The organism is Glaciimonas sp. OK215, assembly GCF_057787885.1.
On record NZ_CM173544.1, the window covers coordinates 5,629,917 to 5,687,587 of the forward strand.

The 57,671-nt window shown below is 59.0% G+C and carries 51 protein-coding genes (2 of these 51 cut by a window edge); 21 read left to right on the top strand and 30 right to left on the bottom strand.

What is annotated here, in order from left to right; genetic code table 11:
• From AC3CHX_RS26030 to AC3CHX_RS26045, 4 genes are all read right to left on the bottom strand, one after another.
• A protein-coding gene (locus AC3CHX_RS26030; RefSeq protein ID WP_488630840.1) for an allantoate amidohydrolase crosses the window boundary here: on the bottom strand, positions 1-1,036 show its 5' portion. The gene continues 218 nt to the left of window position 1, outside the view; only the first 1,036 of its 1,254 coding nucleotides appear in the window; the start codon lies at positions 1,034-1,036; its stop codon lies off the left edge, out of view.
• A 16-nt stretch (positions 1,037-1,052) separates the two neighbouring features.
• Positions 1,053-1,979, bottom strand: coding sequence for an allantoinase PuuE (gene puuE / locus AC3CHX_RS26035; protein ID WP_488630841.1), 927 nt, complete (start codon positions 1,977-1,979; stop codon positions 1,053-1,055).
• A 58-nt stretch (positions 1,980-2,037) separates the two neighbouring features.
• On the bottom strand, positions 2,038-2,772 hold the full coding sequence (locus tag AC3CHX_RS26040) for an aspartate/glutamate racemase family protein (protein WP_488630842.1): 735 nt from the start codon (positions 2,770-2,772) through the stop codon (positions 2,038-2,040).
• Between the two features lie 161 nt (positions 2,773-2,933).
• The gene (locus AC3CHX_RS26045) at positions 2,934-4,412 is read right to left on the bottom strand and encodes an NCS1 family nucleobase:cation symporter-1 (protein WP_488630843.1); all 1,479 of its coding nucleotides are present in this window, start codon (positions 4,410-4,412) and stop codon (positions 2,934-2,936) included.
• 260 nt (positions 4,413-4,672) lie between these two features.
• Between AC3CHX_RS26045 and AC3CHX_RS26050 the strand changes: the two genes are divergently transcribed.
• A complete protein-coding gene (locus AC3CHX_RS26050) occupies positions 4,673-5,536 on the top strand; it encodes a MurR/RpiR family transcriptional regulator (RefSeq protein ID WP_488630844.1) in 864 nt (287 codons plus the stop codon).
• A gap of 145 nt (positions 5,537-5,681) precedes the next feature.
• On the opposite strand, the gene AC3CHX_RS26055 is transcribed toward AC3CHX_RS26050, so the two are convergent.
• Positions 5,682-6,488 carry a substrate-binding periplasmic protein gene (locus tag AC3CHX_RS26055; protein ID WP_488630845.1) on the bottom strand — a complete coding sequence of 269 codons (807 nt, stop codon included), beginning with the start codon at positions 6,486-6,488 and terminating at the stop codon, positions 5,682-5,684.
• A gap of 134 nt (positions 6,489-6,622) precedes the next feature.
• Entirely contained in the window at positions 6,623-7,093 is a 471-nt protein-coding gene (gene pedF / locus AC3CHX_RS26060) for a cytochrome c-550 PedF (protein WP_488630846.1), read from the bottom strand.
• 272 nt (positions 7,094-7,365) lie between these two features.
• Here pedF and AC3CHX_RS26065 point away from each other — a divergent pair, with 272 nt between their 5' ends.
• The gene (locus tag AC3CHX_RS26065) at positions 7,366-9,258 is read left to right on the top strand and encodes a sigma-54-dependent Fis family transcriptional regulator (protein ID WP_488644936.1); all 1,893 of its coding nucleotides are present in this window, start codon (positions 7,366-7,368) and stop codon (positions 9,256-9,258) included.
• A gap of 13 nt (positions 9,259-9,271) precedes the next feature.
• Here AC3CHX_RS26065 and AC3CHX_RS26070 read toward each other — a convergent pair whose 3' ends face one another.
• Positions 9,272-10,231, bottom strand: coding sequence for an alpha/beta fold hydrolase (locus AC3CHX_RS26070; RefSeq protein ID WP_488630847.1), 960 nt, complete (start codon positions 10,229-10,231; stop codon positions 9,272-9,274).
• A 92-nt stretch (positions 10,232-10,323) separates the two neighbouring features.
• Between AC3CHX_RS26070 and pqqA the strand changes: the two genes are divergently transcribed.
• The 6 genes from pqqA to AC3CHX_RS26100 all read left to right on the top strand — a co-directional run bounded on the left by pqqA (position 10,324) and on the right by AC3CHX_RS26100 (position 14,373).
• Entirely contained in the window at positions 10,324-10,398 is a 75-nt protein-coding gene (gene pqqA / locus AC3CHX_RS26075; protein ID WP_488644937.1) for a pyrroloquinoline quinone precursor peptide PqqA, read from the top strand.
• Positions 10,399-10,478: 80 nt separating this feature from the next.
• A complete protein-coding gene (gene pqqB / locus AC3CHX_RS26080; RefSeq protein ID WP_488630848.1) occupies positions 10,479-11,396 on the top strand; it encodes a pyrroloquinoline quinone biosynthesis protein PqqB in 918 nt (305 codons plus the stop codon).
• Entirely contained in the window at positions 11,393-12,109 is a 717-nt protein-coding gene (pqqC, locus tag AC3CHX_RS26085; RefSeq protein ID WP_488630849.1) for a pyrroloquinoline-quinone synthase PqqC, read from the top strand. The genes pqqB and pqqC overlap by 4 nt, the downstream gene beginning before the upstream one ends.
• Positions 12,110-12,130: 21 nt before the next feature.
• A complete protein-coding gene (gene pqqD / locus AC3CHX_RS26090) occupies positions 12,131-12,394 on the top strand; it encodes a pyrroloquinoline quinone biosynthesis peptide chaperone PqqD (RefSeq protein WP_488630850.1) in 264 nt (87 codons plus the stop codon).
• Positions 12,372-13,541 carry a pyrroloquinoline quinone biosynthesis protein PqqE gene (gene pqqE / locus AC3CHX_RS26095; protein WP_488630851.1) on the top strand — a complete coding sequence of 390 codons (1,170 nt, stop codon included), beginning with the start codon at positions 12,372-12,374 and terminating at the stop codon, positions 13,539-13,541. Before pqqD ends, pqqE begins: the two co-directional genes overlap by 23 nt.
• Before the next feature lie 172 nt (positions 13,542-13,713).
• The gene (locus tag AC3CHX_RS26100; RefSeq protein WP_488630852.1) at positions 13,714-14,373 is read left to right on the top strand and encodes a hypothetical protein; all 660 of its coding nucleotides are present in this window, start codon (positions 13,714-13,716) and stop codon (positions 14,371-14,373) included.
• Here the strand turns inward: AC3CHX_RS26100 and AC3CHX_RS26105 are convergent.
• From AC3CHX_RS26105 to AC3CHX_RS26140, 8 genes are all read right to left on the bottom strand, one after another.
• Positions 14,354-16,102, bottom strand: a complete 1,749-nt coding sequence (locus AC3CHX_RS26105) for a PQQ-dependent methanol/ethanol family dehydrogenase (protein ID WP_488630853.1) — start codon at positions 16,100-16,102, stop codon at positions 14,354-14,356. The genes AC3CHX_RS26100 and AC3CHX_RS26105 overlap by 20 nt on opposite strands.
• A gap of 40 nt (positions 16,103-16,142) precedes the next feature.
• Positions 16,143-17,663 (bottom strand): aldehyde dehydrogenase, encoded by a 1,521-nt coding sequence (gene adh / locus AC3CHX_RS26110; RefSeq protein ID WP_488630854.1) that lies wholly within the window; start codon positions 17,661-17,663, stop codon positions 16,143-16,145.
• A 290-nt stretch (positions 17,664-17,953) separates the two neighbouring features.
• Positions 17,954-19,093 carry a porin gene (locus AC3CHX_RS26115; RefSeq protein ID WP_488630855.1) on the bottom strand — a complete coding sequence of 380 codons (1,140 nt, stop codon included), beginning with the start codon at positions 19,091-19,093 and terminating at the stop codon, positions 17,954-17,956.
• A gap of 339 nt (positions 19,094-19,432) precedes the next feature.
• Positions 19,433-19,987 (bottom strand): cytochrome b, encoded by a 555-nt coding sequence (locus AC3CHX_RS26120; protein ID WP_488630856.1) that lies wholly within the window; start codon positions 19,985-19,987, stop codon positions 19,433-19,435.
• Positions 19,984-21,006 (bottom strand): beta-propeller fold lactonase family protein, encoded by a 1,023-nt coding sequence (locus AC3CHX_RS26125; protein WP_488630857.1) that lies wholly within the window; start codon positions 21,004-21,006, stop codon positions 19,984-19,986. The genes AC3CHX_RS26120 and AC3CHX_RS26125 overlap by 4 nt, the downstream gene beginning before the upstream one ends.
• A gap of 101 nt (positions 21,007-21,107) precedes the next feature.
• Entirely contained in the window at positions 21,108-23,300 is a 2,193-nt protein-coding gene (locus tag AC3CHX_RS26130) for a TonB-dependent receptor (protein ID WP_488644938.1), read from the bottom strand.
• 410 nt (positions 23,301-23,710) lie between these two features.
• Positions 23,711-24,088, bottom strand: a complete 378-nt coding sequence (locus tag AC3CHX_RS26135) for a HepT-like ribonuclease domain-containing protein (protein WP_488630858.1) — start codon at positions 24,086-24,088, stop codon at positions 23,711-23,713.
• Positions 24,081-24,371: a nucleotidyltransferase family protein gene (locus AC3CHX_RS26140; protein WP_488630859.1), complete on the bottom strand. Its 291-nt coding sequence runs from the start codon at positions 24,369-24,371 to the stop codon at positions 24,081-24,083. Before AC3CHX_RS26140 ends, AC3CHX_RS26135 begins: the two co-directional genes overlap by 8 nt.
• Positions 24,372-24,657: 286 nt before the next feature.
• Between AC3CHX_RS26140 and AC3CHX_RS26145 the strand changes: the two genes are divergently transcribed.
• Positions 24,658-25,254: a phage tail protein gene (locus AC3CHX_RS26145; RefSeq protein WP_488630860.1), complete on the top strand. Its 597-nt coding sequence runs from the start codon at positions 24,658-24,660 to the stop codon at positions 25,252-25,254.
• A 107-nt stretch (positions 25,255-25,361) separates the two neighbouring features.
• The gene (locus AC3CHX_RS26150; protein ID WP_488630861.1) at positions 25,362-25,682 is read left to right on the top strand and encodes a DUF6916 family protein; all 321 of its coding nucleotides are present in this window, start codon (positions 25,362-25,364) and stop codon (positions 25,680-25,682) included.
• Between the two features lie 9 nt (positions 25,683-25,691).
• Here the strand turns inward: AC3CHX_RS26150 and AC3CHX_RS26155 are convergent, their stop codons facing one another.
• Positions 25,692-26,132: a GNAT family N-acetyltransferase gene (locus AC3CHX_RS26155; RefSeq protein WP_488630862.1), complete on the bottom strand. Its 441-nt coding sequence runs from the start codon at positions 26,130-26,132 to the stop codon at positions 25,692-25,694.
• On the opposite strand from AC3CHX_RS26155, the gene AC3CHX_RS26160 reads away from it, so the two are divergent.
• From AC3CHX_RS26160 to AC3CHX_RS26210, 11 genes are all read left to right on the top strand, one after another.
• Positions 26,131-26,340 (top strand): hypothetical protein, encoded by a 210-nt coding sequence (locus AC3CHX_RS26160; protein ID WP_488630863.1) that lies wholly within the window; start codon positions 26,131-26,133, stop codon positions 26,338-26,340. The genes AC3CHX_RS26155 and AC3CHX_RS26160 overlap by 2 nt on opposite strands.
• Entirely contained in the window at positions 26,341-27,762 is a 1,422-nt protein-coding gene (gene cls, locus AC3CHX_RS26165; RefSeq protein ID WP_488630864.1) for a cardiolipin synthase, read from the top strand. It begins immediately after the preceding gene.
• Positions 27,763-28,130: 368 nt separating this feature from the next.
• A complete protein-coding gene (locus AC3CHX_RS26170; protein ID WP_488630865.1) occupies positions 28,131-29,969 on the top strand; it encodes a sensor histidine kinase in 1,839 nt (612 codons plus the stop codon).
• Positions 29,962-31,317: a sigma-54-dependent transcriptional regulator gene (locus AC3CHX_RS26175; RefSeq protein ID WP_488630866.1), complete on the top strand. Its 1,356-nt coding sequence runs from the start codon at positions 29,962-29,964 to the stop codon at positions 31,315-31,317. Before AC3CHX_RS26170 ends, AC3CHX_RS26175 begins: the two co-directional genes overlap by 8 nt.
• Positions 31,318-31,751: 434 nt before the next feature.
• Positions 31,752-32,645 (top strand): carbon-nitrogen hydrolase family protein, encoded by an 894-nt coding sequence (locus AC3CHX_RS26180; protein ID WP_488630867.1) that lies wholly within the window; start codon positions 31,752-31,754, stop codon positions 32,643-32,645.
• Between the two features lie 66 nt (positions 32,646-32,711).
• Entirely contained in the window at positions 32,712-35,564 is a 2,853-nt protein-coding gene (locus AC3CHX_RS26185) for an aminotransferase class I/II-fold pyridoxal phosphate-dependent enzyme (RefSeq protein WP_488630868.1), read from the top strand.
• 31 nt (positions 35,565-35,595) lie between these two features.
• Complete coding sequence (locus tag AC3CHX_RS26190; protein WP_488630869.1) at positions 35,596-37,044, top strand: biotin carboxylase; 1,449 nt, start codon at positions 35,596-35,598, stop codon at positions 37,042-37,044.
• A gap of 58 nt (positions 37,045-37,102) precedes the next feature.
• Positions 37,103-38,071 (top strand): C45 family autoproteolytic acyltransferase/hydrolase, encoded by a 969-nt coding sequence (locus AC3CHX_RS26195; RefSeq protein ID WP_488630870.1) that lies wholly within the window; start codon positions 37,103-37,105, stop codon positions 38,069-38,071.
• Positions 38,072-38,114: 43 nt separating this feature from the next.
• The gene (locus AC3CHX_RS26200) at positions 38,115-39,404 is read left to right on the top strand and encodes a dicarboxylate/amino acid:cation symporter (RefSeq protein ID WP_488630871.1); all 1,290 of its coding nucleotides are present in this window, start codon (positions 38,115-38,117) and stop codon (positions 39,402-39,404) included.
• Positions 39,401-40,300 carry an amino acid ABC transporter substrate-binding protein gene (locus AC3CHX_RS26205; RefSeq protein ID WP_488630872.1) on the top strand — a complete coding sequence of 300 codons (900 nt, stop codon included), beginning with the start codon at positions 39,401-39,403 and terminating at the stop codon, positions 40,298-40,300. Before AC3CHX_RS26200 ends, AC3CHX_RS26205 begins: the two co-directional genes overlap by 4 nt.
• 97 nt (positions 40,301-40,397) lie before the next feature.
• Positions 40,398-41,483: a type II asparaginase gene (locus tag AC3CHX_RS26210; RefSeq protein WP_488630873.1), complete on the top strand. Its 1,086-nt coding sequence runs from the start codon at positions 40,398-40,400 to the stop codon at positions 41,481-41,483.
• Positions 41,484-41,596: 113 nt separating this feature from the next.
• Here the strand turns inward: AC3CHX_RS26210 and AC3CHX_RS26215 are convergent, their stop codons facing one another.
• The 14 genes from AC3CHX_RS26215 to aspA all read right to left on the bottom strand — a co-directional run.
• Positions 41,597-42,022: an Ivy family c-type lysozyme inhibitor gene (locus tag AC3CHX_RS26215; RefSeq protein ID WP_488630874.1), complete on the bottom strand. Its 426-nt coding sequence runs from the start codon at positions 42,020-42,022 to the stop codon at positions 41,597-41,599.
• Positions 42,023-42,164: 142 nt separating this feature from the next.
• A complete protein-coding gene (locus AC3CHX_RS26220; RefSeq protein ID WP_488630875.1) occupies positions 42,165-42,407 on the bottom strand; it encodes a type II toxin-antitoxin system RelE/ParE family toxin in 243 nt (80 codons plus the stop codon).
• Between the two features lie 25 nt (positions 42,408-42,432).
• A complete protein-coding gene (relB, locus tag AC3CHX_RS26225; protein WP_488630876.1) occupies positions 42,433-42,882 on the bottom strand; it encodes a type II toxin-antitoxin system RelB family antitoxin in 450 nt (149 codons plus the stop codon).
• 445 nt (positions 42,883-43,327) lie between these two features.
• Positions 43,328-43,603 (bottom strand): type II toxin-antitoxin system RelE/ParE family toxin, encoded by a 276-nt coding sequence (locus AC3CHX_RS26230; RefSeq protein ID WP_488630877.1) that lies wholly within the window; start codon positions 43,601-43,603, stop codon positions 43,328-43,330.
• Positions 43,603-44,067: an antitoxin PaaA2 family protein gene (locus tag AC3CHX_RS26235; protein WP_488630878.1), complete on the bottom strand. Its 465-nt coding sequence runs from the start codon at positions 44,065-44,067 to the stop codon at positions 43,603-43,605. The genes AC3CHX_RS26230 and AC3CHX_RS26235 overlap by 1 nt, the downstream gene beginning before the upstream one ends.
• A 263-nt stretch (positions 44,068-44,330) precedes the next feature.
• Positions 44,331-45,077: an acetoacetyl-CoA reductase gene (gene phbB, locus AC3CHX_RS26240; RefSeq protein WP_488630879.1), complete on the bottom strand. Its 747-nt coding sequence runs from the start codon at positions 45,075-45,077 to the stop codon at positions 44,331-44,333.
• Positions 45,078-45,099: 22 nt separating this feature from the next.
• Positions 45,100-46,281 (bottom strand): acetyl-CoA C-acetyltransferase, encoded by a 1,182-nt coding sequence (locus tag AC3CHX_RS26245; RefSeq protein WP_488630880.1) that lies wholly within the window; start codon positions 46,279-46,281, stop codon positions 45,100-45,102.
• Between the two features lie 48 nt (positions 46,282-46,329).
• Positions 46,330-47,769: an NAD(P)/FAD-dependent oxidoreductase gene (locus tag AC3CHX_RS26250; protein ID WP_488630881.1), complete on the bottom strand. Its 1,440-nt coding sequence runs from the start codon at positions 47,767-47,769 to the stop codon at positions 46,330-46,332.
• The gene (locus AC3CHX_RS26255; protein WP_488630882.1) at positions 47,759-50,065 is read right to left on the bottom strand and encodes an NADP-dependent malic enzyme; all 2,307 of its coding nucleotides are present in this window, start codon (positions 50,063-50,065) and stop codon (positions 47,759-47,761) included. The genes AC3CHX_RS26250 and AC3CHX_RS26255 overlap by 11 nt, the downstream gene beginning before the upstream one ends.
• A gap of 43 nt (positions 50,066-50,108) precedes the next feature.
• A complete protein-coding gene (lpdA, locus tag AC3CHX_RS26260; RefSeq protein WP_488630883.1) occupies positions 50,109-51,851 on the bottom strand; it encodes a dihydrolipoyl dehydrogenase in 1,743 nt (580 codons plus the stop codon).
• Between the two features lie 13 nt (positions 51,852-51,864).
• Positions 51,865-53,151: a dihydrolipoyllysine-residue acetyltransferase gene (locus AC3CHX_RS26265; protein ID WP_488630884.1), complete on the bottom strand. Its 1,287-nt coding sequence runs from the start codon at positions 53,149-53,151 to the stop codon at positions 51,865-51,867.
• Positions 53,152-53,171: 20 nt separating this feature from the next.
• The gene (aceE, locus tag AC3CHX_RS26270; RefSeq protein ID WP_488644939.1) at positions 53,172-55,853 is read right to left on the bottom strand and encodes a pyruvate dehydrogenase (acetyl-transferring), homodimeric type; all 2,682 of its coding nucleotides are present in this window, start codon (positions 55,851-55,853) and stop codon (positions 53,172-53,174) included.
• 247 nt (positions 55,854-56,100) lie between these two features.
• The gene (locus AC3CHX_RS26275; protein ID WP_488630885.1) at positions 56,101-57,393 is read right to left on the bottom strand and encodes a dicarboxylate/amino acid:cation symporter; all 1,293 of its coding nucleotides are present in this window, start codon (positions 57,391-57,393) and stop codon (positions 56,101-56,103) included.
• A 116-nt stretch (positions 57,394-57,509) separates the two neighbouring features.
• Positions 57,510-57,671 carry the 3' end of an aspartate ammonia-lyase gene (aspA, locus tag AC3CHX_RS26280; RefSeq protein ID WP_488630886.1) on the bottom strand. 1,254 nt of this gene lie beyond the right edge of the window, so the window shows 162 of its 1,416 coding nt (coding positions 1,255-1,416); its start codon lies off the right edge, out of view; its stop codon occupies positions 57,510-57,512.

A 57,671-nucleotide genomic window follows, 5' to 3' on the forward strand; every position in this document is an offset into this window, starting at 1 on the left:
CCAATTGTTGTTGCAGCCACGGCGCACAAGGCACGCTGGGCGCCTCGTGCGTCTTGTGCGCCTGAATGGCCACGTTGCGGCGGTGTCCGATCCTGTCGATTTCGCTGAGTACGTCGGCCACCGCCGCCAGCCTTACCGCATCGTCGCCGGCGCGGATATCGATCGAAAAAACCGCTTGGCCCGGCACCACATTGGCGGCGCCGTTCGGAACATTGAACTGGCCGACAGTGCCGACCAGTCCCGGCGTGCCGTGACAACGCCGCTCTATATACAAGCCGATTTCGGCCGCCGCCATGGCCGCATCGCGCCGCATTTCCATCGGCACCGTGCCGGCATGTCCGGCCAGGCCTTCGACCTCAACCATGAAGCGTGAGGCGCCGGAGATGGCCGTGACTATGCCCAGCGGCAGATTCTCGTTGAGCAGCACCGGGCCTTGTTCGATATGGACTTCGACAAAGGCCAGCACCGATTCAGGCGCATACGCAGCTTTGGCCAGGCCAACCGCGTGGAAGCCGGACGCCGCCATCACTTCGCGCATGGTGTGACCGTCTTCATCCCGGTTGTCGAGTACCGCCATGTCGAAGGTGCCGGCGGCGGCACGGCTGCCGAGCAAGGTTGCCTTGAAGCGGACGCCTTCCTCTTCGGCGAAGCCGATGACCTCAAGCGCGAACGGGAAGCGCTTGCCTTCGGCATGCCATCGTTGAATGCAGCTGATCGGCAGCAGGATGCCAAGATTGCCGTCAAAGATCCCGCCATTGCGCACCGAGTCGAAATGCGAGCCGGTGACCAGCGCCGGGGCATCTGCGGTATTTGCCTCATAGCGGCCGATCACGTTGCCGGCCATATCGCGCCGGACATTCATGCCCGCCGCGCACATCCATTCGGCCAGTTGCGCCGCAGCACCGTGGTGGGCCGGGGTCAAATAGGTGCGCGTCATCATGCCCGCGGTTTCCGTATGCGCAGCCAAAGCTTTTGCATCGGCCATGATGCATTGCCCGATTTCGTCCGGATATCGTAAGGATGGTTGTGTGCTCATTTGGCGGACTCCGACATTAAGTTGATTGTGGGAATGTGCTGATCCAATGCTGGGCAATGTCGCTGCGACGGCAGATCCACACCTTTTCGTGTCCCTGCACGTAATCCAGAAAGCGCTGCAGGGCGCGCATTCGGCCGGGCCGCCCGAGCAAGCGGCAATGCATGCCGACCGACAACATTTTCGGCTCGGTTTCGCCTTCGGCATAGAGCACATCAAAAGCGTCTTTCAGATATTGAAAGAACTGATCGCCATTATTGAATCCCGCCTGCGTGGCAAACCGCATGTCGTTGGTATCGAGCGTATAAGGAACGACAAGATGCGATTTGCGGCTGCCATCGCTGAGCTTGACGTCGGTCCAGAACGGCAAATCGTCGCCGTAATAATCGGAGTCGTACAGAAAGCCGCCGTGCTCCACCACCAGTTTTCTGGTGTTCGGCGAATCGCGCCCGGTATACCAGCCTAGCGGCGCTGCTCCGGTCAATTTTTTGATGATCTCAATGCCGATGCGCATATGCTCGCGCTCGGTGGCTTCGTCGAAATTCTGGTAGTGGATCCAGCGCAAGCCATGGCAGCAAATTTCATGTCCCAGCTTGACAAAGGCTTGCGTCAACTCCGGATGCCGCTCAAGCGCCATCGATACGCCGAAAATAGTCATCGGCAAGGCGCGCCGCTCGAACTCCTTCAAAATGCGCCATACCCCGGCACGAGAGCCATATTCGTAGATGCTTTCCATGCTCATGTGCCGGTCTTCAAACGCCGGCCCGCCCACAATTTCAGACAGAAACTGTTCGGAACTGCGGTCGCCATGCAGCACGCAGTTTTCCCCGCCTTCCTCATAGTTCAATACGAATTGCAGCGCCAGCCTGGCATTGCCCGGCCATTGCGGGTTGGGTGGGGTGCGTCCATAACCGACCAGGTCGCGTGGATAATCATCTGTCATCATCAATATCACTCAAAATTAAAATGGCCTGACAAAGAATATGCAGGCAAAGAGTTGCTACTCAGCCTCGTGCAAAATTTTCCAGCAAGCCTGAATACGGTTTTATCGGAGGCGCGGCCCAGTCGCCGCGCTTGCTGGTTTTCAAACCAAGCTGCACCAGGCTTTCCACCAGTTTGACTGCGACCGTCACACCATCGATCACCGTGATGCCAAGCTCACGCCCGATGGCTTCACAGAGGTCGGACATGCCGGCGCAACCGAGCACAATGCTGTCGGCCTTGTCTTCGTCCATCGCGCGGCGGCATTCGTCGACGATAATCCGATACGCATCCGAACCGGGCTTTTCCAGATCGAGCACGCATAGCTCGCACGCCCGCACCTTGCGACAGAAACGGCTCATGCCATATATTTCGGCCAGATGCCAGGCGATTCCGCAGGTACGCTCGAGCGTGGTGACCACGCTGAAACCGGTGCCGATCAGGCTCGCCGCATGCATTGCCGCTTCCGCGATGCCGATCACGGGGCCACGTGCCGCTTCACGCGCGGCATACAGACCGGGATCACCGAAACAGGCAATCACATAACCGTCGACGCCATCGGCTTCGCCCAGCCGGATTTCATCGAGAATGCCAGGCACACTCAGCGCCTCGTCGTAATAGCTTTCGATGGATGCAGGCCCCATGCTCGGACTGACCGCCAGAATTTCCGTACCGGCGGCAGCGACCTGGCGCGCGCTATGGCCGATTTTCTCGGTCATGCTCCAGGTCGTATTGGGATTGATGATTTTAATTTTCATGATTGGACCTAAATAATTTAGGTGACTCGCCGCCGGGAAGAATAGCGGCGAGTCGGGGGATGAAGCTTGTCGCCAGGCGAGCGAGCCCCATCAGGAAGCGCCCTGACGCCCGCTGCACAACTACGCCTTATGCAGAATAAGGCTAGCATTCGATTGTGGTTTTACAAGGAATCCGGCAGTTCGCCCGCTAACCGTCCGGCCGCCGGCGCTGCCCGTTTGTCGCTGATGGTCCAGTAAATCGCCAAGCCGCAGCCCATGCCGATGAACCAGGTGAAGTTGGCCAAGCCGCCGAGAGCAGGGACCAGCACGCACAGGATCGGAATGATGGCCGACGGAATCAATGCCATGATGGCTTTGGGGTTGTAGCCATGGCTATACCAATAGGCGCCCTTATGATCCATCGTGTACAGGTCATCGACGATCACTCTTTGCTTCTTCACCAGATAGAAATCGGCAATCAGGATACCGAACAGAGGTCCGATGAAAGAGCCCAGGATATCGAGCGTGTAATGGATCACGTGCGGGTTATTGAACAGATTCCACGGTGTGATGAAAATAGAACCCACTGCCGCGATCATGCCGCCCATGCGCCAGCTGATCAGCTTCGGTGCCACGTTCGAAAAATCGAAGGCCGGTGAAACAAAGTTGGCGACGATGTTGATGCCGACCGTAGCAATCATGAAGGTCAGGCCGCCCAATACCACGGCAAAGGTGTTGTCGATATGGCTGACCATTTCCACAGGGTCCGTGATCAGCTTGCCGTAAATCGGCAGCGTTGCAGCGATACATACAACTGTCAGCAGCGAGAAGCCGAGGAAATTCACCGGCAGTCCCCAGAAATTGCCCTTCTTGACCGATTTGTAATCCTTGCCGTAACGCGAAAAGTCACCAAAGTTGAGCATCGGGCCGGAGAAATAGGACACTACCAGCGCGACCGCGTTAATCATCACCGGAAGGGCTTGCATGCCGCTGTACTTGATGCCGCCCAGATTCAGGTCGATCTTGCTCCAGCCAGCCTTCGAAATGAGCCAGACTGCCAACAGGATCATCACCACATACACCGCCGGGCCAGCCCAATCGATGAATTTACGGATGCTGTCCATGCCAGTCCAGAACACGATAGCCTGCAGTACCCACATCACCATGAAACCCAGCCATCCCAGATACGACAAGCCGACAAACCCATACAGTTTGACATCGGCATAGGGCGCCATTTGAGGGAAGAACTTTAGAACGATCAACAGGAAAGCGCTCGATGCAAGGTAGGTCTGGATGCCGTACCAGGCCACCGCAATCAGGCCGCGGATAATGGCCGGAATATTCGCGCCGAGCACGCCGAAGGTAGTACGGCAAATGACCGGATAAGGTGCGCTTGTGACCTGACTGGGTTTTGCCACGAGGTTGGTAAAGAACTGGACGATCATGATGCCCGTCAACAGCGCAACCAGCACCTGCCAGCTACTGAGTCCCAGGGCGAACAGACTGCCGGCAGTCACATAGCCGCCCACGCTATGCACATCGGACATCCAGAACGCAAAAATGTTATAGGTGCCCCAAGTCTGCTTTTTCAGCGGCGCCAGGTCTTCATTGGTCAGCCGATCGTCATACGACGGCTTGATAACTGCGTTATGCTTTTCCATCTTTGTCTCCTAAGGTTTGACATAGCAAGCTTTATTATTTTGTCTGCAAGGTGATGCTTTGCAGGCGTCTGCGTTCGTCAGTCGTGCACTGAATATGGCAGGACGCCGGTATTGCTTCATGCGCATTCGTTGCCTTCTTTGAGGCGATATTATTTTTTCTTCGACACTGCATTGAAAATCTTTTTTCAACCCGTGTCAAATCATTTTTTCACTTCGTGTAAAATATTTTTTCACTCAGCCGTATGCCAAAGATGCAACTCATGACTAAACCAACTTCTCCGGCAGCCAACCTGTCGATTCGCATTCAGCAGCATCTCGCCCAACTGCCGCAGGCTGAAAAGCGCCTGGCCGACATGATTCTGGAGTCGCCCGGCCACATGGCCAGCTACTCAGCCTCCGAAATCACGAAAATGGCGGGCGTGTCGAATGCCACGATGACCCGACTGGTGCAGCGCCTTGGTTATCAGAATTACGACCAGATGCGGCGCCTGGCACGCCAGGGCATGGACTGGGGCTCTCCGCTGTACCTGCTGGATCGCCAGGAACCGGGCACTGTTACCGATAGTTCGGACTTGTACGAGCAGCATATTGCCGCCAGCACACAAAACATCCGCGGCACTTTTGCCGGCATCTCGCCGCTGCTGGTCAGTGAACTTGGCGCCAAGATCGCCAAGGCTCGCCAGGTGAGGATTTTTGGGCAGCGCAACAATTATTTTTTTGCGGCCTATCTACACTGGCAGTTCATCCAGTTCCGCAGCAACGTTTATGTGCTGCCCCGCGCAGGAGAAACGCTCGCGGAATATCTGGTCGGGTTGGATCCGGAAGACATTTTTATCGTCTTCGGGCTGCGGCGGCGCAATCCGCTGCTGGCCGAATTGATTGCAGCGGTTAGCCGTTTCGGCGTGAAAACGCTGCTGATCACGGATTCCGCCAACCGTGGCGACCTGGGAGCGACCTGGGTGCTCAAATGCGATACCAAAAGCCCGATACCGCTCGATAACCACACCGCCGTGATGGCGCTCTGCCACGTTCTGTCCGCGCAGGTGATTGAAAAAGTCGGTACCGTGGGTCGACAGCGGCTGGTAAAAATTGAAGAGCTGCACGCAGCGTTGAAAGAGTTGTGAGCGATTGAGATTGCGCCACGCATGCGCTGGCGGCAACGATAGCGGGTGGTAATGAAGTCTGTCGGACTTAGCGAGGCGCAGCGAAACTCAGAATAGCCGAGTCCGCTGCCCGATAGTTAATGCGAAAGCCGGTAGCCGACCGAAGTCACGGCGCAATCACCTGCACGCCATGTTTAGCAAAAATCTTGGCCATCTCACCGGATGCAATCAACGCGTCGGTCGCGTCTTGCAATAATTTGACGAGCGCGATGTCATCCTTTTTCACCGCCATGCCAAGCACCCAGCCTTTGCGTGGCAAGCGCTGAAACGCGACCTCGCTCATTTGATAATTGGGATCTTTTCTCAACACCGATTCTATTTCCGATCGGTTGGCGACTACCCCATCCAGTTCGCCTGCCTTGAGTTTTTCAAGTGCTTCCGTTGCCGTCGGATAGATTTTCACGCCGTCCCGAAACTTGCCGTCTTCCGCACCAAGAAGCAAAACTGCGCCGATCGACACCTTTTCGACACCAATCTTCTTTCCGGCGATCGCATCGAGATGATCGAAGCGCGGCAGCTTGCGTATGTCCCGTACCAGACACACCGTCTCACGATGATACGGTGCGAAAATTTCCACCTTGTCATTCTGCTGCATCAGACTCTGATCGACCGGCACATGGAGTAGAACATCAGCCGGACCGTAGCCGAGATAGTGTCCCTTCCAGACCATGTTGCGCAAATCGTCGCTCAGCTCTTCGCCGGCAGGAAACGGCAGCAAGCTCAGCTTCAGTCCCAGCTTGTCGGCCAGTGCCGCCGCCAGATCGATATCAATGCCGCCGTCGCTCGCCGAAAACGGTGCAAAATCGTTATACACAGCCACCTTCAGCACACCGGACTGCTTGATTTTCAGAAAATCGGCATTCGCTTGCGCTTGCGCCGTCGACCATAGACATAGGCACGCGAGCGCTAACATCGCGCTCAGGACTCTACGAGAAAATTTATACATGGTGCAGCACCCTATTCTGTTTGCAAATGTCTCCGCTACCATGACATAGCCACGCCTGACTCACACACTTTGAAGCACACAATCCGCGTGGCTCTGCCGGCTTACTTGATTGCGCGCAAGGTCTCAAGGTAAGCCTTGATGGACCACATGGCTTCCTGATTCAGGACACCTTCGAACGGTGGCATGTAGACAGCGCCATTGCGCACCTTCCCATGACGAATGGATACCAGGAAATATTTATCCGTTTCCTTGTAGCAGGCTTGTTTTTTCGCTTCGCTTTTGAGATCCGTACAGTCGCGATCCAACAACCGCAAATCCGGCGCAATACCGCCGGATTGCGCCTGCAGTCCATGGCATCGTGCGCAATTTTCAGCGTATCCGGATGTTCCGATTTTCACCGCTTCCTTCTGGCCGCTATAGGGGTTTTCAGTGCGCCATGCCGGTCCAAGTGCAGGCAATGTTTTTGTATCTATCGGCTGCGGCGTCACATCGCCATGCGCAAACGCAAACGATGGCGTCAATACAGCGGCCAATAAAGAACAACCCGAAATGATGTGTCTAATATTTTTCATACAATCTCCTCGACAACGTTTTGACAGAATGAGGAGGTAGAGGCAATTGCCGTGCCAGGAAAATCAGGCGCACAGCGGTGTGGTTTCTGTTCCATTTCTGAACAGGTGGAATAGCAGGTGCCATATAAATGCACAGCCTGAAAACAAGGAATGGCATGCCGTCTGGATCAACGCTCCGCAGGAGACCGGGCCATGCGCCGGCAGGCAAGCGGCGCCACCGACGATAAAACGGCGTTGTGCGTGGCACGCTTTCTGCATGCAATACGCACATGATGATAGAAGAATCCCGTCTGCGCTCTATAGCGTATGGCTTGTCCGAAACGGAGAAGCCCGATTTCAGTCCCATAGAGCGGACTGATTTGTCGCTATTGCTGGAGCAAAACCGCATTCTGCATACGCATGCGTTGCCGGTGATGGAAACACTCTACGAACAAATCATCAATACCCACAACATGGTGATCCTGACCGACGTCAACGGTCTGATCGTGCACACCTTGGGAGACGACGATTTTTTGGAGAAGGCCAATCGGGTCGCACTCAAACCCGGTGTCACATGGTCGGAGGCCAGCAAAGGCACCAATGCGATTGGCACCGCGATCGCGGAGCAACTGCCGGTACAAATACATGCCAACCAGCATTATCTGGTGGCCAATCACTTTCTGACATGCTCGGCGGCGCCGATTCTCGATCATCAGGGCAATGTGATCGGCGTGCTGGATGTGACCGGGGATCAATCCAGTTTTCACAAGCATACGATGGCGCTGGTGCGGATGTCGGCGCAGATGATCGAAAATCATATGTTTTCGGCTGCGTTCCAGGATGCCATCACCTTGCACTTCAATACACGACCGGAATTCATCGGCACGCTGATGGAAGGGATTGCCTCGTTCACCCCGGGCGGAAGATTCCTTTCTGCCAACCGGACCGGATTGTTTCAGCTGGGCTTGTCGTTACCGGCACTGCGATTACATACATTCAGCTCACTCTTCGGCTTACCCATCTCCGCCTTGTTCGACCATTACCGTACGGCCGTACCCGGATTGCTGAATCTTTGCATGCCTAACGGCGTGCGCGTGTATGGACGTGCCGAACTGCATCTCGCCAATAATGCCTTCCACCATGCCGTGGAGTTGGTCCGCGACGCCGATGACGAAGACACCGGCACAAACCAGAGCTTGTGCTCGGCAGCTGGCAATCGCACGAACCAGACGGCCCGACGCATGTCCGGACTCCGCTATCTGAATACCGGCGATCCGCAGGTAAGCGCCCTGATCGACAAGGTTAACAAAGTGCTGGGACGCGACATTCCGATTCTCATCATGGGCGAGACCGGAACCGGCAAAGAATTGCTGGCGCAAGCGATCCACAATGATTCGCCGCGTGCCAACGGTCCGTTTGTGGCGGTCAATTGCGCGTCCATTCCCGAAACGCTGATTGAATCGGAATTGTTCGGATATGAAGACGGCGCGTTTACCGGTGCGCGTAAAAAGGGCGCCATCGGCAAGATCCTGCAAGCCAATGGAGGGACGCTGTTCCTCGACGAAATCGGCGACATGCCGTCCAATCTGCAGTCGCGTCTGTTACGGGTACTGCAAGAACGCATGGTCACGCCGCTGGGGAGTACCAAGTCAATCACCGTGAATGTCGAATTGATCTGCGCCACCAATCGCAATCTGCGCGACCTGATCGCCAAAGGCAGCTTCCGCGAAGACCTTTACTACCGCCTGAACGGTCTGGTAGTCAGGTTACCGCCGCTACGTGAGCGGACCGATATAGAAATCGTCGTCGAGAAAATACTCATGGCAGAGTCCGCCGGCGGACGCTATACGGTCACACCTGACATCATGCGGCTGTTCAAGCTGCATGGCTGGCCGGGCAATTTCCGCCAACTGACGAACTTGTTACGCACCGCGATCGTCATGGCCGATCAGGATCGCGAAATTCAACACCAGCATCTGCCGGACGATTTTCTCGAAGACATCGAACAGTCGCAAGCCCATGAAGCGAATCAGAATACCAATTTACTGGTTTCCAGCGGCGCCAATCTCGAACAGGTAGAGCGATCGGTTATCCAAAAGTCGTTGGCCTCCAATGGCGGCAACGTATCCGCCACAGCGCGAGCCCTGGGCGTGTCGCGCAACACCATCTATCGCAAGATTCTCTGAAAAAAAGCGTCGGTCACAGCACATTTCGCAGATCATGAATGGCCTGTTGCAGCGCGCTCCGGATGGCGGGATCGGACGGCGTATGGGTTCCCCCGGCCACCCATCGCAAGTCGGCATGCGGCATGAATCGTTGCAGGCGACAGGCATTCTCCGGCGGACAAATCCAGTCGTGCGTACCGTGAATCATGATGGTCGGCACGCTTGCGGCCTTGCGTGCAGAACGGAATAGCCTGCCCTCGGTGACAAAACAGCGATGCGACAGGTACTGCGCTTGCAGGATGTATTTCGCCAATCTTGCCGCGCTGCCGCTTGCCGGCATCGCTACCGCCACTCCCGTCATCGCCTGCAACACGGCATCTTCATAATCACTCCAACGCGCTGCGGCGTCGTGTTGTTCATCACATGTTCCGTTTTGCAGCAGCGCTGTTAAGGATTGGAGCACATCCTCTTTCTGGAAATGCGTCCATCCATGGGTCAGACGCCCCCATGCATCCGGCACCAAAGCCCGCAGCGACTGGAAAAACCAGGTCATCTCGCGAGGACTTGCCAGAAACGTCCCGCGCAACACCAGTCCGGTCAATCGGTCGGGGTGGCATCCGGCGTACAGGATGCCCAGCGTGGCCCCCCACGAGCCACCCACGACCAGCCACCGATCGATGCGCAAGTGCCGGCGCATATGCTCGATATCGAGGATCAGATCGGGCGTACGGTTATGCGCCAGCAAGGCGCTCGGGATGCTGCGTCCGGCACCGCGCTGATCGAACAGCACAACCCGCTGGCGCGACAAATCGAACCAATCCAGCATCCCCGTACTGCAACCGCTACCCGGCCCGCCATGCAAGACCACTGCCGCAGGCGCATCGATGCAGCCATATTCGGCGAAATACAGGCTATGCCCGTCGCCGACGGACAACCAGCCGGCGTGGAATGGCGCAGGAAAAACCTTCGGCATGGAACTTGCGTTTATCGACATGATTGCATCAGTTGTTAAGGCGCCTTATGGGCAATGCTTGCATGCAATCACAAATCGTACCTGGTATTTTTTTCTATTCAATGGAGTCAATCATGACCTGGAACAAACCTGCGTTTTCCGACCTGCGTTTTGGCTTTGAAATCACAATGTACATCGCCAATCGTTAATAGCTAATCAGCATCTTTGGACAGTGCGGCGATTGCAAAACGATCGCCGCACCTGATCCCGGGCTTAACCTACTCAAACAATGAAAATCATCGTATTAGGCTCTTCAGCAGGTGGCGGTTTCCCGCAATGGAACTGTAATTGCCGTAACTGCAGCGGCGTCCGCGACGGCAGCATCAACGCCCGGCCACGCACGCAATCGTCGATTGCGGTGTCGTCCAACGGCAGCGACTGGGTATTGATCAATGCCTCGCCCGACATCCTGACGCAGCTGCGCGCCACGCCGGCGCTGCAGCCGGGGCGCAGCGCCCGCGACACCGGCATCGCCGCGGTGATGCTGATGGATGCGCAAATCGACCACGTGACCGGACTATTGATGTTGCGGGAAGGCCGTCCGCTGCCGCTGTATTGCACGGCGGCGGTATGGGACGATCTCACCATCGGCTTGCCGCTGGTCCACGTGCTATCGCATTACTGCGGCGTGCAATGGCACGTTCTCGCCCCCAACCACACCATCGCGCCGGTGGAAGTGCCGGGGATAGACGACATCCGCTTTACGCCGTTGATGCTCTCCAGCAAAGCGCCGCCCTACTCGCCGCATCGGGAAATGTCGCAGCCCGGCGATAACCTGGGGCTCCTCATCGAAAACAAGAAGAACGGAAAGAAGATTTTCTATGCGCCCGGCCTGGGGAAAATCGAAGCGCATATAGAGGCGGCCATGCATGCAGCCGATTGCCTGCTGGTCGACGGCACCTTATGGACGGAAGATGAAATGATCCGGCTGGGTTTTTCCGCCAAGAAATCGGCCGACATGGGGCACCTGCCGCAGTCGGGCAAAGGCGGCATGATCGAGGTGCTGGATGCGATCGCCGGACCGCGCAAGATACTGATACACATCAACAACACGAACCCGATGCTGGATGAGGATTCCGCAGAGCGGGCAATCCTGACGCAGCACGGCATCGAAGTCGCATTTGACGGCATGGAGATCGATCTATGACTAAGCTGATACAACCCGCAGGCGACACTTCCCGCGCATGGGACCACGCCGAATTCGAAGCGCAACTGCGCGCCAAAGGCAGCGGCTACCATATCCACCATCCATTCAACGTCAAGATGAACAACGGTTTGCTCAGCCCTGAGCAGCTGCGCGGCTGGGTTGTCAATCGCTTCTATTATCAGATCAATATTCCGCAAAAAGACGGCGCCATCATCGCCAACTGTCCCGATCGCGCCATACGCCGCAAGTGGGTCCAGCGCATACTCGATCACGACGGCGCGGAAGGCAATGCCGGCGGGATTGAAGCATGGGCCCGGCTCGGCGCAGCCGTTGGCATTCCACGCAGCGAGCTATGGTCGTTGCAGCATGTGGTGCCCGGGGTGCGGTTTGCCGTCGATGCCTATGTCAATTTCGCGCGGCACGCACCATGGCAAGAAGCCGTCTGTTCCTCCTTGACGGAAATGTTTGCCCCAAAAATCCACAAGGACCGTTTAGCCAACTGGCCGCAGCATTACGCCTGGATCGAAGCCGACGGCTTGCAGTATTTCCGCAGCCGCATCTCGCTCGCCGAGCGCGATGTCGAGCACGGACTGCAAGTGACGCTAGCCCACTTCATCACACGTGCCCAGCAGGACCGTGCGCTGGAGATCTTGCAGTTCAAACTCGATGTGTTGTGGTCGCTGTCGGACGCCATCGAAAAAGCCTACCCTTAACCTTACTTCGTGGAGCACCCGATGACTACCCACCCAGACAAGCCAAAATTATCCAGACTGTTTCGACTGCAATGGGAAGATGCGCAAAGCAATTACGTGCTGCTCTACCCGGAAGGCATGGTGCAGCTCAATCGCAGCGCAGCAGAAATCCTCAAACTGTGCGATGGCGAGCGCGACGTGTCGGCCATCACGCACACCCTGGAGCGGGCGTTTTCCGTGAGCGGATTACGGGCCGATGTGGATGACTTTTTACGGACAGCCAATGAACGCAACTGGATTACCTGAGAACATGCGCGGACTTCACCATGCCAACGCAGCGCCGCCACTCTGGCTACTCGCGGAATTGACGTATCGTTGCCCGCTGCATTGCGTGTTCTGCTACAACCCGCTGAACTATGCGGAGAACAACAAGGAACTGAGTACTGCGCAATGGATAGACGTGATGCGGCAGGCACGCAGGCTCGGGGCCGCCCAACTCGGCTTCTCCGGCGGCGAGCCGCTGCTGCGCGACGATCTGGAAGAGCTGATCGAAGAGGGCCATCGACTCGGTTACTACACCAATCTGATTACCTCCGGCGTCGGTCTGACCGAAACCCGCATCGCGCGCATGAAACAGCTTGGCCTCGATCACATCCAGCTATCGTTCCAGGATTCGACCAGGGAAATGAATGATTTCCTGTCGAGCACCAAGACCTTCGATCTGAAATCGCGCGTGGCCAGACTCATCAAACAGTATGACTATCCGATGGTGTTGAACGTGGTATTGCATCGCTACAATCTCGATCACGTCGACCGCATCATCGAGATGGCGCTCGCCATGGAGGTGGAATACCTGGAGCTGGCGAATACGCAATACTACGGCTGGGGCTTGGTCAATCGCGCCCATCTTCTGCCTACCCGCGCACAGGTCGAAAAATCCGAAGCGGTCGTCAACGCATATCGTTCCCGTATCGGCAACAAGGTAAAAATCCTGTTCGTTGTGCCCGACTACTTCGAGGAACGCCCCAAGGCCTGCATGAACGGCTGGGGTTCCGTATTCCTCGCAATCGGCGCCGATGGCACCGCCCTGCCCTGTCATGCGGCAAGGTCCCTGCCTGGCATTGAATTTCCGAACGTGACGCAATATAGCCTGCACGACATCTGGCAACACAGCGATGCGTTCAATCTGTATCGCGGCGATGACTGGATGCAGGAACCGTGTCGCACTTGTCCCGAGAAGAAAAAAGACTTCGGCGGCTGCCGTTGTCAGGCACTCGCCCTGACCGGCGATGCCACCAATGCCGATCCGGTGTGCAGCAAATCGGCACAGCATGGCGTGATACAGAATATCGTGTTGCAGGCCGGACGCAAGAGCGACGCAAGCGTGCCGGAGCAGCCTGTTCTGTTTCGGACGGATGCCAATTCACGGCGTTTCTTTGACGGAAAATCCTAGGAGCCTGTTGACTCACTCAGCAGTTCGGTCGTCGTTATTTGAAACGGTCGCTGCTCCGTGGAAGCTAGTCGGGGGTGGCCCGACAGCCAGTCACTTTTCTTGCTTCGCCAAGAAAAGTAACCAAAAGAAGGCGACCGCAAAGCCACTGCCCTCCCGTTGGTCGGGTCCCCAAATGAGACGACTGGCGTTCGGGAGGGAAAACAAACTCGCTGCGCTCAGACAAGTTTTCCCTCTTTATCCGAACGCCAGTCGTCTCATTTGGCAGCGTCTCAATGCGGAAGATCAAAAGCAACGTCAACTGCAACCTCAACAGCAACCCCTCGGCGCTCCGTGGTGGGTTAAGCGGTGGAACAATGATGCGGCACGCTGCGCTGCCGGCAAATACAGTCCCCGATTCACTGCAGAGGCTGTGGGTTTTGACGTTGCTTTTGAATTCCGCATTGAGACGTTGCCAAATGGGGCGGGTGCCAGTCGGGAATTGTGGGGAAACTTGTCTGAGCGCAGCGAGTTTGTTTCTCCACCCGACTGGCGCCCGCCCCATTTGGGGACCCGCCAACGGCGGGCAACGGCTTTGCGTCGCCTTCTTTTGGTTACTTTTCTTGGCGAAGCAAGAAAAGTGACTGGCTGCCGGGCCACTCCCGGCTTGCCTCCACGGAGTAGCAACCGTGTTAGATACGCAACGACCAAATTACCTGATGCGCACAATAAAATATTTAAAAAAAAGCTGACGACCGTAGTCGTCAGCCAAAACGCCTCAGGGCGGGAAGAAGTAAGCTGTCTTCAATACCTTGACGACCTGGAAGCTGCTAACGTTACTGCGGACCGAGTTTGAAAACCCATACCGATCCACCTTGTTCAATGGCGCTGATTTTCTTGGCAACCTCGCCGCCCCACAACGGTACTGCGCCACCCCAGCCAGACACCACGGCGATATACTGGGTATCGCCATCCTTCCATGTCACCGGCGGCGCCACGACACCGGAGCCGGTCTGGAATTTCCAGAGTTCCTTCCCGGTCTTGGCATCGACCGCTTTCAGGAATCCTTCCGGTGTCCCGTAAAACACCAGGCCGCCGGCCGTCGTCATCACGCCACCCCAAAGCGGCGCGCTGTTTTTGATTTCCCAGACGATCTTGCCGGTCTTGGGATCGATCGCGCGCATCGCACCGATGTAATCGTCGTTGATCGGACGGATGGTAAAGCTGGCACCGAGAAAAGCACTGCCTTTCTTGTAGCTGACCGGCTCATTCCATATATCCATGCCCCATTCGTTGGCTGGAACGTAGAACAGCTTGGTTTGCGGACTGTAGGCCATCGGCATCTGATTCTTGGCGCCAAGGAAAGCCGGGGCGGCAAATACGGTCGCCCCTTTCTTGCCTGCTTCACCCTTGGTCGGGTCGCCGGGGCGTCCCTGCTCAAGGAAGTTAGGACGACCGGTTTTCAGATTGATGCCGGAGGCCCAGGTGATTTTCTTGACGAATGGAAAAGCGTTTTCCAGTTTGCCGTTTTTGGCGTCAATCACGTAAAAGAAACCGTTGCGATCGGCCTTTCCGCCATAGCGTTTCCCATCCATGTCGAACGTGACAAACTCGTTGACGCCGTCGTAATCCCAGCCATCGTGCGGAGTCGTCTGATAGCTCCATTTGATCTTCCCCGTGTCCACATCCAGCGCTACGGTGGACGCGGAATACAGGTTATCGCCCGGACGCAAATGACTGTTCCAGGGAGCGGGATTGCCGGTGCCGAAATAGGCCAGGCCGGTCGACGCATCGTAAGTCCCGCCCAGCCATGTGGCGCCACCGCCGGTTTTCCACAAATCGCCGGGCCAGGATTTGTTGGTCGTGCCGGTAATGCCGTTTTCAGTTGCCTTGCCGTCCTTGTCGTATTTGTAGCCCATGTGCCCCTCAATCATCGGACGCGACCAGAGCAGCTGGCCGGTCCGCGGATTGCGTGCCTCGACACGTCCCACGACGCCGAACTCGCCGCCGGACACGCCGGTCAGCAACATGCCTTTGGCAATCAGCGGCGCGGCGGACATGGAGTAGCCGGCAGCATAATCGTCGACCTTCTCTTTCCAGACGATCTTGCCGGTATCCTGATCCAATGCCACCAGTTGCGCGTCGAGCGTGCCGAAGATCACCAGATTGTCATACAAGGCTGCGCCGCGGTTGACAACATCGCAGCAAGGCATGATCCCGTCGGGCAAGCGATGTTCGTATTTCCAGAGCTTGGCGCCGGTCTTCATGTCGATTGCATAGATCCGGGAATACGAAGCGGTCACAAACATTTTGCCGTTATAGATCAATGGCTGCGATTCCTGCCCGCGTTGTTTTTCACCGCCGAACGACATCGACCAGGCTGGCGTGAGCTTGCTCACGGTGCTGGTATTGATTTGCGTCAATGGCGAGAAACGCTGCCCTTGCGTTCCCATCCCCCACGACAAGACATTGTTCGGCGCGTTGGCATCGTTGGCCAGCATCGCATCGGTGACGCCCGCTGCCTGGACAGCAAACGCACTGCCCGCAGCGATGCTGAGCAGAACTCCTATTAGCTTTTTATGCATGTCATCCTCCTGTTTGTGAATTGGATATTTCACTTCTCGTTTAAAAGAATCCCAGAGCGTTGGGGCTGTAGCTGACCAGCAGGTTTTTGGTTTGCTGATAATGATCGAGCATCATCTTGTGGTTTTCACGTCCGATGCCGGATTGCTTGTAACCGCCGAATGCCGCATGCGCCGGGTACAGGTGATAGCAGTTGGTCCATACACGGCCAGCCTGGATCCCGCGTCCCACGCGGAAAGCACGCGAGCCGTCGCGCGTCCACAGGCCCGCGCCCAGGCCGTACAAGGTATCGTTGGCGATTTCCAGTGCGTCGCTTTCATCCTTGAAGGTCGTCACCGACACCACCGGGCCAAAGATTTCCTCCTGGAAGATACGCATCTTGTTATGGCCTTCGAAGATCGTAGGCTGCACATAGTAGCCGCCCTGCAAGTCGCCCGGCAGCGTGGTGCGCTCACCGCCGATCAAGGCTTTCGCGCCTTCCTGGCGGCCGATATCCATGTAGGACAGGATTTTTTCAAGCTGCTCTTGCGATGCCTGCGCGCCGATCATGGTCGCCATATCGAGCGGATTGCCTTGCTTGATCGCGGCCACGCGCTTGACTGCGCGTTCCATGAAGCGGTCATAGATCGACTCCTGGATCAGGACGCGCGACGGGCAAGTGCAGACTTCCCCCTGATTCAGCGCGAACATCGCAAAGCCTTCAAGACATTTGTCGAAGAAGGCATCGTCCTGATCCATGACATCGGCGAAAAAGATGTTGGGCGATTTCCCACCCAGTTCCAGCGTCACCGGAATGATATTTTGCGCAGCGTACTGCATGATCAGACGGCCGGTACCGGTTTCTCCGGTGAATGCAATCTTTGCGATGCGCTTGCTGGAAGCCAGTGGCTTGCCTGCTTCCAGGCCGAAACCGTTGACGACGTTCAGTACGCCGGGCGGCAGCAAGTCGGCGATGAGCTCCATCAAGACCAGGATCGAGGCCGGTGTTTGCTCGGCGGGTTTGAGGACAATGCAATTTCCGGCTGCGAGCGCCGGCGCCATTTTCCACACCGCCATCAGGATCGGGAAGTTCCACGGGATGATCTGTCCGACCACACCGAGCGGCTCGTGAAAATGGTAGGCATAGGTTTCCGCATCGATCTGCGCAACGCTGCCTTCTTGTGCGCGAATGCAGCCGGCGAAATAGCGGAAATGATCAATCGCCAGCGGGATATCCGCCGCCATCGTTTCGCGGAGTGGTTTGCCGTTGTCGATGGTCTCGGCCGTGGCCAGACGCTCCAGATTGGCCTCCATCCGGTCTGCGATCTTGTTGAGGATATTCGCGCGTTGCGCAAGCGAGGTTTTGCCCCAGCTGGCTTTGGCCGCATGTGCCGCGTCCAGCGCCAGTTCTATATCTTCTGCAGTAGAACGCGCAACCTCACAAAAAACCTGGCCTGTAATCGGCGTGATATTTTGAAAATAGATGCCGTTGACCGGCGCCACGAATTTGCCGCCGATAAAATTATCGTAGCGTTGCTTGAATGGGCTCTCGACGCCGAGTTTGCTGATGTCTGCTAGATTCATGTCTTGCTCCTGTTGATATAGTTGTGGAATCGAATTCTTCCGAGTTGGCACCTTCGAACACTGCAGCTATTCAGCAATCGCCATGCCAGCCCGGTTTGCACGGGTCGCGCTCATTGAAACCGCCCTGCAGCGGCCTCGATCGGACACGGGATGCGCTGCGTTCTTCTCGTGACCAGAGGACAAGCAGACGACTTCCGGTCACGACGACACCTCTGCCAATGCCTGGCGCAGCTGTCATATTTCTGAACACCTGATAAATTTACTGTTCCAAAATGCGCATAACGCATCGATCAGAAGGCATGCTTGATACCCAACTCAACGGCGGTGGTGGTTTTTCCTGCGGTGGCAAGGAACAGATTATTATTTGCCACGCCGAACGGCGCACCGGCGCTATAGCCGCTGCCCGCGTTCACTCCCGAGACCAGGGCGTAAAGGGTTGTGCGCCTGGACAAGGCATAGTCATCGCTGAGTATCCACGTTCTGGAGGTATCGCTGACGCCGTCTTTGTTGGTCGAATAGTAGTACGCCAGGGTCGCGCTATTGGCTGCCGAAGTCCGGTAATTCAGGCCGGCGCCAACCACGCGATACTGCGCCAATCCGGCTCTCGACCCCGGATCGCTATTCTTGTTGTTCAGGTAGTTGAGCGTCACCGTCGCATCGCCCAAGGTATAGCCGGCACCGACGCTATATTTTCTGGTTTGGATTCCGCTTCCCCCGATCGCCCCGAGCGACTGCCCATTGTCCGACTGGTAAGCCGCCGACAGCGTGACCGGGCCGGTATAGGTCGCGCCCAGCGCAATGACGCGGTTCGCGGTATTGCTGCCGGCATTGCCGCCCAGGCTGACCGAGCCGCTCAAATTGACATCCGCAATTTTGGTGCTGAGGCCCACGGCATTCGCCACGAACACGTCGATGACGGCATTCGAATTGGCGGGTGCCGTCGCCGTGCCGGCATTCAAGGGGCTTTGCGTCAGCGCCCAGGAAATCAGGCCGGAAAAAGTTTCTTTCAAGCCGCGCGGGTCGGTTGCGGCAAATGCCAGTACCGCAGGCGAATATTGTTTGCCCAGCGTCAAGGTAGCGTAACTGTTGGAAAGGCCGACATTCGCCTGGCGGCCAAACAGACCGCCCCATTGACCGCCTGCGCCGGTGCCCGAAAAGAAGTGGCCCTCAAGATCGAAATTGGCTTTCAAACCGCCGCCCAGATCTTCACTCCCCTTGAAGCCAAAAATGCTGGGACTGGCGCCGCCGGTGTTGAATGCCGTCACGCTACCGGTCCCGCCGGTTGGTGTTTGTTGATGGTTGAAAAAGGCAACTCCGGCATCCACCACACCATAAATGGTGACTGACGATTGCGCGCATGCGCCACCGGCAATAGTGCCAAGCGCCATCAATGCCAATAACGATTTTTTCCGATGCAATATTTTTTTCATTAAGGTCTCCTCTATCCGTTTGATTTTTTCAATCGCATCAGCTATCGATGCATCGGGCTATGGGCAAAATGCATGCCTGCGGCAAACCGCTGCGTCGTCCGGGAGACTTTTCCATGCGCTCGCGCCTGCTGAAAAAGCGTGCTGGGCGCGCATGAAACACGGGAATTTGAAGGGGGCCAGGCCGCCTGTTTCCGACGCGCGAATGGATCGGAAAATAGCTGCTTATCGGCATGGATTAGCGATAATTCAGGACGCGCGGCATGCGTCAAAGCGGATCACATCGGCGTGCGCCTGTTCAGATTCTGATCGCCAATCCGATCCGTGCCATACCTGTCAGGGCTAAGGAAGCATGCGCTGGAACACCCGATCGCGATCGACGAGCAGATGCTTGAGCGCTGCCAGCACGTGCAGCGCGATCAGCACAGCAAACACGACGGCAACGGTCTTGTGAAAGCCCATGAACAGATCGCGCATCCGCGGGTCCTCCCAGGCCCAGTTTGGCAGGGCCGCACCGAAGAACCTGATGCCATACTTATTGAACGAAGACGACAGATAGCCGGTCGCTGGCTGCAGCACCATGCAAAGGTAGAGCAGCCGATGGCTCCAGCGTGCGGCCGCCGCGCTCCAGCCCGGCATGCTGGCCGGCAGCGGCGCGGCGGCGTGCGTCAGACGCCACCCAAGGCGCAGCAGGATCAGCAGGCCTGCCAGCACGCCCAAGGACTTATGCAGGTTGAAATACAACGCCCGGCCGGGTGCCCCCTTCGGGATCCCGGCCATGTAAAAGCCCAGCAGCAGCATGCCGATGATCAGGAGCGCAAGCGCCCAATGCAGGACGACCACCGTCAAGCCGTGGCGCCCGCTCCGGTTCAGCGCGACTCCGCTAAGTGCGCTCATCGGACCACGACGCCCCAAGGCAACGCACCCACGACGACTTCCTTGCTGACGGCATTGGTTGCGGTATCGATGACGGAAACGGAATTCGAGCGCCCGTTCGCCACATACAATTTCTTGCCGTCCGGCGTGATCGCCATGTTCCAGGGCCGCTTGCCGACCGGGATGGTCGCCACCACCGTATTCCCGGCGACATCGATGACCGATATCGTGCCGTCCTTACCGTTCGAGATATATACCCGGCTGCCATCCGGCGCCATGGTGACGCCGTTCGAATAATTTCCGGCCTTGATCTGCCCGACGACTTTTTGTGTCGCCACATCCACCGTGTAGACCATGCTGCCAAGTTCGGCGGCGATATAAGCCTGGCTGCCATCCGGCTTGAACGCAATGCCGCGCGGGCGCATGCCCAGTTTTACCGAAGCGACCTGCTGCCGTTTCGCTACATCGATGATGTCGATCGAGTCGGCCTCTTCGGCGCTGACATACAGCCATTTTCCGTCCGGACTGAATTCCGCGTGTTCGGGATTTTTTCCCTCGGTCTTGATACTGAAAACCTGTTTATTGGTCGCAGTCGAGATGAAATTGACTGAATTCGTGATTTCGCTTGCCGCAACGATCCAGTCTCCTGCAGGTGAAATGCCGACGCCTTCGGGTGACTCCCCCACAGGCACCGTACCGACTACCGCTCTTTTCCCCAGATCGACAATCAGCAATGCATTGGTCGGTTGATCGCTGACGTACAAGGTTTTGCCATCGTGGCTGAGCGCCACGCCGCGCGGCTTGGTCCCGGCCTTGATTTGCCCGACGACGGTATCGCTGGCGCAATCGATAATGGAGATGGTGCCGGATTTTTCGTTCGGGACATACGCGAACGGACTGGCAATCGACGGTAAAGGCATCAGCAATGCAAAAGATAAAGCCGCGCCGGAGGCGAACAATCCAGGTACATATGCAGCGCGATCGGAAGACCCGCCTGACGACAATGTCGGGCATTTTTTTTGCAAGAAATTTGGTTTCATGGCGTAGGAACCTTTCAAGGGTTGCGGCAGGTTATCGGTCAGAATTCTGACTCGGGTTGGCAGGTCGCAACACGCGGACGCGCCATCACAACATTTTTCAATCAATTCCACGCGTACCGCAAACCAACCCAGGCACCGCGCGGCGCGCCGGGAGCTACGAATTGCTCGTTGCTGACGTTGTCAGCGTCGAAGGAGTGTCCCGGCCCGTTGAAAAAATTCTGCCCGAGAACGCCAAAATTCGCATATTGCCGGTTGAACAAATTATCCACGCGCGCAAACACTTGCAGCTGCTTGGTCAGCGCATAAGTGGTATCGAGATTCACCACGGTATAGCCGGCGATCTTGCCGTTGGCGTCCTGATTATTCTCGTCGCCGCGCGCAAAAACCGCACTGCGATAAATCAGGTTGGTGCCGACGTTCCACTTTGGCGTCGCCGCATAGTCCAGGCGCAGCTTGAAAGTATTTTGCGGGATGCCCGGCAGCTTGTTGCCCGGACGCACGATCACGTCGCCGTTGGCATTGGCGCGCGAATTGCTCGCACTCTGTTCAACGAAGGCGGTCCGGTAGGTCGCATCGATATAGCTATAACTCATGGTCACAGCGAGTTTTTGTATGACCGTATGGGCTGCGAGTTCCAGACCCTGTCGGCGCGTCTTGCCGACGTTCTGAAAATAGCCGGTACTGGTCGATGCGCTATTGCTGCTGATGAATTGAATATCGTTGCCCAGCTCGGTCCGAAACACCGACGCGCTCCAGCTCGACGCAGCGCCCAGTTTGCCGCGCGCGCCGAACTCGGCGGTCTTGGCAATCACCGGCTTCAGCGCCGGATCGGCGATAAACGCATTCGGCAGCGAACATGGGGCGTCCGGATCGGCGCAAGCGAGCTCGATGGCGGTCGGGGTGCGCATTCCCTGGTTGTAGGTGGCATAGGCGGTCAGTCCCGGCTGCGGATTGTAGGTCACGCCGAACCCCGGATTGAAACGTGAAAACGCATGATCGCCATTCAGTAGCGGCTGTGCCCCGGTCTGGTCGCTGATCTTCACCCGCGCAGAATTGTAACGACCGGATCCGGTGACTGACCATAGTTCGTTCAGCGATAAGGTATCGGAAAAGAAAATGCCGAGGTTGCTATTGCGGGTTTTTGCATCGGTCCCAAGCGCATAGCCGCCAATGCCCAGCGTGTCGCGAGCGGCGGTAAATTGGGCATCCTGACTGAATTGCTTGAAGCGGGCCTGCGCGAAATCCCCGGCCACACCGACCACGAACTGATTATCCCTTGCGCCTAGTTTTCCCAGATAGCTCAGTTGCGACCCGAATCCGACACTGCCCTGATCAACGATAGAGCGCGCATTGTCAGCTTCAACCGGATCGGTAGCGCTGTAGTTGCCGTTGACGTTGCTGCTGGTATTCCCGTTGTGGTAATTGCGATAGTACGCATTGGCCGACACCTGCAACTTTTCGTTAAAAAAGTGGCTGCCGGACAGACTCCAGAGCGTGGCCCGGTTGACATTCTCGTCAGGAAAAGTGTAGGCCTGACGCCGGTTGTCGAGAAACGAACGCGGAATGGTTTGCGTGCCCTGCAAATCGTTATCCGCCGCCGTCAGGCTCATATGCACGGCCGTATCGGCATCCTGGTAGCCCACCTTGCCGAAAAACTGCTTGACGCGACTTGGATTGTGATCGGCCCAACCATGATCCATTGCATCGTTGGCGGTGACAAAGTAGTCCAGATTACCGACCTTGCCGCCTTGCTCCAGTTCGAGGGTCTTGCGGCCGAACGAGCCGCCCGACATTTCTACCTGGCCGCCGGGATTGGTACGCCCGTTCTTGGTGGTGACGGCCAGCGCCCCGCCGAGCGTATTCAATCCAAAGATCGGGTTCGACCCCGGCATGACCTGCAGGTTGGCAATCGCCGATTGCGGCAGCAAGTCCCAGTTGACGACATCGCCGAAGGGTTCGTTGATACGGACACCATCCTGAAATACCGACAGGCCCTGCGGTGTGCCCAGCAGCGGCGACGCAGTGAAGCCGCGATAGCTGACATCCGGCTGATACGGATTGCCTTGCGCCGCATTGATGGTGACGCTGCTCAGGTTTTGCTCCAGAAATTCGGTGATATTGCCGGCATGTTGCCGTGCGATCTCGGCGCCCTTGACTGTCTGCACATTCGCAGCCACGTCGCGCAATGGCAGGCCGAGACCGGGAAGCGGCATCGTGCCCGTCACGACAATCGCGGGCAGCTCCTGCTCGGCAACGGCCAGCGCGTCGGCTGCCAGTACCTGACCTTGGAACATGAGAAATACACCCGCCACTTCGGCGGCAGCTGCCAACATTTTCGGGCAAGACATGTGATCTCCTGGCTTATCGTTCTTTTTGCGTATTCATCGGTGCAGGGTGACATGTTGAAAAGGTCACCGGACAGATGCGCCGTCCGCAACAAGCGCCGGCAATAATCTGTATGAGGCAATAACCGTGCCGATTGCATACAGCGGTGCCGCATGCAGGTTCACGGGTGCTGTTCGAGATGTATTCGCCGCTGACGATGTGTTGCAAATACAGGCAACTCAAACGCGTTGATCCAAATTTGAACAGTTGTCAGGCGCGACGTGTTGCTCCCTGAGAGGAACAAGATCGTGTCGATCTGAAAGAATGGAATATTCCTGGTGCGGCCGGCCGGCGGTGTCACTCGGGTAAGTCTTTTATGTCAAAGTCCGAGGTCGCCGAGTCCGGGATGCTGATTTTCCCTGAATGCAATGAGATTGGGGAGTAGGACCGGAATATCGTCGCGAATAATGCTCCACAGCGTGTCATTGTCGATGCCGAGATATCCATGGATCAGCCTGTTTCGCGTCGCGATGATAAGCCGCCACGGTATCTGCGAATTGGCCAGCCGCACCGCGTCCGGCACATGAGTTGCCGCTTCGCCGATTAGTTCCAAATTACGTATCGTGGCGTCATAATTCAATGCGCAGGCGACAAACCCGCTCTGGTCCATTCCGTCGGTATAGGCGATGACTTTTTCGGCAAATCCGATCATGTCATCAAGGTAAAATCGCCATTCGCGCAGTGATGGATCAGACATGCACGGCCTCCTTTTCAATAAATGGACGCAGTTCCGCGCGCAGGGCTTTGTCCGTCACCAGATCGATTGCGCAACCAAACAGGTCTTCGAGATAGAATTGGACCCCAAAGTAACGTTCCGAGGTTGCAGGACCATCGAAGCTGACCAGTATGTCGACGTCGCTGTCGATACGGGCGTTGTCCCGTGCGGTGGAGCCGAACAGAGCCAGATCCGTGACCGCATAACGGGCCGTCAGTATCGGTTTGCTTTGGGTGAGTAATTCGATGGCATGCGAGCGGTTCATTAACGTCCCCCATTCAATCTTGTGATTCTACTTCTGTATTGTACCTGCGGCCTCAAGCAGCCCGACTCGCTCGTTGACGAGCAACGCGAGTTACGGCTGTCACTCCACTCTTCAGCCCATCTCTGCTCAATCTGTTTAACGGCCCGGAAGGCTGAATTGTCGCCGAGAAGAAATTTGCAGGCCGGGTATTGCAAAAATGCAGCATTCCTGCTCAACTGTTGCTTGCTGTAAATACTAAAGTAGCAACCCCGGCAACTTAAACGCAAGACACCTAAGGGAAACTATCATGGAAGTGTTTCTGGGCAGCATCATGACATTCGGCTTTCAGTTTGCACCTAGCGGCTGGCAAGGCTGTAACGGACAAACCCTCAGCATCCAGCAATACAACGCGCTGTTCGCACTGTTAGGCGTGACCTACGGCGGGAATGGGACACAAAACTTCATGCTGCCCAACCTGCAAGGGCGGCTGCCAATCGGTCAGGGTAACGGCCTTAGCCTGACGCCGCGCGTCATCGGCGAAGCTTCCGGCACCGAAGATGTAACGCTGTTGGTCAACAATATGCCGAGCCACACGCACGCGGCAGCGTTTACACCGTCAGGAGGCAGCGGCTATAACGTGTCCGCCAACACAGCGGGAAACACGATTGTGCCGACCGCCACCAATAATGTCCTGGCCGGCTCTCCCGGCGGACCATCGAGTGCCGCAATCTGGGCGACCTCATCGCCCGCCCCTGCGATCGCCCTGGGCGGCGCCAATGGCGGCTCCGGTGGCTCGGTAGTCAATAGTGTGACCGGGAATGGCTTGCCGGCTGCCATCATGAACCCGTTCCTGGTGCTTAACTTCAGTATCGCGCTGCAAGGCCTGTTCCCTTCTCGCAACTAAGTACTGTGTGCCTGCGGGCTGACCGCGCCATCAATGGTGCCGGTCAGCAGTGCAACCCCGCAGGCATGCGCCTTCCCGACAATCCATTTACCGATTGGTGAAAACCCATGCTAGAACGTGTTGAAGCCGTGCATTTCAATCCATTGACCGGGAAGGTCTGCGACTTGCATCTGCCCGATGGCAGCACACTGCCGGTCACAGTCGATAGCGTGACCAGCAAGCCGCTGTCGCGCAACCCGTATGCAGCGGACCCGCAACGCATGCCGTTTTCCGTCAGCCTGACCGCGCAGCGCGCTACCGGATTTATCGAAGGCCCCTGCGCGCTTGACCTCGATACCCTGGGGCGCGTGGATGGCCTGTACGTTTCCCGCGTGGCAGCGCTGGGGCGCGACCCGGCGGGTGCGTATTTTCAGATTATGTTCAATTAGCGTCAAACTTCAAGGCACAGCGGGTTGCGCGCCCGGATACCACACCAGCCGCTCGGCCAGCAATTGCGATTCCTCTACCCGGAAGCCCAGTTCCAGGTAGATCCGCTTGGCGCCGGGATTGTTGTGCCACACTACCGCGGCGACCGGGCAGTTCGAACTGGCTGCGGCCTGCTGCACGCCTTGCAGGATGGCCTTGCCATAGCCGAAGCCGCGCGCCGCCACGCTGAAGGCGACGTAGATCACGCGGACTTCGTTGTGGCCGAAATCGACTACCAGGGCACCGATGCTATGCAAGGTCTTTTCAATGATGAAATGCATGGCATTCGGATAAGTTTCCCCGGTACCTTGCAGTTGCGCACCGTACTGCTGCGCCATCACCGTCTCGACCAGATCCTGTTCGCCGTCGATCAGCTGCAAATCGGGGCGCGCGGACCGGTACAGGGTTTCCATGAACGGTTTGTCGGCGGCGCTGGCAGGCCGCACGGAAATCCCGATCGGCAAAGAAGAAGAGGCAGATAACATGCTGGAATTTTCTCGAAACAGTTTGAACAGAGTGCCACGCGGCGCAAGCCGCAGCATTGCCGCCGACAAGATTACAACATCTGGCGCGGACGTTATCGCTAAAATGCAATTTTCACAAAAATTCGGAGTCATCTGAATGCCGCATCTGCCGCTTGGCCTGATTTCCGCTATCGTCCTCTTCCTGCACGCCGCCGGCATTCTCGCTGCGGCACATGCCCTGATGCACACCCGTACGCCGCAGGGAACGGTCGCCTGGGTATTCGGACTGGTGCTGCTGCCCTACGTCACGCTGTTGCCCTATCTGTTTCTGGGTAGCAAACATTTCTCCGGCTATGTCGAACTGCACCACTCGCGCCGGGGCCGCATGCGCACCCTGGACGATCCGGGGCAGCTGGCATTGCGTGCGCAGTACCCGCCGCATGCAGGCGCGCAACGTTATGCGGCAATCAGCGCCATGCTCGGGGTGCCTTTCCTGAGCGGCCATCGTTTGCGTCTGCTGGTCGGCGGCGCGGCGACCTTCGAGGCGATTTTCGCTGCCATCGCTGCGGCCGAGCACTACGTGCTGGTGCAATTCTTTATCATTCACGACGACCAGCTCGGGCGTCGGCTACAGGCAGCGTTGCTGGAACGGGCCGCAGCGGGCGTACGCGTCTATCTGCTATACGATGGCGTCGGCAGTCACGACCTGCCGCGCGGATATGGAGATATCCTGCGCGCCGGTGGCGTGCAAGTGCATCCATTCGCCACGCGGCGCTGGCGCAATCGCTTCCAGCTCAACTTCCGCAATCATCGCAAGATAGTGGTGGTGGATGGCTGGCGCGGCTTTGTCGGCGGACTGAATGTCGGCGAGGAATATCTCGGGCGAAAACCGCCGCTGGCGCCGTGGCGCGATACACATATGGAACTGCAAGGCCCGGCAGTGGCCGATCTGCAACTGGCGTTTGACGAAAACTGGCATTGGATTACCGGCGACCAGCTGGCGCTGTTGGCGCCGCGCGCGGCAGACGGCCAGGCCACCAGCCTGATTGCCGCCACCGGTCCGGCCGACGCGCAAGAGACTTGCTCGCTGTTCTTCGTACAGGCGATTCACGCAGCCCGCCGCCGCGTCTGGCTGACCACGCCTTATCTGGTGCCGGATTCAGCCGTGATCGCAGCGTTGCAGCTGGCGGTGTTCCGTGGTGTCGATGCCCGCATCCTGATCCCGTCGCGCCCGGATCATCACACCGTTTTCCTGGCATCCACGCTGTACGCCCATGAGGCGGTGCGTGCCGGGATCCGCGTGTTCCGCTATCAACCCGGGTTTACCCACCAAAAAGTGCTGTTGATCGACGATGACACCGCCGCCGTCGGCAGCATGAATCTGGATAACCGTTCACTCCGGCTCAACTTTGAAATCGCCGCCCTGAACGTCGACGTAGCGTTCGCCGGCGAGGTCGAGGCGATGCTGCAGGACGATTTCGAACAAGCGATTGAAATCGGCGCACCCGACTATGCGCGCCTGCATTATCTGTACCGGGTCGCGATTCACGTCGCACGCTTGTTCAGCCCTGTGCTGTAAGCGTCAAACCAGCGGGCCTTGCCGTGCTGCAACGTCCCCCGCTGGCGGATGAAAAGTCAGACAGCAATTCGCGGCTTAGTCCGAATTTCAGCACGGGTCCGTACATTCTCCTTCCATTAACTGCTTTTAAAACATGCACTTAGAGAGAAGGCATCGCACCGCTTGCCGCAGGCATGCCCATTGCTACCCAACACGCTACCGCCCGTAAAAAAAGCAGGTCTTGCGCAAAGCACGACCGAGATAAATAGAACTGGAGACACCGCCGAGCGCATGCCAGCGGCATTGCCGCTGGGCAAGTTGACAGCGCTCGGAGTCAATGGCCATACTTCGACGGAAGTTCAGACCGATGCATGACACAGGCGACGACTATGCAAAGAAATAAAGTGATGTCTTGTATCCGTCGCATAGCGCAATTTTCCGGAAAAAGCGCGATTGCCTGGGGCACAGTTCTTATGTGCTATTTGCTGGTCGCTTCTGGCGCCTACTTCTGGGCCGAAAAAGCCGCCATCGGCAACCTGCGCGCGAGCGGATCGCACAAACTCGAGATGTATGCGGCCAGCCTGGACAGCACACTGGAAAAATACAGTTATTTGCCCAAAACCCTGGAACTGAATGAAGACATCATTCGTCTTTTGCTGGCCCCGGGCGACCCGAAGCTTGCCGTGCCGGTCAATCAATATCTGGAACAGGTAAATGCACAGGCAAAATCGACCGTGATCTTTATAGACGACTTGACGGGCATCACACGGTCTGCCAGCAACTGGCGCGAAAAAAACAGCTTTATCGGTGACAACGTGTCGTTTCGCCCGTATTTCCAGGATGCACTAAAGGGTAAGCCAGGAAGATTTTACGCGGTGGGGACGACCAACCACGAGCCGGGCTATTACTTCGCGCACGGCATTTACCGGAATGGCAAGATGCTGGGTGTAGCGACCGTAAAAGTGAATATTGAAAAGCTGGAAAAGACCTGGTCGCATGGGGCGGACCGGGTGCTGCTGGTCGATCAAAAGGGCGTGGTCTTCCTGACTTCGGTTCCCGCCTGGAAGTACCGGACCCTGGGACAATCGTCGCTCAATACACTGGATCAGCTCAGCGAGACGCGTCAGTACGATGCGCAAAATCTGGCGCCGCTGGAATTCGTCACCCAACGCAGTTTCAACGACGGATCGCACATCATTTCCATTCGCGGTGCGCCGGGCTTGAGCGGGCAGCTCGATAGCGGGCCGAGTCTGTTGACGCGAACCAGGGTGATTGCGCAACCGGACTGGCAATTCATCTATCTGTCCGACATGAGCCAGGCAAAATCGAATGCCCGTGTAGCGGCCGCTTTTTCCTGTGTGTTGTTTGGCTTTGCCCTGCTGCTGTTCTTTTATGTACGCCAGCGCCAGCATGCGGCTGCCCAGAATGTCGCGGCCAAAGAGGCGCTCCAGCATGCCTACGACAATCTCGAACAGATGGTCACCGAGCGCACTTCAGAACTGCGCGAGACGCAAAATGAACTGATCCATGCCGGGAAAATGGCGGTCATGGGACAGATGTCCGCCAGTATCACGCATGAACTGAATCAGCCGTTGACCGCGCTGCATACCATGTCCGACAACGCCTTGACGTTGCTGGACAGGGGCCGCACGGATGAAGCGAAAGCCAACCTTTCCACCATTTTGCAGATCGTTGAGCGCATGGGATCGATTACCGGCCAGTTGAAGGTATTTGCCCGCAAGTCCACGACCCGCATGACCTCAATACCGATCCGTCCCGCCATCAAGAACGCCTTGTTCCTGGTCGAGCGGCGGCTGCGACTGGAACATGTCGCCTTCGAGCAGCACATCCCCGATGAAGACGTGTATGCACTGTGCGAAAGCAACCGCCTTGAACAGGTATTGGTGAATCTGTTCAACAATGCGCTCGATTCGATGGCGGACTGTGCGGTGCGGCGTCTGACGGTAGACGTAGTCACGCAGAAGGAACGGGTACTGATACGGGTCCATGACACCGGATCGGGGATTTCGGAAACGGTCCGGCAACATCTGTTCGAGCCGTTTTTCACCACCAAGGCGCCGGGGCACGGGCTGGGACTCGGATTGGCTATTTCCGGGCAGATCGTGCGCGAGTTCGGTGGTACCCTGGCCGCCGAAAACTGCTTCGAAAACGGCGCAGTATTTACAATTGAATTACGCGTTTCGCCGCAGGAGGTCAACTATGTTTGATGGACTCAAGGTCTTGCTGGTAGAAGACGATCCGACCGTGAGAGTCGGCAGTGAGCAAGCCCTGCAACTGGCCGGTCTGGAAGTACTGGCATGCAATTCAGCGGAGCAGGCGCGCCGCTACCTGGTGCCGGATTTTCCCGGGATTGTGGTCACCGATGTCAAACTGCCCGGCATCAGCGGCCTGGAGCTGCTGTTGCAGATCAAGGCGCTCGATCCGAACCTGCCGGTCATCCTGGTCACCGGCCATGGCGATATCTCGATGGCGGTGCAAGCCATGCGTAACGGCGCCTATGATTTTATCGAGAAGCCGTATTCGTCGGGACATCTGGTGGAAGTCGTACAGCGCGCGCTGGAAACGCGCAGGCTGCTGCTGGAAGTCCACTCGTTGCGGCACAAGCTGGAACATCGCAGCGGTATCGAAGCCACTCTGCTCGGCAACTCGGCGGCGATCAAGGAGATCCGCCGCACGATCCTGGATATCGCCGATGCCCCTGCCGACGTGCTCATTTATGGCGACACCGGCGCCGGCAAGGAAATGGTGGCGCGCTGTCTGCATGAACACAGCCAGCGCCAGAAAAACCATTTTGTCGCCGTCAATTGCGGCGCGATTCCGGAAAGCATCTTCGAGAGCGAAGTGTTCGGCCATGAAGCGGGGGCGTTTACGGGCGCCTCGAAACGGCAGATCGGCAAGATTGAACATGCCGATCGCGGCACCCTGTTTCTGGATGAAATCGAAAGCCTGCCCTTGTCGCTGCAAGTCAAATTATTGCGCGTGTTGCAAGAGCGGTATGTCGAGCGGCTGGGTTCCAATCAAGCCTTGCCGGTCGACGTGCGGATTATCGCTGCGGCAAAACTGGACCTGAAGGAGCTGTCGAATCAGCAGAAATTCCGCAGCGATCTGTATTACCGCCTCAACCTGATCGTGCTCAATCTGCCGCCGTTGCGCGAGCGGCGTGAAGACATCCCGATGCTGTTCGAACATTTTCTCTTGCAGGCGGCCACCCGCTACAACCGCAATGCGCCAGTCGTGTCGTGTGCGCAAATGCGCGAGCTGATAGCCCATTCATGGCCCGGCAACGTGCGCGAATTACGGAATATCGCGGACCGTTTCGTGCTGGGGGTCATGCGAGGAAACAGTGGGATGTTGTCCGCGCATGCGGTGGCTGAGCTCCCCCTTGCGGAACAGGTGAATGGCTTCGAACGCGCCATGATTGAACAGGAACTGCGCAATTATTCCGGCAACGTGATGGAGGCCTGTGTCGCCCTGGGTCTGCCCAAGAAAACGCTGTATCACAAGATGCAAAAATATAACCTGGTGGCCGAAAAGTTCAAAACCGCCATGCAGTGAAGCGGTTCAGAGCGCTTCCTTCAATACGGAGCTGCGCTCCGTAGGGCGTAATAGCGCAGCGTATTGCGCCGAATGCGGCGGTTGATCACATGCGGCGCAATGTTATTGCGCCCTACGGGCTGAACAAAATTCGTCCATCGACGTCATATTTTTCGCGCCCAAACGGGGCTGAAAAGTCAGCCCGCAATTCATCCATCAGTGCAAGTTTCAGCACAGCCAAGTGCTGTCGATTCCATGCATTTCCCTGCGATCACTCATAGAAACAAGCACTTGGAAACAAGCTGCGCCGCCCCCTGCCGCTGGCATGCGCTTTGCTACCTATCGAGTAGCAGGCGAGCACAGCTTGTCACGCGTCCGAGCCTGTGAATTGTTGGCCCGGGCCGGTATGCCTTACTTGCCCGGATTATCTCCCGCTTAGTGTTAGCTGAAAAATTATGAAGCCTTTTGCAATCGCCGGTATCCAAATGGAAGTGTCCGCCTACGAAGACAACATCGTCGCGATGGCACGTTATGCGGCCCATGTCCGACAGCGTTTTCCGTGGGTGGACATGCTGTTGTTCTCGGAACTGGCAGCCTTCGGCCCCAACCCGTCCCACGCCCAGCCGATGCCGGGCAACGCCGAGCAACGCTTGTGCGAGATCGCCAAGCAGCACGGTTTGTGGCTGATCCCGGGGTCCCTGTTTGAACTCAGGGATGGCGCGCTGTTCAACACCACGCCGGTCATCAACCCGCAAGGCGAAGTGATCGCGCGCCACCGGAAACTGTTCCCCTTCACGCCCTACGAACGCGGCGTTTGCGCCGGTACTGAATTTGTGGTCTTCGATGTTCCCGATGCCGGACGCTTCGGGGTCTCCATCTGCTACGACATGTGGTTCCCGGAAACCACCCGGCAACTGGTCGCCATGGGGGCCGAAGTGATCCTGCACCCGACCATGACCGACACCATCGACCGCGACATCGAGCTGGCCATCGCCAAAGCCTCGGCGGCCACCAACCAGGTGTACATGATCGACATCAACGGGGTCGGGGATGGCGGTGCCGGCCAGTCGATCGTGGTCGACGCATCCGGCTATGTGTTGCATCAGGCGGGTTCGGCCGGCGCACAGATTATTCCGGTGGAAATCGATTTCGCCAAGGTCCGGCGCGAGCGCGAGCGCGGCATTCGCGGCCTGGGCCAGCCCCTGAAGAGCTTCCGCGACCGCCTGGTGGATTTTCCGGTGTATGGCAACGATCCCGCGCAGACGGCCTACCTGGATTCGCTCGGGCCTTTGGTAAAACCCGGCTCGGAAAACCGCCTCGATGATGTCAGCGGCCCTGGCTGTCATTGACCGGCGGCTGCGGATAACGATTCGAAGTGTTGCAGTTTAAAAATAAATAACTAGGGGAGCATACGCATGGCCAAGAAGTCGAATGGTGCTGACAAACTTTCACTCAATCGCTACCGCAGCGCGTGGGAAATGCGATCCGACGGCTGGATCAATTTAACCGACGATCTGGGACGCCTGGTTGAGTTGACCCACGTCGATACCGAATTTACCCAACGCCAGCAGAGCGTGGCAAACACGCTCAATCTGCTCAAGCCGATCGAAAGTTACTGGGCTTTCCCCGGGCGGATTCTCTTTGCCGAAATCTGCCAGTGGTTTGCCGCAGGCGATTTCAACCGCGTCAACGTGGCAGCCCGCCGCATCAACCGCATGCTGGCCAATCGCACCTACCGGCACCAGACCCTGTCGCTCGATGCCGATTTCGATCCGTCTTCGGAAATCGAGCAGGAAGAAGAGCAGCAAGCGCAGATTCAGCGTCCTTACTTCGAGGTCTTGATCGTCGAGGAAATATCGGATGAGGAAGAGTCCGCCTTACGCCGCCGCATCAAGCGCATGCGCCGCCCCGACGATTCCTTCGTGTACGACATCGTGGTGGCGCCGAGCTTTGAAGATGCCCTGATTGCGACCCTGTTCAACTTCAATTTGCAAGCCTGTGTGATTCGTCACGGGTTTCCCTTCAAGTCGGACTACCAGTTGAATGTCATCCGCAGCTTTCTGGAAGGACTGGACGAAGGCATCGAATGCCTGCCGGAATCCGAACGCGGCCCCTTGCTCGGCAACAAGATCGCCTCGGTCCGTCCGGAACTGGATCTGTACCTGGTGACGGACGTTTCCGCCGAAGAGATTGCGGCCAAGGGCGGCAACATTTTCAAGCGTATTTTCTTCCGCGAGGAGGACGACACCGAACTCTATATGTCGATCCTGAAAGGTGTCGGCGAGCGTTACCGCACGCCTTTCTTCAACGCCCTGAAAGAATATTCCAAGCAACCTACCGGCGTGTTCCACGCACTGCCGATTGCGCGCGGAAAATCGATCCTGAACTCCAACTGGATTCAAGACATGGCGCAGTTCTACGGCTTGAATTTATTCATGGCGGAAACCTCGGCCACGTCGGGCGGCCTGGACTCCTTGCTCGATCCGGTGGGGCCGATCAAGCTGGCGCAGGAATATGCCGCCCGCGCCTTCGGTGCGCGCCGCACCTACTTTGCGACGAACGGCACCTCGACCGCCAACAAGATCGTGGTGCAGGCTCTGGTGAAGCCGAACGACATCGTCCTGGTGGACCGCAATTGCCACAAATCGCATCACTACGGCATGGTGCTGGCCGGCGCGCGCGTGGCGTATCTGGACTCTTATCCGCTCGATGAATTCTCCATGTACGGCGCAGTGCCGATGGTGGAAATCAAAAGCAAACTGTTGAAATTCAAAAAGGCCGGCACGCTGAACCTGGTGAAAATGGTGTTGCTCACCAACTGCACCTTTGACGGCGTGGTGTATGACGTCGAGCGCGTGATGGAAGAGTGCCTCGCGATCAAGCCGGATCTGATTTTCCTGTGGGATGAAGCCTGGTTTGCCTTCGCCCACTTCCACCCGACCTATCGACGCCGCACCGGCATGGCGGCCGCCGCCAAATTGCGCGGCAAGTATTCCAGCAGCGATTACGAAAAGACCTACGCCGCCTTTAGCAAGAAATTCAGCGATGCCGACTGGGATAATGAAGAGAAGGTGCTGGCGACGCGCCTGATGCCGGACCCGAAAAAAGTGCGGATCCGTGTGTATGCCACCCAGTCGACCCACAAAACCCTGACCAGCCTGCGCCAGGGCTCGATGATTCATGTCTGGGATCAGGATTTCAAGGACAAGGCCGAAGAAGCCTTCCATGAAGCCTACATGACTCACACGTCGACCTCGCCGAATTACCAGATCATTGCCTCGCTGGATGTGGGGCGGCGTCAGGTGGAACTCGAAGGTTACGAGCTGGTGCAACGCCAGATCGATCTGGCGATGACCCTGCGCGAACGCGTCACCAACCATCCGTTGTTGAAGAAATATTTCAAGATGCTGCGAGTCGGCGACATCATTCCGGCGCAATACCGCTCGTCGGGCGTGGATGCCTACTACAGCGAGGACACCGGCTGGGCGAATATGGAAGACGCCTGGCGCAACGATGAGTTCGCCCTTGACCCGGCGCGTCTGACCCTGTCCATCGGCGCCTCGGGCATCGATGGCGACACCTTCAAGCACGACTACTTGATGGATCAGTTTGGCATTCAAATCAATAAAACCTCGCGCAACACGGTGTTGTTCATGACCAACATCGGCACTACCCGTTCGTCGGTGGCGTATCTGATTGAAGTCCTGGTCAAAATTGCGGAGCAGCTGGAAGAGCACACGTCGGACATGAGCGGCATAGAGCGGCGCTTGCACGAAAAACGCATCGTGTCGCTGACCCAGGACCTGCCGCCGCTGCCGAATTTCTCGCATTTTCATTTTGCTTTCGGCAGCGATAGCGCGCATGACACCCCGGATGGCGATATGCGCCGCGCGTTTTTCCTTTCCTACGACGAGGAAGAATGTGAATACCTGACCATGAAAGAAATCCGCCACGCGCAAACCAGGGATAGAGAAGTGGTGTCGGCCATGTTTGTCATCCCCTACCCGCCCGGCTTCCCGATTCTGGTGCCGGGCCAGGTGGTCAGCGCCGAAATTCTTGAATTTATGGAGGCGCTCGACACCCGTGAAATTCATGGCTATCGCCCCGAGCTCGGTTTCCGCGTGTTCACGGAGACCGCGTTGGCCAAGGTGGCGGAAGAGACCGCCTCCAAAACGGCCGTAGCGGTTGCCGCCAGAGCCGCGAAGAGCACTGCGGGAGAAGACCAGGCGGCAGAAAAATCGGCAGTAAAAACACTGGCGCAAAAATAAACATTACAAGAAGCAATTAAAGGAGAGATTCATGCAAAAAATTCAAAATGTATCGGACATGCGTTTGTTTTTTCACCGCAATGAACGGCCGATTTATTTCATCAGCGCCACCAATTTCAACCTGATGGGCATCGACCATTGGGTCAACCGCTTCAAGTACATCAACTATCTCGATTGTTTCGACGGCCGCCACCCGAACGTGTTTGTGCCCGAGAAAACGCCGCACGCCGAATTCGAATCGATTGAAGATATCAACAACCATCTGTTGCAGCACAAGGACGTGATCGACCTGATCGAACGGCGCGGCGGCAAACCGGTGGCCAGTTTTCTGATGTTCGACGAAAAAACAGAAGAACTTGCCAAAGAACTCGGTCTGGATGTGTGGTTCCCGCCCGCCGCCTTGCGCACCCGTTGCGACAACAAAATGGAAACCGTGCGGATCGGCAACAAGGCGGGCGTGCCGTCGGTGCCCAATGCATTGGAAAAAGTCAGCAGCTACACCAATCTGATGGAGATCGCCGAGCGCAATAAACTGGGCCGGGATCTGGTGGTGCAGTCAGCCTTCGGGGATTCCGGGCACACCACCTTCTTTATCTCCTCTCAGGATGATTTCGACAAGCACAAGGATGAAATCATCAACGACCCCGAAGTCAAGATCATGAAGCGCATCAATTGCCGTGGCGCGACGCTGGAAGCCTGCGCCACGCAATCCGGCACGCTGGTCGGCCCCTTGCTGACCGAGGTGGTGGGCGCGCGCGAGCTGACGCCCTATAAAGGCGGCTGGTGCGGCAACGAAATATTCTCGGGCGCGTTCAGTCCCGAAGTGCGTGAGAAAGCCCGTGACATGGCCTTTAAGTTCGGCAATCAATTGCTGGAAGAAGGCTATCGCGGCTACTTCGACCTGGACTTCCTGATCGATGCGGATAGCGGCGAAGTGTATCTGGGCGAACTCAATCCGCGTATCTGCGGCGCCAGCCCGATGACCAACCATGGCGCGTTTGCGTATGCCGACGCGCCCTTGTTCCTGTTTCACTTGCTGGAATTTTCCGGCGTGCCGTTCGACCTCAAGGTGCGTGAACTGAATGAGCGCTGGGCCCAATCCGAGTTTATCGATTCATGGTCGCAAGTCGTCATCAAATCCACCAGCGACAATGTGGACATCATCACCCATGCGCCCGCCTCCGGCATTTATCGGATGAGTGAGGACGGCTCCGTGTCCTACCATCGTTTCGATTATCACCGCCAGGCCATCGAATCCGAACGGGAAGCCTTTTTCCTGCGGATTTCCGGTCCCGGCGACTATCGTTATGAAGGCGCGGATCTGGGCATCCTGATTACCCGCGGCCGTTCCATGGATGACAATTTCCGGCTCAACCTGCGCTCGCGCGACTGGATACGCGGGATTAAATCCTATTACGCCGGCAAGCCGATCACGACCACCGGATTTGAACCGGCACCGGGCGCATTCAAAATCCTGTAAACCACGTCGACCGGACTCAGAACACTAAGGTCCGGTCATATTTAAAAGAGCCGTGCTCATGCAATGTACCTTTTCTGCCATCTCGGAAGCTCAGCCAGGCGCACGCTGGCAAGCCTTGTTCAATTACCACTGGCCGGCGTACCGGTCCTGGTTTTTACGGAGCATGCGTACCCATAACCCGAGTTTTCTGGAGTGCCGGCGGGCCTTGCGCACGTATATGCCCGAACTGGTGCCGACCTGGGAAAAACTGACGGCGCTGGCCGGTGGCGGCGATGTCGAAGCGCGCTTTTTGTCGCTCTGGTGTCCGCCGGCGTATATCGCCGGTTGTTCGCAGGCGATCTGGCAAAGCCGGGACGAAACCGTGTTGCTGCGCAATTACGACTACGCACCGGCACTGCTGGAGGGCGGCATCCTGTGCACCCGCTGGAACGACCAGGAAGTCATCGCCATGAGCGACTGCCTGTGGGGTGCGCTCGATGGCATCAATGCCAGCGGCGTGGCGCTGTCCCTGTCTTTCGGCGGCCGCCAGGAAGTCGGCGTGGGCTTCGGCATACCGCTGATCTTGCGCTATGTGCTCGAATTCGCCACCAGTACGCAGGAGGCGGTTGCCATGTTGAAACGCTTGCCGGTGCATATGACCTACAGCGTTGCGGTGTGCGACCGGCAGCACGATACGGCGATGGTGTTCATGGCGCCCGATCGCGCAGCGGAAGTCAGCCCGTTGCGGGTCGTGGCGAATCACCAGAATTGCGTCGAATGGCCGAAGCATGCCACGGCGACCCACTCGGTCGAACGCCAGGCGGCATTGAGCAATGCCCTGGCCTATGGGCCATCACCCGACAGCGTGACCCACAGCATGCTGGAAGCGCCGGTATTCCAGGACTCCTACGCCAAGGGATACGGCACCTTGTACACGGCGGTCTATCGCCCGCAAGACCTGAGCGCCACGCTGCTGTGGCGGGGAGAGGTCTGGCAACAACAAATAGGGAATTTTACCGACGGCACCCGAACCATCTTTTTCATCTAATCCGCAGTCTGTCCATCACCGCAATTTAACGGGAAGAATCATCATGAAAACGAAAACGAAACGTCCATTAACCCTCTACATCCTGTTTGCGATGATTCTGGGCATCCTGGTGGGATACGCCTGTCACCAATCTTTTCCCGACATCAAGGTTGCGACGCAAATTGCCGGTTACATCTCGCTTGCGACCGATGTGTTTTTGCGCCTGATCAAGATGATCATTGCACTGCTGGTATTTTCCACTCTGACCGTTGGTATTGCGCACATGGGAGACGCCAAGACCGTGGGCCGTATCGGTGCCAAGGCCATGGCCTGGTTTATCGTCGCATCGCTGGTATCGCTGGCGCTCGGGATGATACTTTCCAACTTCATGCAACTCGGCGCCAACCTGGGTCTGCCGTTGCCTGATGCCGGTGCCTCCACCAACTTGAAGACAGCGGCATTTACCTTGAAGGACTTCATCACGCACGTGGTGCCCAAGTCCCCGATCGAAGCCCTGGCGACCAACGAAATTCTGCAGGTCGTCGTGTTTTCGATTTTTTTCGGCACGGCACTGGCCGGTCTGGGTGAGGCAGGCAAGAAACTGGCGGCGGTGATCGACGAACTGGCGCAGGTCATGCTGCGTATCACCGGCGCCATCATGTTTCTGGCGCCGGTGGCGGTGTTTGCGGCGATGGCATCGGTGGTGACCACGCAAGGCCTCGGGGTACTGGCGACTTTCGCCAAATTCATGGGCGGTTTCTATTTCGGCCTGGCCTGCCTGTGGGTCATCATGATTGGCGTAGGTTTCTCATTCCTGGGCCCGCGCGTGTTCAAACTGGTTGGCTTGATTCGCGAACCGTTCCTGCTGGCTTTCTCGACCGCCAGCTCGGAAGCGGCTTATCCGAAACTGCTGGATGCGCTGGATAAATTCGGGGTGAATCGCAAGATTTCCAGTTTCGTATTGCCGATGGGTTACTCCTTCAACCTGGACGGTACCATGATGTATTGCACCTTTGCGGTGCTGTTTATCGCCCAGGCTTACGGCATTCACCTGGCCATCGGCACCCAGATCACCATGCTGCTGCTATTGATGCTGACTTCCAAGGGGATGGCGGGGGTGCCGCGTGCCTCGCTGGTGGTCATCGCCGCCACCCTGAATCAGTACAACATTCCTGAGGCGGGCCTGCTGCTGATCATGGGCGTCGATCAATTCCTGGATATGGGCCGCTCCGCCACCAACGCCGTTGGCAACTCTATCGCCTGCGCCGTAGTGGCGAAATGGGAAGGCGGCCTGATGACGGAAGAGGAAACGGCAAGCGCCAATAACGTCGTTGTGCCAGGAATTGCCGCATGAAAAAGGATCCGAAGCGATGGCTTCTGGCCTGCGCACTGACGATACTGTCCGGCCTGGCTGCCGCGCAAAGCAGCAATCAACTGAGCGGCACCTTGAAAAAGGTCAGGGATACCGGCACCGTGACCCTGGGCATACGCGCCTCTTCATCGCCCTTTTCCTACCTGAATGCGAAGGGCCAGCCGATCGGCTATTCAGTCGACTTGTGCCGTGCGATTGTGGATGAAATCAGCAACGAGATCGAAGGGAAAACGCCTTTGATCAAATATGTGGTGGTCACCTCTGAAAGCCGGATCGGAGACCTGGTATCGGGCAAGATCGATCTCGAGTGCGGCTCTACCACCAACAACCTTGAGCGCCAAAAGCAGGTGGCATTTTCCCCCGTGTTTTTTGTCGCCGGCACCAAGATATTGGTACGCAAATCCGACGCGCTCAAGAGCTACCTTGATTTGAAGGGTAAATCCATTGTCGCCACCGCCGGCACCACCAACGCGGCAACCATGCGCAAGCTCAATGAACAGTTCGGCCTGAACCTGACAGTGCTGAGCGCGAAGGACCACGCCGAGTCCTTCGCGATGGTGGCGAACGGAAAAGCCGATGCTTTCGCGCTGGATGATGTCTTGCTTTACGGTTTGATCGCGAAGAACAAGGCGCAGGCCGATTTCAGCGTGGTCGGCGATTTCCTGTCGTACGACCCGTACGGCATCATGTATCGCAAGGACGACCCGGAGATGGCGGTGCTGGTGAACCGTGTGTTCCGCAATCTGGCGGAGTCGCGCGAGCTGGAATATAGCTACAACCGCTGGTTTTTGCGCAAACTGCCGAATGGCGAGCAGCTCAACCTGCCGATGAGCGCGCAGTTGCGTGAGTATTTTCAGGTTCTGGGAGAGCCAGAATAATTCAGTTCATCAACCTCATCAGGAGACGTCATAAAAAAAACTTCATCAGCGCGTGCATACAAATGCGCATTAATTAATCAATAGATCCGGAGAAATCATGAAACAGCTTAAATTTACGCACTACGCACTGGCCTTATGCAGTGCTTTCCTTGTCTCGGCAGCACCGGCGCGAGCGCAAGACGCGCAGGCCAAGCTCCCGAATGTGATGATCCTGGCGACCGGCGGCACGATCGCCGGCAGCGGCGCAACCAGCACCACCACAGTCGGCTATACCTCCGCCACCGTCGGCGTGGAAAAACTGATCGCGGCGGTACCGGAGCTGAAAAAAGTCGCCAATGTCAAAGGCGAGCAAGTATTCCAGATCGCCAGCGAAAGCATGACCAACGACCACTGGCTGAAGCTGGCCAAGCGCGTCAATACCTTGCTGGCCCAACCGGATGTCGACGGCATCGTCATCACCCACGGCACCGACACCATCGAAGAAACCGCGTACTTTCTCGACCTCACCGTCAAGAGCCGCAAGCCGGTCGTGATCGTCGGCGCGATGCGTCCTTCGACCGCGATCTCCGCCGACGGCCCGATCAACCTGTACAACGCCGTACTGCTGGCCGGCAGCAAGGAAGCGATCGGCAAAGGCGTATTGGTGACATTGAACGACCAGATCAATGGCGCCCGCGAAGTAACCAAGACCAATACCTCAACCACCGACACCTTCAAGTCGACCGAACTCGGCATGCTGGGCTACATTCAGGGCAACAAGCCGTACTTCTATCGGCAGTCGACGCGCAAGAATACGGTCGACACTGAATTCGATATCAGCAAGCTCGATGTGCTGCCAAAAGTCGACATCGTCTACGGCTACGCCGATATGAATAGCGTCGCACTGGATGCCGACGTCGCCGCCGGCGCCAAGGGCATTATCCAGGCCGGCGTGGGCGATGGCAGCGTTGCCGCACAAATGAAGGCGCCATTGGTGGCAGCGCGCAAAAAAGGCGTGATCATCATCCGCGCCAGTCGCGTCGGCCAGGGCATTGTGGCGCGCAACGGCGAAGCGAATGACGATGAGCTGGACTTCGTGGTGTCGGACACGCTGAATGCGCAGAAAGCACGTATTTTGTTGATGCTGGCGCTGACCAAGACCAGCAATACGAAGGATATCCAACGGATGTTCTACACGTATTGATTCTGACAATGTGATGTAAAAATGGTGGATCAGGTCATGCCTGGTCCACCATTTTTTTTGCTGTCGCTTGTCACGTAAGTCAGATTGCTCGCCCCACGATCAGGCCATCGCCCTCACTCGCCATAGCGGATCTTCTGTAACAAGGCGTTCATCAGCGCGCCACTGGGCTGACCAAGCCAGCGCAGTTCGGTGCGATCGACGCCGAACGGCTCGCGCGCATGATTTCTGACAAACACGCCCCACGCCTCGCCAGTCCTGGCGTCATACAGCACCAACATCTCCTCGCTCGGGCAATCGTGCGGCTTGCAACCCTCAAGCAACTGCAACGCGCGGCCGCCCACGTTCACGCTCCCCACTGGAACGTTGGTGCCGCCGCCTTTTACCCACGGCGGCAACTTCTGCCCGCCAATGAGTTTCTTGTAAATCGCGGCGAACGGCGCCTTGTCAATGAGATCGGCGAAATACGGCGCTTCCGCGGCGACCGTGACCGGTGACACGATGCACAGACACAGGAACAAACCATACAGCCTTGTTTTCATGGCGACACTCCTGGCAAAGAAATAGATGGAATCTTATGAGGGGAGTGCCAGGACTGTATGTAGGAAATATCTGTTGAGCGTTGGCCGAGATTGCGGATTTTTTCGCAGGAAATAGGCCAAGCCATTGAATTCATTAGCATTCTCAGCTAATCGGCCACTGCTGCGCGGCGTGCTTCACCCGCAAAATTTCGACAATTTCTTTCCGCACCCGATAAATCACAATGTAATGCTGATGTGCCACTAGCTCCCGTGTGCCGCGCTTGCGGCCAACTCGGTACAGCTCTGGATGCTCGCGTAACCCTTTCGCCTTACTTTCGATGTCATCGGCCAACTTATCGGCAGCGTCCGGATTGTCTTCGGCGATATGTTCCACAATTTTGATCAAGTCGAGCCGTGCCTGTTTTTTCCATTCAAGCCGATGCACGTTTCGCCCTTGCGCGCTTGATTACAGCGCGCACGTCGCGCATTACTTCATCGTGTGGAATGGTCGGGCTAGGATCGTCAATCGCTTCCTGCACCTCTGCCTTGAGCCACTTCGTATAGGCGGCAGCGGCATGCGCGTCTTTCATCGCGGCGGACCGGTCCGGGCGTTTGGTGGCGTTGACGCTGTTCGGATCGTAGTTCACGGCGTCCACGTCGAAGCATGGGATGCCGACCCCTTTCAGATATTCGACCAGCGTTTCGAGCTTGCGGAAGATGCGTACCTGATGACTGCGCTGCGCCGCCAAGGCGCGCTCGGTCATGCCGTACTTCACCAGAATGCCCCAGCCGCCCGCTTGCCCGACAACGTGCGCGCTGCGCACGACGCCGGCCTCGGCCAGCTTCGTCAATGTCGTGTGGTCAATCGTTTCGGTCGCCATGCTTTCCTCCAGGTTTTGCGGAACTTCCAACTATTGAATTATCCGCATATTATAGAAGATTGCAAGTGGCATTTCCGATGCCTGCGCCGCAATTCAATAATCTCAACACTCAGCAAACGTAATACTGGAGCTTCCTCCGAGGCCAGGTAAATGATCAGTCGTAGGACGCAATAGCATTGCGCCGCATGCCGAAACACCACATACACCAGCATTCCGTCTATCAGAAGGTTGCGCTGCTTGAAAATCTCGCTCAATCAGCCCGATGCTACGTTTCTTACCTCAGCCAGCTTCTGGACCTTTGAAATCAACGGGCTTCATGCGATTGCCCTACCAGGCCACGGCAGCTTGATTCTTTCAAAGTGTTTTGGGGAGTACTGCAGAGGGTTGACCGGGATTGCCGTTTTTTCGCAGGAAATAGGCTAAGCCATTGAATTAATTAACATTTTCAGCCAATCGGCCATTGCTGCGCGGTATGCTTCACCCGCAAGATTTCCACTATCTCGCCCTGCACCCGATAAATCACAATGTAGTGGTGATGCGCGACCAGCTCGCGGGTGCCGCGCTTGCGCCCGACACGACCCACCTCAGGATGCGCGATCAAGGTGTCGGCATTCTGTTCGATCAGCGCATCGAGGTCGAGCGCGGCTTGCGGATTGTCCTGGGCGAGGTGATCCATGATCCGCTCGCGGTCGTTGAGTGCGAGCGGTTTCCATACCAGCATCAAGCCTTATCGGCCGCAATGCGTTTCCGCAGGGCTTCTCGTTTGCCGGCAAAGTGCTGTTTGACTTCCTCGTTCGGGATGCTAGGGCGTGGATCGTCGATCGCTTCCTGGATCTCCGCTTTCAGCCACTTGGTATAGGCGGCGGCTTCGTGCGCCAGGCGCATGCGTTCGGCGGAATCGTTGCGGACATTGCCTGCGATGGGGACATTGCTGTAGTTGGTCGCGTCCAGCGTGTCGAAACGGGCAATGTGCAGTTCGCTTTTCAGGTAATCGACGCAGCGGTCGAGCGAGCGCCAGATCCGCGGCTTGTCGCTGCGCTGCGCCCCTAGCGCCTTCTCGGTCATGCCGATTTTCAGCATCACGGACCAGCCGCCAGGCTGGCCGATGATGGAAGCGGTGCGGATTGCGCTGGCCTCCACCATGCGTTTGGCCACGGCGGTATCGATGGTGTTTTTGGGGATCATGATATTCTCACGGCATTGATGAATAAACTATAGCTAAATAATGCATGTTATTAGCAATAAATGCAAACGCTTTTAGCGCTATCAGTTTCTCCATTGGGCATAACGCTCGTTCCACGAAACGACGTTGTTGCACATCAAACACTTGTGGCACTTTCTGCGAAAAAAAACCGCAATCCCGGCCAACCCTCCTGTACGCACTAAAAAACGGCCCGGACGCAAATGCGAACGGGCCGTTCAGGCTACACCACAGCGTTATCCCATTCTCATTGCATGTGCTGACCGCCGTTGATGGCGATGTTGGCCCCGGTCACGAACGCGGCTTCCTCCGAGGCCAGGTAGATGATCAGGCCCGCCACTTCCTCCGGCTTGCCCAGGCGGCCGACCGGAATGTTGGGCAGGATTTTGGTGTTCAGCACCTCCTGCGGAATCGCCGTCACCATCTTGGTCCCAATGTAGCCGGGCGAGATCGTATTCACGGTCACGCTTTTCTTGGCGACCTCCAGCGCCAGGGCCTTGGTGAAACCGTGTACCCCGGCTTTGGCGGCCGAGTAGTTGGTCTGGCCGAAAGCGCCCTTGGAACCGTTGACCGACGACACGTTGATGATGCGGCCCCAGTTGCGCTCGACCATGCCGTCGGCGACCTGCTTGCTCATGTTGAACAGGCTGTCCAGGTTGGTGCGCAGTACAAGATCCCAATTCACCTTGTCCATCTTCTTGAAAGTCATGTCGCGGGTGATGCCCGCGTTGTTGACCAGCACGTCAACCGGACCCAGCTTGTCCTGCACCCGCGCCACGGCGCGCGCGCAGGAGTCGATGTCGGCCACGTCGCAAGGCACGGCCAGGATCTCGTAGCCGTCGGCCTGCATCAGAGCGACCCACTCGGCATGCCTGGCGTTGCCGGGCGAGTAGGTCACGGCCACCTTGTAGCCGGCGTCCACCATTTTGCTTGAAATCGTCTCGCCCAGGCCGCCCATACCGCCCGTTACCAGTACCACGCGTGTTTGTTGCATATTGTTTCTCCTTTAAAATCGTTCAGGCCCGCTCAACCGCCAGCGCCACACCCATGCCGCCGCCGATGCAGAGCGAGGCCAGGCCCTTGTTCGCGCCGCGCCGCTTCATCTCGTGCAGCAGCGTCACCAGCACCCGGCAGCCGGACGCGCCGATTGGGTGGCCGATGGCAATCGCGCCGCCGTTGACATTGATGCGGCTGGTGTCCCAGCCCATCTCCTGATTCACCGCGCAGGCCTGCGCGGCAAAGGCTTCGTTGATCTCCATCAGGTCGATATCCTGCGCGTTCCAGCCGGCCCGCTGCAGGCATAGCCGCGACGCCGGCACCGGGCCCATTCCCATCAAGGTGGGGTCGAGGCCGGCCGCGGCATAGGCACGGATCACGGCCAGCGGCTTGTAACCCAGCGAGGCGGCGCGCTGCGCGCTCATCACCAGCACCGCGGCCGCGCCATCGTTCAAGCCCGATGCATTGCCGGCGGTCACCGAACCGGTCTTGTCGAAGGCGGGACGCAGGCTGGACAGGATCTCGGCGCTGGTCTTCCGGTTGACGAACTCGTCGGCCGCAAACACGATGGGATCGCCCTTCTTCTGCGCAATCATGAAGGGCAGGATCTCGTGCCGGAACTTGCCCGCATCCTGCGCCGCAGCCGCCTTCTGTTGCGAGGCCAGCGCCAGCGCATCTTGCATCTCGCGCGTGATGCCGTACTTTTTCGCCACGTTCTCGGCGGTCGTGCCCATGTGGTACTGATGGAACGCATCCCACAGGCCGTCAGTGATCATCGAGTCGATCATCTTCCAGTCGCCCATGCGCTGGCCGTCGCGCGAGCCCTGCAGCACGTGCGGCGCGGCACTCATGTTTTCCTGACCGCCGGCGATGACGATCTCGGCGTCGCCGCACTTGATGGCCTGAGCGGCCAGCATCACCGCTTTCAGGCCCGAACCGCAGACTTTGTTGATCGTCAGGCCCGGCACGCCATGCGGCAGTCCGGCCTTGATGACGGTTTGGCGCGCCGGGTTCTGACCGGCGCCGGCGCTGAGGACCTGGCCCATGATGACTTCGCTGATCGCGTCGCCGGGCAGCCCGGTCTGGGCCAGCAGGCCGCGTACGACATGCGCGCCCAGGTCGGCGGCGGCAGTCCTGGCGAGGCTGCCGCCGAACTTGCCCACGGCGGTGCGGGCGGCGGCAACAATGACGATATCTGACATGAAAACTCCTTTTTCAGTAGGTAATGGTGAATAACAAAAGCGATCGGTTCAATGCAATTTCACACGCGGCTCGGTGCGCCGCACGATCAGGCGCGCAAGCGTGTCCAGCGCGACCTTGGGCAAGCCATGCAAGGCCAGTTCGTGCATCTTGTAGAGCGAGAGATACATCAGCCGGGCAAACAGGCCGCCGACCATCAGGCCGCCCAGCATGTTGCCCAGGGTGCGGAACTCGCCGAGCGAGACCAGCGACCCGAAGTCGCGGTAGCGGTAGTCGGCCAGCGGCTGCCCGGCGATGCGGCGCCGGATCTGCCCGAGCATGTGCGCGGCCTGCTGGTGCGCTGCCTGCGCGCGCGGCGGCACCTGGCCGCCCTTGCCCTGGTTGGCCTGGGGCCAGGCACAGGCCGCGCAATCGCCGATGGCGAAGATATTCTCGTCCCGGCTGGTTTGCAGCGTCGCTTGCACCACGAGCTGGTTGATGCGGTTGGTCTCCAGACCGGCAATCTCCCGCAGGAAATCCGGTGCCTTGACGCCGGCGGCCCACACCACCAGTTCGGCCGGCAACAGGCGGCCGTCGGCCAGGCGCACGCCGTCCGCCTGCACTGCCGCCACCCTGGCGTCGGTATGCACCTCGACGCCGATCTTGCGCAGCAGCTGTTCGGTGGCGTGCGACAAGCGCGGCGGCAAGGCCGGCAGCACGCGCGGCGCGGCTTCGATGAGCGAGATCCGGATATCTTTCTCGGCATCGACGCGGTCCAGGCCGAAGGCCACCACTTCGCGCGTGGTGCGGTGCAGTTCGGCCGCCAGCTCGACCCCGGTGGCGCCTGCGCCGATGACGGCCACCTGCAGCTGTTCAGGGCGTAGCGGCGTGGCCTGCGCATGCGCACGGATGCATGCATTGACCATGCGCGAATGCAGACGCAGCGCGTCGGCGGGCGACTCCAGCTTCAGCGCGTGTTCGCGCACGCCTGCGGTGCCGAAGTCATTGCTCTGGCTGCCGACGGCGATTACCAGCGTGTCGTAGCCGAAGCTGCGTTGCGGTGTGACCTGCCGGCCTTCGTCATCGAGATGGGGCGCCACCAGCACTTCGCGCCGTGCGCGGTCCAGCCCCACCATTTCGCCGACGCGGTAGCGGAAGTGGTGCCAGTGCGACTGCGCCAGGTAACCGACCTCATGCGCGCTCATGTCCATGCTGCCGGAAGCGATCTCGTGCAGCTTTGGCTTCCAGACGTGGGTACGCGTCTTCTCGATCAGCGTGATCTCGGCCTTGCCGCTCCGGCCGAGCGTGTCGCCCAGCCGCGTGGCCAGTTCCAGCCCGCCCGCGCCACCGCCGACGATGACGATGCGGTGCGGCGCGCTGGCGCAGTCGGCTGAAGCTTGCGTCGTGTCGCCCGGCGCCGGATGGCGTGGCCGCAGGGCATGCGCACGATCCATGCCGGGACTGGGCGCGGTCGTGGCAGCGCCGTGCCGGGAGGAGAGGTTAGCGGTCATGATGCGATGCCTTGGGCCGCTGCGCGCCGGCATCGACCGATGCCAACGCTGTCATGTTGACGATGCGCCGCACCGTGGCCGAGGGTGTGAGGATATGGACCGCCCGGGCGGCGCCGAGCAGGATGCCGCCGACCGTGATGCCGCCGCCGGCCGCGATGCGCAGCAGGTTGTAGGAGATGTTGGCGGCGTCGACGTTCGGCATCACCAGCAGGTTGGCCTCTTCGGACAGGCCCGAGTCGGGGCGTTCGTGCGCGAGGATGCTCGAAGACAGCGCCGCATCGCCGCGCATCTCGCCATCGACCGCCAGCTTCGGGTCGCGCGCCTTGACCAGCGCCAGCGCTTCGCGCATCTTCAGCGCCGCCGGGTCGTCCGAGCTGCCGAAGCTTGAGTGAGACAGCAGCGCGACGCTAGGCGTGATGCCGAAACGGCGCACCTCTTCGGCCGCCATCAGCGTGATCTCGGCGATCTGCTGCGCGCTGGGGTCGAGATTGACGTGGGTGTCGCAAATGAATAACTGACGCCCGGGCAGTATCAGCATCTGCATCGCGGCGAAGGTTTGGCTGCCGGGTTTCAGTCCGATCACGTCGCGCACGGGGCCGAGGTGGTCCAGGAAGCGCCCGACCGTGCCGCACAGCATCGCGTCGGCGCGGCCCTGTTGCACCAGCATCGCACCCAATAGCGTGCCGCGGCTGCGTATCTGCGAGTACGCTTGCACTTTCGATATGCCATGGCGCTGGGCCAGCTGATAATACCCGTCGGCGGTGGCGCTGTGGAGCGCGGGGTCCAGCGGGTCCACCAGTTCGCAATCGACGCCGGGTCGCAGGCGCAGACCGAACTGCGCGATGCGCTCGGCAAGTACCTCGGGGCGTCCCACCAGCAGCGGACGCGCTATCCCCTCGTCGACCACCACCTGCGCGGCGCGCAGCACGCGCTCGTCTTCGCCCTCGGCGTAGACCACGCGTTTCGGCGCGCGCTTGGCCGCGGCAAACACCGGCTGCATCGCGCCGCCCGACTGGTAGACGAACTGGCTCAGGCGCTGGCGATAGGCTTCCAGATCGTCGATCGGACGCGTGGCCACGCCGCTGTCCATCGCCGCCTTGGCCACGGCGGGCGCGACGAACTCGATCAGGCGCGGATCGAAGGGCTTGGGAATCAGGTACTGTGCGCCGAAGCGCAAGCCCGCAGCGCCATAGGCCTGCGCCACCACCTCGGGAATCTCGGCGTGCGCCAGCGCGGCAATGGCGAGCACGGCCGCCAGCTTCATTTCCTCGTTGATCGTGGTGGCCCCTACGTCCAGCGCGCCGCGGAAAATAAACGGGAAGCACAGCACGTTGTTGACCTGGTTCGGATAATCCGAGCGGCCGGTGCCGAGGATCGCATCGGGACGCACGGCCAGCGCCTCCTCCGGCAGGATCTCCGGGGTCGGATTGGCCATTGCCAGGATGATCGGGTCGCGCGCCATGCGCTGGACCATCTCGGGTTTCAGCACGCCCCCGGCCGACAGGCCGAGAAAGATGTCGGCGTCGCCGATGACATCGGCCAGCTTGCGCCCCGAGGTGTCCTGTGCATAGCGCGCCTTGTTCGGATCCATTTGCTCCTTGCGGCCCGCATACACCACGCCGATGCTGTCGCACACGAATACGTTGCGCAGCGGCAACCCGAGGCTGACGATCAGGTCCAGGCAGGCCAGCGCCGCCGCCCCCGCACCCGACGCCACCAGCCTGACCGCGCCGATGTCCTTGCCGACGTGCTTGAGTGCGTTCAGGATGGCCGCGGCGGCGACGATGGCGGTGCCGTGCTGGTCGTCGTGGAAGACCGGGATCTTCATGCGCTCGCGCAGCTTCTTCTCGATGTAGAAGCATTCGGGCGCCTTGATGTCCTCAAGGTTGATGCCGCCGAAGGTCGGCTCCATGCGGGCGATGGTGTCGATCAGAGCGTCGGGATCGTTCTCCGCCAGCTCGATGTCGAACACATCGATACCGGCGAATTTCTTGAACAGACACCCTTTCCCCTCCATCACCGGCTTGCCCGCCAGCGGGCCGATATTGCCCAGGCCCAGCACCGCCGTACCGTTGGTGATGACCGCCACCAGATTGTTGCGCGAGGTCAGGTTGCCCGCTTCGCGCGGGTCGTCGAAGATGGCCATGCAGGCCTCGGCAACGCCGGGGGAATAGGCCAGCGCCAGATCGCGCTGGGTCGCCATGGGCTTGGTAGGCATGACGGCAATCTTGCCCGGCGTGGGATAGCGGTGATAGTCGAGTGCGGCTTCGCGTAAGTTGTCTGACTTGTCTGACATGGTGTTCTCCGTGAGGTGATCTGGATGGGAAGCGGCGCGGTTCCTACTTCTTCTGCGGCGGCAGGTCGGTGCAATGGCCTGCGAAGACCTCGGCAGCCATCCCGATCGATTCGCCCAGCGTCGGGTGCGGGTGGATGGTCTTGCCAATGTCGGCGGGCACGCAGCCCATCTCGATGGCCAGGCAGACCTCGCTGATCAGGTCGCCGGCATGGGTGCCGACGATGCCGCCGCCGACGATGCGCTGCGTGGCTTTGTCGAACAGCAGTTTGGTGAAGCCCTCGTCGCGGCCGTTGGCGATCGCCCGCCCCGAAGCAGCCCAGGGAAATACCGCCTTGCCGATCTGGATGCCTTCGGCCTTGCACTGCTCCTCGGTCTTGCCGGCCCAGGCGATTTCGGGGTCGGTGTAGGCCACCGATGGAATTTGCCTGGCGTCGAAAAAGGCCGGCGCGCCGTGGGCGGCCTCTGCGGCCACATGGGCCTCGTGCACCGCCTTGTGCGCCAGCATCGGCTGACCGACGATGTCGCCGATGGCGTGGATGTGCGGCACATTCGTGCGCATCTGCCGGTCGACGTGGATGAAGCCGCGCTCGGTCACTGCTACGCCCGCCTTGTCCGCAGCGATCTTGTTGCCGTTGGGGCTGCGGCCCACCGCCACCAGCACCAGGTCGTAGACCTGCGGGGTCGAAGGTGCTTTCTCGCCTTCGAAGCTGACTTCGATGCCGGCCCTGGTCGCCTTGGCGCCCACGGTTTTGGTCTTGAGCATCACATGGCCGAAGCGGTGCGCATTCTTCTTTTCCCAGACCTTGACCAGGTCGCGGTCGGCGCCCTGCATCAGGCCGTCGAGCATTTCCACCACGTCGATGCGGGTGCCCAGCGTCGAATAGACGGTGGCCATCTCCAACCCGATAATGCCGCCGCCGATCACCAGCATGCGCTTGGGAATCGACTTCAGCAGCAGCGCGCCGGTGGAGTCGACGACGCGCTCGTCCTTGGGCATGAAGGGCAGCTGCACCGACTGGCTGCCGGCGGCGATGATGGCCTTGGCGAACTTCACTACGCGCTTGCTGCCATCGGCCGCCGCGACTTCGAGATGATGCGGATCGAGGAAGCTGCCGACACCGGTCACGACCTCGACCTTGCGCGCCTTGGCCATCCCGGCCAGACCGCCGGTGAGCTTCTTGATCACGCCGTCCTTGAAAGCGCGCAGCCGGTCGATGTCGATCTCGGGCGCGCCGTATTTGATGCCGTGGTCGGGAAGATGGGCCACTTCGTCCATCACCGAGGCGGTATGCAGCAGCGCCTTGGACGGGATGCAGCCCACGTTCAGGCACACGCCGCCGAGCGTTGCATAGCGTTCGACCAGCACCGTCCGCATGCCGAGGTCGGCGCTGCGGAAGGCCGCCGAATAGCCGCCCGGACCGGCGCCCAGCACCAGCATCTCGCAGTCGAGATCGGCCTTGCCGCTGTAAGCGGCGGCGTTAGGAACCGGCACCGCCGGGGCAGGCACGGCGGCGGGCGGCGGCGCCGACGACTGCGCCGCCGTCCCGTCCGCCTCGAGCAACAGGATCACCGAGCCCTCGCCGACCTTGTCGTTGACCTTGACCTTGATCTCCCTGACCACGCCGGCATGGGTCGATGGAATCTCCATCGAAGCCTTGTCGGACTCGACCATGATCAATCCGGTATCGACGGCAATGGTCTCTCCGGCCTTGACCATCACTTCGATGACGGCGACTTCCTTGAAGTCGCCGATGTCGGGAACTTTCACTTCTACAAAATTGGCCATGACAGCAAAATCCTCAGAACAGAACGCGCCGCATGTCGGCGAGCAGGTTGGCGAAATGGACGTTGAAGCGTGCGGCGGCGGCGCCGTCGATCACGCGGTGGTCCCAGGACAGCGATAGCGGCAGCGTCAGGCGCGCGGCCCAGTTCTTGCCATCGCTGGAGTGTTGTTTCCAGTAGCTCTTGCAGACCCCCATGATCGCCACCTCGGGCGCGTTGATGATGGGGGTGAAGTACATGCCGCCGATGCCGCCCAGCGAGCTGATCGTGAAGCAGCCGCCCGACATCTGATCGGGCTTGAGCTTGCCGTCGCGGGCCAGCCTGGCCAGCGCGTTCATCTCGATGGCGATCTCGGGCACCGTCTTTTGGTCGACGTCGCGGATCACCGGCACCATCAGGCCGTTGGGGGTGTCGGCGGCAAAGCCGATGTGGTAGTACTGCTTCAGCACCAGGCTGTCGCCCTCCAGGCTGGCGTTGAACTCGGGGAATTTCTTCAGCGCGGCGACGGCCGCCTTCAGCATGAACGGCAGCATGCTGATCTTGACGCCGGACTTTTCCAATTCCTTGTTCATCTGTACCCGGAACAGTTCGAGCTCGGTGATGTCGGCTTCGTCGTGCGTGGTGACATGCGGGATGACGACCCAGTTGCGATGCAGGTTGGCGCCGGAGATCTTCTTGATGCGCGACAGCTCCTTGCGCTCGACCGGCCCGAATTTGGCGAAGTCGACCTTGGGCCAGGGCAGCAGGTCCAGCCCTGGGCCGCCGGTGGCCGGTCCCGGAGCCGCCTTGGCCAGCGCCACGGCGGCAGCGCCGCCGCCGTTGGCAACGGCCTCGACATCCGCCCGGACGATGCGGCCATGCGCGCCGCTGCCGCTGAGCTTACCGAGATCGACGCCGAGTTCGCGCGCCAGCTTGCGCACCGCCGGCCCGGCGTAGGCCAGCACAAAGGCGGCCTGGTCGATGCCGCTGGCTGTCAGCGCGGCCGGCGCTGCACTCGGCGGCGCGGGTGGCGCGCCGATGGCGGGCTTGGTGGCATCGTTCGCGACGGCAACGGCGCTGGCGGCCGCGCCCTCGAACTGCATGATGACGCTGCCCTCGCCGACCTTGTCGCCGAGCTGGACGCTGATGGTTTTGACGACGCCGCCGCGCGGCGCCGGCACCTCCATCGTCGCCTTGTCGGATTCGAGCGAGACCAGCGGGTCTTCGGCCTTTACGGTGTCGCCGATCTTGACAAATATCTCGATGACCGGCACGTCCTTGAAGTCCCCGATGTCGGGTACTGCGATATCGATTGCTTGGTTCATATTCGTTTATTCCCTGTATATCAAACGGTCCACGGTGCAGCGCGCTCGGTATCGAGCCCATACTTGGCGATGGCCTCGGCCACCACCGCCGGCGCGATGGCGCCGTCGTCGGCCAGCGCCTTCAACGCGGCCACGGCCACGTAATGGCGATCGATCTCGAAGAAGCGGCGCAGCTTGACGCGGTAGTCGCTGCGGCCGAAGCCGTCGGTGCCCAGCACGACGTAACGGCGGTTGGCGGCCTGCACGTATTCGCGCACCTGGTCGGCGTAGTTGCGCATGTAGTCGGTGGACGCGATGACCGGGCCGGCGTTGCCGTCGAGACAGGTCTCGACCCAGCTCTGGCGGCGCGGTTCGGTCGGATGCAGCATGTTCCAGCGCTCGGCCGCCATGCCGTCGCGGCGCAGTTCGTTGTAGCTGGTGGCGCTCCAGATATCGGCGCTGACGTTGAAGTCGGCCTGCAGCAGGTCGGCGGCGGCGATCACTTCGCGCAGGATGGTGCCGCTGCCCATCAGTTGCACCCGCAGACCTTGGCTCTGGCCGCCGTCCTTGAGCTTGTACAGGCCTTTGAGGATGCCGGCTTCGGCCCCTCCCGCCTCCGCAGCCTCGGCCAGGCCGGGGTGCGGGTAATTCTCGTTCATCAGGGTAATGTAATAAAAGACATCCTCTTGCTGCTCGACCATCCGGCGCATGCCCTCGCGCACGATGGTCACCACCTCGTAGGCGAATGTGGGGTCGTAGGAAATGCAGTTTGGAATGGTGGCGGCGATGATGTGGCTGTGGCCGTCTTCGTGCTGCAGGCCCTCGCCGTTGAGCGTGGTGCGCCCGGCGGTGCCGCCCAGCAAGAAGCCGCGGGCGCGAATGTCGCCCGCCAGCCAGGCCAGATCGCCGACCCGCTGCAAGCCGAACATCGAGTAGTAGATGTAGAACGGAATCATCGGCACGTTGTTGGTGCTGTACGAGGTCGCCGCGACGATCCAGCTCGACATCGCACCGCCTTCGTTGATGCCCTCCTGCAGCACCTGCCCGTCTTTCGATTCGCGGTAATACATCAACTGATCGGCGTCCTGCGGCTTGTAGAGCTGACCGACCGACGAGTAGATGCCGAGCTGCCGGAACATGCCCTCCATGCCGAAGGTCCGCGACTCGTCGGGGACGATGGGCACCACATGCTTGCCGATGACCTTGTCGCGCACCAGCGTGCCCAGCATCTGCACGAAGGCCATCGTCGTCGATATCTCGCGTTCGCCGGTGTTCTCCAGCAAGCGCTGGAAGGTCTCCAGCGGCGGGATCGGGAGCGCGGCCGACGTGCGGCGGCGCTGCGGCAGGTAACCGCCCAGCGCCTCGCGGTGCGCGCGCAGGTACTGCATCTCGGGGCTGTCCTCGGCCAGCTTGACGAAGGGCACCTTGGCCAGATCCTCGTCGGCCACCGGGATCTGGAAGCGGTCGCGGAAGCCGCGCAACGCGTCCTGCGTCATTTTCTTGGCCTGATGGGCAATCATCTGGCCTTCGCCGGATTCGCCCATGCCGTAGCCCTTGACCGTCTTGGGCAGGATCAAGGTCGGCCCGCCGGTGTGCTTGACGGCCGCTGCATAGGCCGCGAACACCTTCTCCGGATCATGGCCGCCGCGCGTCAGGCCCCAGATCTCGTCGTCGCTCATGTCGGCGACCAAGGTCTTGAGTTCTTCGTATTTGCCGAAGAAATGCTCGCGCACATAAGCGCCGCTCTTGCTCTTGAAGTCCTGGTACTCGCCGTCGACGCACTCTTCCATGCGCTTGAGCAGCAGGCCGCTCTTATCCTTGGCCAGCAATTTGTCCCAGCCGCCGCCCCACAGGACCTTGATGACGTTCCAGCCGGCGCCGCGGAATACCGACTCCAGTTCCTGCACGATCTTGCCGTTGCCGCGTACCGGGCCGTCCAGACGCTGCAGGTTGCAGTTGATGACGAAGATCAGATTGTCCAGGCGCTCGCGCCCGGCCAGCGAGATCGCGCCGAGGGACTCCGGCTCGTCCATCTCGCCGTCGCCCATGAAGGCCCAGACCTTGCGCGGCCCGGTGTCGGCCAGGCCGCGGCCTTGCAGGTATTTCAGGAAGCGCGCCTGGTAGATCGCCATCAACGGCCCGAGGCCCATCGAGACCGTGGGGAACTGCCAGAAGTCGGGCATCAGCCAGGGATGCGGGTAGGACGGCAGGCCTTTGCCCTCGGTTTCCTGGCGGTAACCCAGCAGTTGCTGCTCCGTCAGCCGGCCTTCGACGAAGGCGCGGGCATAGATGCCGGGCGAGCAATGGCCCTGGATATAGATCAGGTCGCCGCCATGCTGCTCGGTCGGTGCGTGCCAGAAATGGCCGAAGCCGATGTCGTAGAGCGTCGCCGCAGACTGGAAGCTGGCAATGTGGCCGCCGAGTTCGGAGGAATCCTTGTTGGCGCGCAGGATGATCGCCATCGCGTTCCAGCGAATGATCGAGCGCAGCCGGTGCTCGATGTCGCGGTCGCCGGGCGACTTTTCCTCGTCCTCGGGCGCGATGGTGTTCTTGTAGGCCGTGGTCAACGTGTGCGGCACGTAGACGCCTTCGCGCCGCGCCTGGTCGACCAGGGAGTTGACCAGGCAATTGGTGCGTTCCGTGCCGCGGTGCTGGTGCACGGCGCTCAGGGCATCCATCCATTCGCCGGTCTCGATTGCATCGAGGTCGTCATGCATGTTCATCTTGTCTCCTTCTTGGTTTTGGTATTCGGCGTCGCATACGGCCGCGTGCCAGGGCGCATCGAACATGGCCCGGCGGGTCGTGTTCGATACGGTCATGCATAAGTGGAACGATGGAATGAAAGACTGGCGCGGCGCAGGTCGTACCGGGCGCAACGATGCCATCCCGAGGTCGGCGGGCCCGGTTTCACAGGCAAGCCCAAGACTGAACGGGAGGGCTTTCGCCGACGCAGCCGCAGCCGCTCCTTGGCTAGCGCATCCGCACCTGAAGCGCGGGGGCCTCCGGCATGCCATCCTGATCGGCAATGCGCGTCGCGCCCAATCCTCCCTCCCACTTGGCCACTACCGCGGTGGCGAGGCCGTTGCCGACCACGTTGGTCGCCGTGCGCCCCATGTCGAGGAATTGATCGATCCCGAGGATCAGCAGGATGCCGGCTTCCGGCAGGTGAAACATCGGCAGGATGGCGGCGACCACGACCAATGAACCGCGCGGGACCCCGGCCATGCCCTTGCTGCTCACCATCAATACCAGCAGCATGGTGATTTGCTGCGCAAACGACATGTCGATGTTGTAGGCCTGGGCGACGAACAATGCGGCAAATGCCTGGTACATCATCGAGCCGTCGAGATTGAATGAGTAGCCCAGCGGCAGCACAAACCCGGTGATCTTGTTATCCACGCCGAATTTTTCCAGCTGCTCCATCGTCTTCGGATAGGCGGCTTCGCTGCTGGCGGTTGAAAAAGCCAGCATGATCGGCTCCTTGAGCAGCTTGAGCAAGGTGAAGACCGAGCCGCCCAGGAACAGATAGCCGACGCCGATCAGCACCGCCCACAGCGTGGCGAGTCCTGCATAAAATCCGCCCAGGAACTTGGCGTAAGTCGTGAGTACGCCAAAACCCTGCACCGTAATGACGGCGGCGATGGCGGCAAATACGCCGACCGGCGCAAAGCGCATCACGGCATCCGTGACCTTCAACATGACGTGCACCAGGCCGTCGATGGCCGTGGTCAGTGTTTTTGCGGTTTCGCCTTTGAGGGATGCCAGGCCAAAGCCGAAAAACAGCGAGAACACCAGGATCTGCAAGATTTCGTTTTTCGCCATGGCGTCGACGAAACTGCTCGGGAAGACGTGCGTGACAAAGTCTTTCAGATGAAAGCCGCTGGTATTCAATTGGGTGGCGGCGCCCAGTTCCGGCAGCGGCAGGTTGAGCGCATGGCCGACCTGCAGGACGTTGACAAACAGCATGCCCAGGGCCAGGGAAATCAGGGAAGCGGTCACAAACCAGCCCAAGGCCCGCATGCCGATACGGCCGACCGAGCTGCTGTCTTTCATGCCCGCGATACCCGACACCAAGGTGCCGAACACCAAAGGCGCGATGATCATCTTGATCAGCCGCAAAAACACATCGGTGACGATCGAAAAGTAACCGGCGATTTCTTTCGCTGCCGCAGCGTTCGCAGCGCTGAGGTTGCAGAGGTAGCCGACGATAATACCCATGACCATCGCGAGGAGGATCCAGGTGGTGAGTCTATTTTTTTTCATGATGTTTTGTCTCCTGAGTGCTTCGGATTCAGAAACCCGGGGCGCTTGAGCGCCTCTGATCGGGAGTCTCGCCAGGCTGCAGCCTGGTCTATTTTCTTTGCTGCGCCGCTGAAAAATTACACCAGATTCAGAGGCGCAGGACGGGTCAGCACTTCCGGCTTGAGGATTGCGTCAAGCTGCAGCCTGGACAGCAAGCCCTTGCTCAGCACGATTTCATAGACGCTGCCGCCGCTGGAGTGCGCCTCCTGCGCCACCGCTGTCGCGTTGGCGTAGCCGAT

What these genes read in the sequence shown, in the direction of transcription:
- puuE (WP_488630841.1), bottom strand. Translation starts at nt 1,979, where the DNA reads ATGATGACAGATGATTATCCACGCGACCTGGTCGGTTATGGACGCACC.
- AC3CHX_RS26040 (WP_488630842.1), bottom strand. Translation starts at nt 2,772, where the DNA reads ATGAAAATTAAAATCATCAATCCCAATACGACCTGGAGCATGACCGAG.
- AC3CHX_RS26045 (WP_488630843.1), bottom strand. Translation starts at nt 4,412, where the DNA reads ATGGAAAAGCATAACGCAGTTATCAAGCCGTCGTATGACGATCGGCTG.
- AC3CHX_RS26050 (WP_488630844.1), top strand. Translation starts at nt 4,673, where the DNA reads ATGACTAAACCAACTTCTCCGGCAGCCAACCTGTCGATTCGCATTCAG.
- AC3CHX_RS26055 (WP_488630845.1), bottom strand. Translation starts at nt 6,488, where the DNA reads ATGTTAGCGCTCGCGTGCCTATGTCTATGGTCGACGGCGCAAGCGCAA.
- pedF (WP_488630846.1), bottom strand. Translation starts at nt 7,093, where the DNA reads ATGAAAAATATTAGACACATCATTTCGGGTTGTTCTTTATTGGCCGCT.
- AC3CHX_RS26065 (WP_488644936.1), top strand. Translation starts at nt 7,366, where the DNA reads ATGATAGAAGAATCCCGTCTGCGCTCTATAGCGTATGGCTTGTCCGAA.
- AC3CHX_RS26070 (WP_488630847.1), bottom strand. Translation starts at nt 10,231, where the DNA reads ATGTCGATAAACGCAAGTTCCATGCCGAAGGTTTTTCCTGCGCCATTC.
- pqqB (WP_488630848.1), top strand. Translation starts at nt 10,479, where the DNA reads ATGAAAATCATCGTATTAGGCTCTTCAGCAGGTGGCGGTTTCCCGCAA.
- pqqC (WP_488630849.1), top strand. Translation starts at nt 11,393, where the DNA reads ATGACTAAGCTGATACAACCCGCAGGCGACACTTCCCGCGCATGGGAC.
- pqqD (WP_488630850.1), top strand. Translation starts at nt 12,131, where the DNA reads ATGACTACCCACCCAGACAAGCCAAAATTATCCAGACTGTTTCGACTG.
- pqqE (WP_488630851.1), top strand. Translation starts at nt 12,372, where the DNA reads ATGAACGCAACTGGATTACCTGAGAACATGCGCGGACTTCACCATGCC.
- AC3CHX_RS26100 (WP_488630852.1), top strand. Translation starts at nt 13,714, where the DNA reads ATGAGACGACTGGCGTTCGGGAGGGAAAACAAACTCGCTGCGCTCAGA.
- AC3CHX_RS26105 (WP_488630853.1), bottom strand. Translation starts at nt 16,102, where the DNA reads ATGCATAAAAAGCTAATAGGAGTTCTGCTCAGCATCGCTGCGGGCAGT.
- adh (WP_488630854.1), bottom strand. Translation starts at nt 17,663, where the DNA reads ATGAATCTAGCAGACATCAGCAAACTCGGCGTCGAGAGCCCATTCAAG.
- AC3CHX_RS26115 (WP_488630855.1), bottom strand. Translation starts at nt 19,093, where the DNA reads ATGAAAAAAATATTGCATCGGAAAAAATCGTTATTGGCATTGATGGCG.
- AC3CHX_RS26120 (WP_488630856.1), bottom strand. Translation starts at nt 19,987, where the DNA reads ATGAGCGCACTTAGCGGAGTCGCGCTGAACCGGAGCGGGCGCCACGGC.
- AC3CHX_RS26125 (WP_488630857.1), bottom strand. Translation starts at nt 21,006, where the DNA reads ATGAAACCAAATTTCTTGCAAAAAAAATGCCCGACATTGTCGTCAGGC.
- AC3CHX_RS26130 (WP_488644938.1), bottom strand. Translation starts at nt 23,300, where the DNA reads ATGTTCCAAGGTCAGGTACTGGCAGCCGACGCGCTGGCCGTTGCCGAG.
- AC3CHX_RS26135 (WP_488630858.1), bottom strand. Translation starts at nt 24,088, where the DNA reads ATGTCTGATCCATCACTGCGCGAATGGCGATTTTACCTTGATGACATG.
- AC3CHX_RS26140 (WP_488630859.1), bottom strand. Translation starts at nt 24,371, where the DNA reads ATGAACCGCTCGCATGCCATCGAATTACTCACCCAAAGCAAACCGATA.
- AC3CHX_RS26145 (WP_488630860.1), top strand. Translation starts at nt 24,658, where the DNA reads ATGGAAGTGTTTCTGGGCAGCATCATGACATTCGGCTTTCAGTTTGCA.
- AC3CHX_RS26150 (WP_488630861.1), top strand. Translation starts at nt 25,362, where the DNA reads ATGCTAGAACGTGTTGAAGCCGTGCATTTCAATCCATTGACCGGGAAG.
- AC3CHX_RS26160 (WP_488630863.1), top strand. Translation starts at nt 26,131, where the DNA reads ATGAACGGTTTGTCGGCGGCGCTGGCAGGCCGCACGGAAATCCCGATC.
- AC3CHX_RS26155 (WP_488630862.1), bottom strand. Translation starts at nt 26,132, where the DNA reads ATGGAAACCCTGTACCGGTCCGCGCGCCCCGATTTGCAGCTGATCGAC.
- cls (WP_488630864.1), top strand. Translation starts at nt 26,341, where the DNA reads ATGCCGCATCTGCCGCTTGGCCTGATTTCCGCTATCGTCCTCTTCCTG.
- AC3CHX_RS26170 (WP_488630865.1), top strand. Translation starts at nt 28,131, where the DNA reads ATGCAAAGAAATAAAGTGATGTCTTGTATCCGTCGCATAGCGCAATTT.
- AC3CHX_RS26175 (WP_488630866.1), top strand. Translation starts at nt 29,962, where the DNA reads ATGTTTGATGGACTCAAGGTCTTGCTGGTAGAAGACGATCCGACCGTG.
- AC3CHX_RS26180 (WP_488630867.1), top strand. Translation starts at nt 31,752, where the DNA reads ATGAAGCCTTTTGCAATCGCCGGTATCCAAATGGAAGTGTCCGCCTAC.
- AC3CHX_RS26185 (WP_488630868.1), top strand. Translation starts at nt 32,712, where the DNA reads ATGGCCAAGAAGTCGAATGGTGCTGACAAACTTTCACTCAATCGCTAC.
- AC3CHX_RS26190 (WP_488630869.1), top strand. Translation starts at nt 35,596, where the DNA reads ATGCAAAAAATTCAAAATGTATCGGACATGCGTTTGTTTTTTCACCGC.
- AC3CHX_RS26195 (WP_488630870.1), top strand. Translation starts at nt 37,103, where the DNA reads ATGCAATGTACCTTTTCTGCCATCTCGGAAGCTCAGCCAGGCGCACGC.
- AC3CHX_RS26200 (WP_488630871.1), top strand. Translation starts at nt 38,115, where the DNA reads ATGAAAACGAAAACGAAACGTCCATTAACCCTCTACATCCTGTTTGCG.
- AC3CHX_RS26205 (WP_488630872.1), top strand. Translation starts at nt 39,401, where the DNA reads ATGAAAAAGGATCCGAAGCGATGGCTTCTGGCCTGCGCACTGACGATA.
- AC3CHX_RS26210 (WP_488630873.1), top strand. Translation starts at nt 40,398, where the DNA reads ATGAAACAGCTTAAATTTACGCACTACGCACTGGCCTTATGCAGTGCT.
- AC3CHX_RS26215 (WP_488630874.1), bottom strand. Translation starts at nt 42,022, where the DNA reads ATGAAAACAAGGCTGTATGGTTTGTTCCTGTGTCTGTGCATCGTGTCA.
- relB (WP_488630876.1), bottom strand. Translation starts at nt 42,882, where the DNA reads ATGGCGACCGAAACGATTGACCACACGACATTGACGAAGCTGGCCGAG.
- AC3CHX_RS26230 (WP_488630877.1), bottom strand. Translation starts at nt 43,603, where the DNA reads ATGCTGGTATGGAAACCGCTCGCACTCAACGACCGCGAGCGGATCATG.
- AC3CHX_RS26235 (WP_488630878.1), bottom strand. Translation starts at nt 44,067, where the DNA reads ATGATCCCCAAAAACACCATCGATACCGCCGTGGCCAAACGCATGGTG.
- phbB (WP_488630879.1), bottom strand. Translation starts at nt 45,077, where the DNA reads ATGCAACAAACACGCGTGGTACTGGTAACGGGCGGTATGGGCGGCCTG.
- AC3CHX_RS26245 (WP_488630880.1), bottom strand. Translation starts at nt 46,281, where the DNA reads ATGTCAGATATCGTCATTGTTGCCGCCGCCCGCACCGCCGTGGGCAAG.
- AC3CHX_RS26250 (WP_488630881.1), bottom strand. Translation starts at nt 47,769, where the DNA reads ATGACCGCTAACCTCTCCTCCCGGCACGGCGCTGCCACGACCGCGCCC.
- AC3CHX_RS26255 (WP_488630882.1), bottom strand. Translation starts at nt 50,065, where the DNA reads ATGTCAGACAAGTCAGACAACTTACGCGAAGCCGCACTCGACTATCAC.
- lpdA (WP_488630883.1), bottom strand. Translation starts at nt 51,851, where the DNA reads ATGGCCAATTTTGTAGAAGTGAAAGTTCCCGACATCGGCGACTTCAAG.
- AC3CHX_RS26265 (WP_488630884.1), bottom strand. Translation starts at nt 53,151, where the DNA reads ATGAACCAAGCAATCGATATCGCAGTACCCGACATCGGGGACTTCAAG.
- aceE (WP_488644939.1), bottom strand. Translation starts at nt 55,853, where the DNA reads ATGAACATGCATGACGACCTCGATGCAATCGAGACCGGCGAATGGATG.
- AC3CHX_RS26275 (WP_488630885.1), bottom strand. Translation starts at nt 57,393, where the DNA reads ATGAAAAAAAATAGACTCACCACCTGGATCCTCCTCGCGATGGTCATG.